The sequence below is a fragment of the Arthrobacter sp. SX1312 genome (assembly GCF_002929295.1).
Classification (GTDB): domain Bacteria; phylum Actinomycetota; class Actinomycetes; order Actinomycetales; family Micrococcaceae; genus Arthrobacter_D.
Map to the genome: position 1 here is coordinate 283,232 of NZ_PJIM01000001.1, position 55,037 is coordinate 338,268.

The following is a 55,037-nucleotide window of genomic DNA, read 5'->3' on the forward strand; positions in this document are numbered from 1 at the left end:
CACGCATGAACTCGGCTCGCTTCGGCCCGAGCACGTAGGACAAACGGTCACCCTGGCGGGATGGGTCGCCCGTCGCCGGGATCACGGCGGCGTCGCGTTCCTCGATCTCCGGGACGCCTCCGGCGTCGCGCAGGTCGTCGTCCGCGAGGAGGACGTGTTCTCGTCGCTCCGCAACGAGTACGTCCTGCAGATCGTCGGCGAGGTGCAGCAGCGCCCCGAGGGCAACGAGAACCCCGCCCTCCCCACCGGCGCGATCGAGATCATCGCGGACACCGTGACCATCCTCAACACCTCGGACCCCCTGCCGTTCCAGATCGACGAGCACGTCGAGGTGGGCGAGGAGGCGCGCCTGCGCCACCGCTACCTCGACCTCCGGCGTCCCGGCCCCCAGGCCAACCTGCGCCTCCGGTCCGAGGCCAGCCGGATCGCCCGCGAGCTGCTGCACGCGGACGGGTTCGTGGAGATCGAGACCCCCACGCTCACGCGCTCCACCCCGGAGGGCGCCCGCGACTTCCTGGTGCCCGCGCGCCTCGCGCCCGGCTCCTGGTACGCGCTCCCGCAGTCCCCGCAGCTGTTCAAGCAGCTCCTGCAGGTCGGCGGGTTCGAGAAGTACTACCAGCTCGCGCGCTGCTACCGCGACGAGGACTTCCGCGCGGACCGCCAGCCCGAGTTCACCCAGCTCGACATCGAGGCGAGCTTCGTGGAGGAGGACGACATCATCGCCCTCGGCGAGCAGCTCGTCGCCGCGCTCTGGAAGCTGATCGACGTCGAGATCCCCCTCCCGATCCGCCGCATGACGTACGCCGAGGCGATGGCGAAGTACGGCTCGGACAAGCCGGACCTCCGCTTCGGGCTCGAGCTGACCGAGCTGACCGAGTTCTTCAAGGACACCGGCTTCGGCGTCTTCAAGGCCCCCTACGTGGGCGCCGTCGTCATGCCCGGCGGCGCGTCCCAGCCGCGGCGGCAGCTCGACGCCTGGCAGGAATGGGCCAAGCAGCGCGGCGCCAAGGGCCTCGCCTACGTCCTGATCGACGACGACGGCAGCCTCCGCGGCCCCGTCGCGAAGAACCTCACCGACGCCGAGCGCGAGGGCCTGGCCGGCGCGACCGGGGCCAGCCCGGGCGACTGCATCTTCTTCGCGGCCGGCGACCGGTCGTCGTCGCGCGCCATCCTCGGTGCCGCGCGCGTCGAGATCGGCCGCCGCACGGGGCTCATCAGGGAGGGTGACTGGGCCTTCGTGTGGGTCGTCGACGCCCCCATGTTCGAGCCCGCCTCCGCCGCCGTCGCCGCGGGGGACGTCGCCGTCGGAGGCGGTGCGTGGACGGCCGTCCACCACGCCTTCACGTCCCCGAAGCCCGAATTCCTCGACACGTTCGACACCGATCCGGAGAACGCCGTCGCCTACGCCTACGACATCGTCTGCAACGGCAACGAGCTCGGCGGCGGATCCATCCGTATCCACCAGCGCGATGTGCAGGAGCGCGTGTTCGCGGTCATGGGCCTCGGCAAGGAGGAAGCGCAGGAGAAGTTCGGCTTCCTGCTCGAAGGCTTCAAGTACGGCGCGCCCCCGCACGGCGGCATCGCCCTGGGCTGGGACCGCGTGGTCTCGCTCCTGGCGGGGACCGACTCCATCCGCGACGTCATCGCGTTCCCGAAGTCCGGCGGCGGGTTCGATCCGCTCACCGCGGCGCCCGCACCGATCACGGCGCAGCAGCGCAAGGAGGCCGGCGTGGACGCCCGGCCGAAGGCCGCCGTCGAGGGCTGATCCGCGGAGCTGCTCCGGAAGCCCCTGGGGCAGGCACCCGCGGTCCTTCGCTGTCGGACGAATTGTGACGGTCGGGCGGTGCGCGCCGACGGGCTGTGAAATAATCGGGGGAGTACGTGCTCCGGGGTCGGTGTAAGTCCGAACCGGCGGTGATAGTCCGCGACCCGCTCAACGTCCCGCACCCGCGGGGTGGCGGCGGTTGAGCCGGTGGAATTCCGGGACCGACAGTCAAAGTCTGGATGGGAGAAGCACGAACAGCAGGGACTCACCGCTGCCCGTCGCCGGGTCGCGGTGCCTGTCGTGGCACCAGCCGTGGCAGGACGCCCCTTGTCGTGCCGCCATTGCCCGGAGCCGTGGACTCGGTGAAGGATCGGCATGGACTTTCTGCAGTGGCTCTTCGAAGCCCGCATCCCCGTAGGCAACGGTTCCCTCCTGCTGCGCGAAGTGGTGGGCAACGTCTTCGGTCTCCTCAGCGCCTTCGGCGGCATGCGCCGGCGCGTCTGGGCCTGGCCGGTCGGGATCATCGGGAACGTGCTGCTCCTCACCGTCTTCCTCGGGTCCCTCTTCGGCGCCGCGAGCGCCGCCAACCTGCTGGGGCAGGCCGGCCGACAGGTCATGTTCATCGCCGTCTCGATCTACGGGTGGCGCCGGTGGCGGGCCAGCCGCGACCACGGCGGCCAGGCCGTGGAGCCCCGCTGGGCCGGGACCAGGGCGCGCATCGGCATGGTCTCGTTCATGATCGTCGGCACCTTCGCGCTGACCCCCCTGTTCCGCGTGCTCGGTTCGTACGAGCCGGTCTGGGCCGACGCCTGGACCTTCGTCGGGTCCCTGCTCGCCACCTACGGGATGGCCAAGGGCTGGGTGGAGTTCTGGCTCGTGTGGGTCGCGGTCGACATCGTGGGGGTTCCCCTGCTCTTCAGCGCGGGCTACTACGCCAGCGCCTTCATGTACGTGTTCTACGGGGCCTTCACCCTCGTCGGGTTCTTCGTGTGGGCCCGCGCCCAGCGCACCGGGAAGCCGAGCGTCGAGACACTCCTCCCGGATCCGATGCTGCGATGAGCACGACGCCCGGCCCCCGGACCACCGCTGCGGAGACGGCCGCGATGCTGCGTGCCCTGGACCTCGCCGGCCGCGGGGTGCGCGGCGCCAACCCCCTGGTGGGCGCCGTCCTGCTCTCCGCCGACGGCACCGTCCTCGGGGAGGGCCATCACCGCGGGGCGGGCACGCCGCACGCGGAGCCCTCCGCCCTCGCCGACGCCCGCCGGCGCGGCAACGACCCGCGGGGCGCCACCATGGTCGTGACCCTCGAGCCGTGCAACCACACCGGCCGGACCGGCCCGTGCAGCGAGGCACTCATCGACGCCGGCGTCGCCCGCGTCGTGTACGCGGCCGACGACGTCAACGGTGCCGCCGCCGGCGGGGCCCGGCGGCTGCGCGACGCCGGCGTCGACTGCGTCAGCGGCCTCGAGGCCACCCGCTCACGGCACCTCAACCAGCGCTGGACGGCCTCCGTCCTCGCGCGACGCCCCTTCGTCACCCTGAAATCAGCGCAGTCCCTCGACGGGCGCGTGACGGCCCGCGACGGCTCCAGCCAGTGGATCACGGGCGAGGACGCACGCGCCGACGGCCACCGGATCCGTGCCCTCGCCGACGCCGTCCTCGTCGGCACCGGGACCGTCCTCGCGGACGATCCGCGCCTCACGGCCCGCGCCGGTGCCGCGCAGGGCACTCAGGACGACGCCGGGGACGCACCACCGGTGCGGGACGCCGGCCTGCGGGTGGTCCTCGGACGCACCCCGGTGCCGGACGACGCCGCGGTGCGCGGCGAGGGCTTCCTCCACCTGGCCACCCGGGACGTCGACGCGGCCCTCGGCGAGCTCCATGCCCGGGGGGTCCGGCACGTCCTCGTCGAGGGAGGCCCGCGGATCGCCTCGGCATTCCTCCGGGCAGGGGTGGTGGACGAGCTGTTCAGCTACGTCGCGCCCCTGATCCTCGGCGACGGGGCGCCCGCCTACCCGGACCTCGGCGTGGGCACCCTCACCGACGCCGTCCGCTGGGCGCCGGACGACGCCGGCGGCCCCGCCGTCCTGCAGTTCGGCCCCGACGTGCGCCTGCATCTCGGACCCCCACCGCCCGCCCCCTGACCCGCCCACCCATCGCGAAGGAAGTACCAGTGTTCACAGGAATCGTCTCCGAGCAGGGCAGCGTGGTCTCCCTGGAGCTCACGCCCGACGGCGAGAGCGCACTCCTCGTCTTCGAGGCGCCCGGAACAGGCCGGGACCTCGCGCCCGGCGCCTCGATCGCCGTCAACGGGGTCTGCCTGACCGCCGTCACGCTCGACGGCGGCCGCGTGGGCGTCGACGTCATGGGGGAGACCCTGCGCCGCACCACCACGGGCGGCCTGCAGCCCGGCGCGCCGGTCAACCTCGAGCGGTGCGTCCCCGCGGGCGGCCGCCTCGACGGCCACGTCGTGCAGGGCCACGTGGACGGTATCGGCGTGCTGCTGGAGCGCGAGGACCTCGGGGCCTGGCACCGGCTCCGCTTCGGGTTGCCCACCGACCTGGGACGCTACGCCGCCGAGAAGGGGTCCGTCGCGATCGACGGCGTCTCCCTGACCGTCACCGCGGTGAGTCCTCCCGAGGACACCGGGCAGTGGTTCGAGGTGGGCCTCATCCCGACCACTCTCCGGGAGACCGGCCTCGGCGCGAAGGCCATCGGCGACCCGGTGAACCTCGAGATGGACGTGCTCGCGAAGTACGCCGAACGCCTCCTCGGCTTCGCCGCCGCGGACGCCGTCCGGGGCCGGACCACCGGGGGCACACCGTGACGGGAACCGAGCCGGTGCGCCTCGATCCCATCGAGGACGCCATCGCCGCCATCGCCGCGGGCCGCGCCGTCGTCGTGGTGGACGACGAGGACCGCGAGAACGAAGGCGACATCGTCTTCGCCGCGGAGGACGCCACGCCGGCCCTCGTCGGCTGGACGGTGCGCTGGACGTCGGGTGTGCTCTGCGTGCCGCTGCGGGCCGACGACGCCGACCGGCTGCTCCTGCCGCCCATGACGGCGGTCAACGAGGACTCGAAGGGCACGGCCTACACGGTCTCGTGCGACGCCGCCACGGGCGTGAGCACCGGCATCAGCGCCGCTGACCGCGCCCGTACGGCGCGCGTGCTGGCCGAGCCGGCCAGCGGTCCCCTGGACCTCACCCGGCCGGGCCACGTCTTCCCCCTGCGGGCGGCCTCCGGGGGCGTCCGCGAACGGCCCGGGCACACCGAGGCCGGTGTGGAACTCAGCGTCCTGGCCGGCAAGCGCCCGGCGGCCGTCATCGCCGAACTCGTCCACGACGACGGCGACATGATGCGCCTGCCCGCGCTGCGCCGCTTCGCCGACGAGCACCGGCTCCCGCTGGTCTCGATCGAGGACCTCGTGGCCCACGTCCGGGCCGGCGAGGACCGCGGCGACAGCGCCTGACCCCGCAGTACACCCCGCGGTACACCCCGCAGCACCCCGCAGCACCCCAGCATCCCTGCAGTAGACGAACCGAAGGAGAACCATGAGCGGCCACGGAGCACCCAGCATCGACGTCAGCGCGCTGACCACCCAGGACGGCGCGCCCCTGCGCATCGCGATCATCGCGGCGAGCTGGCACACGCAGATCATGGACGGGCTGCTCGACGGCGCCCGCCGGGCCGCGGCCGAGGCCGGCGCCGAGGTCACCGAGGTCCGGGTGCCCGGCAGCTTCGAACTGCCCGTCGCCGCCGCGCGCCTCGCGCCCCGGTTCGACGCCGTCGCAGCCCTCGGCGTCGTCATCCGCGGCGGCACGCCGCACTTCGAGTACGTGTGCCAGGCGGCGACGTCGGGCCTCACCGACGTCAGCGTCCGCACCGGCGTGCCGGTGGGTTTCGGGGTCCTGACCTGCGACACCGAGCAGCAGGGACTGGACCGCGCCGGACTGCCGGGCTCCTCCGAGGACAAGGGGCACGAGGCCGTCACGGCCGCCCTCGCGACGGCCGCCGTCCTCCGAGCCTCGGAGCGATGAGCGCGGAGGCGTCCGTCACAGGACCCGGCCCACGTGCCGCGGCGGCTGTGCGAGCCGATAACCTAGGGGGTGTGAAAACCTTTGATTCCCTGTTCGAGGAACTCAGCGCGAAGGCGGTCGAGCGCCCCACGGGCTCCCGGACCGTGGCGGAGCTCGACTCGGGCGTGCACGGCATCGGCAAGAAGGTCGTCGAAGAGGCCGCCGAAGTGTGGATGGCGGCCGAGTACGAGTCCACCGAGGACGCCGCGGAGGAGATCTCCCAGCTGCTCTACCACCTGCAGGTCCTCATGATCGCCAAGGGACTCACGCTGGAGGACGTCTACAAGCATCTGTAGCCGCACAGGGCGCCCACGCACCCCATCGCGGCTCCTGCCCGTCTCGTCCCCCGTCTCCACCAGCGAAAGATCCCCATGCTCCGTGTCGCAGTCCCCAACAAGGGCGCCCTCTCCGAGGCCGCCTCGTCCATGCTCGCCGAGGCCGGCTACCGCCAGCGCCGCGACTCCCGCGAGCTGGTGCTCGTCGATCCCGAGAACGAGATCGAGTTCTTCTTCCTGCGACCACGGGACATCGCCGTGTACGTGGGTTCGGGGACGCTCGACGTCGGCATCACCGGCCGCGACCTCTTCCTCGACGCCCAGGTGGAGGCCGAGGAGCTCATGCAGCTCGGCTTCGGCGCCTCCACCTTCCGGTTTGCCGGCCCCGTCGGCGACTTCACCTCGCTGGAACAGCTCGAGGGCCGGCGCCTGGCGACCAGCTACGAGGGCCTCCTGAACGACTACCTCGCCGCGCGCGGCATCACCGCGTCGGTGGTCCGGCTCGACGGCGCCGTCGAGTCGTCGGTGCGCCTCGGGGTGGCCGACGCCATCGCCGACGTCGTCGAGACCGGCAGCACGCTCCGGGCCGCCGGCATGGAGATCTTCGGCGAGCCCATCCTGCAGAGCGAAGCCGTGCTGATCGGCCGGGCCGGTGCCGAGGCGCCCGCAGGCCTCGCCGTACTGCTGCGGCGCCTGCAGGGCGTCCTCGTGGCACGCCAGTACGTGATGATGGACTACGACATCCGGAAGCACCTCGTGGACGAGGCCGCGGCCCTCACGCCCGGGCTGGAATCCCCGACCGTCTCGCCGCTGCGCGACACCGAGTGGGTCGCCGTCCGCTCCATGGTCAAGCGCCACCAGACCAACCGGGTCATGGACGAGCTGTACGAGCTCGGCGCGCGCGCCATCCTCGTCAGCACCATCCACGCCTGCCGGATCTAGGGGAGGGGCAGCCGTGACCGTCGCAGTCCGCGTCATCCCCTGCCTCGACGTCGACGCCGGACGCGTGGTGAAGGGCATCAACTTCGAGGACCTGCGGGACGCCGGGGATCCCGTGGAGCTCGCGCACCGCTACGACCGCGCCGGCGCCGACGAACTCACCTTCCTCGACGTCACCGCCTCCTCGGGCAACCGTGAGACCACGTTCGACGTCGTCGCCCGCACCGCGGAGGAGGTCTTCATCCCGCTCACCGTGGGCGGCGGCGTCCGTGAGATCTCCGACGTCGACCGCCTCCTGCGCTTCGGTGCGGACAAGGCGTCGATCAACACCGCCGCCGTCGCCCGGCCCGCCGTGATCGACGAGATCACCGGGCACTTCGGCGCGCAGGTCCTCGTGCTCTCCCTCGACGCCCGGCGGACGCGGGACGCGCGCACGCCGTCCGGCTTCGAGGTCACCACCTACGGCGGCCGCAAGGGCACCGGGATCGACGCCGTGGCCTGGGCGAAGGAGGCCGCGGACCGCGGGGTCGGGGAGATCCTGCTCAACTCGATCGACGCCGACGGCACCAAGGAGGGCTTCGACCTCGAGCTCATCCGCGCCGTGCGGGCCGCCGTCGGGGTGCCCCTGATCGCCTCGGGCGGCGCGGGCAAGCCCGAGCACTTCCCGCCGGCGGTGGCGGCCGGCGCCGACGCGGTGCTCGCGGCCTCGGTCTTCCACTTCGGTCCGGTGGACGCGATCGCCCAGGTCAAGGCGGCCATCCGCGAGGCAGGGTTCCCGGTCCGCTAGTCCTCCGTCCCGGCCGAGGCGCAGCCGGCGCGGCCCGGAAAACGGATCAGATGCCGACGTCGGCGCTCTGCAGTAGGGCGACGGCGTCGGGCTGGCCCTCGAAGGTGACCAGTGCCTGCGCGCGCCCGTGCGCGTGCAGGAGCAGTTCGCCGGGGTCGCCGACGATCGCCACGGACACCGGCGCGCGTTTGGCCACGTGCCGGGGCCCGTCGGGGCACACCAGGACGATCCCCAGGTCCACGCCCCGGTAGAGGAACGCCGCACGCTTGACGAGTTCCTCCCAGAGGGCGTTCGCGTACTCCACGTCGAGGGCCCGCGGCGCCCAGCGCGTCGTCGCCCGGCGGACGTCCTCGGTGTGCACGAAGTACTCGATGAGGTTGGCGCTCCTGTCGATCACGCCGATGCGCATCGGCGTGAGGGCGGGTGGACCCGCCAGGAACCGGTTCACGAGGGCCTCGTAGGCCGCGGGCGACGCCGCCCGTCCCGCCGTCTCCCGCATGGCACGCTCGGTCGTGGGGGAGAGTTTAGGGATCACCATGCCCAACCCCAGGGCGGGCCTGTGCTCCCGGAGGTAGAGGTGTGCGGCGAGGTCGCGGGTCTGCCACCCCTCACACAGGGTGGGGGCGTCGGGGCCGGCGGCAAGAAGCGTCTCGGCCAGGACCTCGCGGGACGGGGTTACGTAGCGCATCACTGCTGAAACTAGCATGGCGGGCCGGGTCGGGGGCAGGCCCCGCCCACGCTCCCGCACAGCCCGCACTAGAATCAGGACTGATGCTCTCCTCCGCCCCCTCCCCGAACCGCACCGCCCCTTCCTCCGAGTCCCGCTCCGAGGGGGACGGCCCCGTCCTCGATCCGGCGATCGCCGCCGCCCTCAAGAAGGACGACGCCGGGCTCGTCGCCGCCGTCGTCCAGCAGTACGACACGCTCGAGGTCCTGATGCTCGGCTGGATGGACGAGGAGGCGCTGCGGCGGACCCTGAGCACGGGGCGCGTGACGTTCTACTCGCGGTCCCGCGCGGAGTACTGGCGCAAGGGCGATACCTCGGGGCACCGGCAGTGGGTCAAGGGCGTGGCCCTCGACTGCGACGGCGACGCCCTGCTCGTGACGGTGGACCAGGAGGGCGCGGCCTGCCACACCGGCACCCGCACGTGCTTCGACGGCCGGGCCCTGCCCGCCGAGACCGCCTCCCGGCCCGACCCCGAAGGACTCTGACCCATGCAGCACCTGGGCACGATCAGCCCCACCCTCGAGGAGTTCCGCGCCCTGGCCCGGGCCCGCCGCGTGGTCCCCGTCCACCTGACGGTCCTCGCGGACGCGCACACGCCGATCGGCGTCTACCGCAAACTCGCCGCCGGGCAGCCCGGCACGTTCCTCATGGAATCCGCCGCCGTCGGCGGTGTCTGGTCGCGGTACTCCTTCATCGGCTCGCACTCGCGCGCCACGCTGACCTCCCGGGACGGGCAGGCGCACTGGCTGGGCGAACCCCCGGCCGGCGTCCCCGTGGACGGCAACCCCGTCGAGGCGCTGCGCCTCACGGTCGAGGCCCTGCGCACCGAGCGGTTCGAGGACCTGCCCCCGTTCACGTCCGGGATGGTCGGTTTCGTGGGGTGGGAGGCGGTCCGGCACTGGGAGCGTCTCACCAGCCCCCCGGAGGACGATCTCCTCCTGCCCGAGTTGGCGATGTGCCTGGTGTCCGACCTCGCCATCCACGACAACTCCGCGGGTTCCCTCACCCTCGTCGCCAACGCGATCAACTTCGACAACACCGACGAGCGCGTCGACGAGGCCTGGCACGACGCCGTCGCGCGTGTCCAGGGCATGCTCGCGAAGCTCGTCGCGCCCGCGGAGCTCGCCGTCTCCGTGATGGCGGCCGACGCACCGGGCGCCGAGGCGTCGATGGACCGCGTCCGCGAATCGTGGTTCGAACCCGACTACCTGGCGGCGATCGAGCGCGGCAAGCGGGCGATCGTCGACGGCGACGTCTTCCAGGTGGTCATCAGCCGACGCTTCGAGATCGAGTGCGACGCCTCCGCCCTGGACGTCTACCGGATCCTGCGCACCACGAACCCCAGTCCCTACATGTACCTGTTCAGCCTCGAGGACGCCGACGGGCGGGGCTACTCGATCGTGGGCAGCTCGCCCGAGGCCCTCGTCACGGTGACCGGGGACGAGGTCATCACCCACCCCATCGCCGGATCGCGGCCCCGGGGCAGGACCACGGAGGAGGACCGCGACCTCGCCGTCGAACTCCGCGCCGACACCAAGGAGATGGCCGAGCACCTCATGCTCGTCGACCTCGCCCGCAACGACCTCTCCAAGGTGTGCACCCCGGGCAGCGTCGACGTCACGCAGTTCATGGAGGTGGAGAAATTCAGCCACATCATGCACCTCGTGTCCACCGTGGTGGGACGGCTCGCGCCGTCGAAGAGCGCCTACGACGTCCTGGCGGCGACCTTCCCGGCCGGCACGCTCTCGGGAGCGCCGAAGCCGCGGGCCCTGCGCCTCATCGACGAGGTGGAGCCGCACCGGCGCGGGATCTACGGCGGGGTGGTCGGCTACCTGGACTTCGCGGGCGACATGGACATGGCCATCGCCATCCGGTCGGCGCTGCTCCGCGACGGCAGGGCGTACGTGCAGGCCGGCGGCGGTATCGTCGCCGACTCCGTGCTCGAGGCGGAAGCACTCGAGACGGTCAACAAGGCGGCGGCCCCGCTCCGGGCGGCGCTGACCGCGGCCGCCCTGCGCCCGGCGACGGCGGACCTCCCGTGAGCGCCGCCGCACGCCCCGGCGCGGGTCGCTTCACGCGCCGCGGCGTCGTGGTGCTGGGCATCGTGGTGCTCGCGCTGCTCGCCTTCGGCACGACGACGCAGACCTGGCTCACGGTGCGCCTGCCCCAGGACGCCGTCCAGACCCCGGACCTGGCCATCGCCGGCAGCGATGCGGCGACGCCCGTGACGGCATTCGCCCTCGTGGCACTGGCCGCGGCCCTCGCCGTCTCGATCGCGGGACGCGTCGCCCGGTGGATCATCGCCGTCATCCTCGTGCTCTCCGGGGTCGGGATCACGACGTCCAGCGCCGGTGTCGCTCTCGATCCCTCCTCCGCGGCCGAACCGGCCATCGGGGCGGCGATCGGCGTCAGCGGCCTCGCCGGAGCCGAGGCAGCCGCCACGGCCATGCCCTGGGTCGCCGCCGCGGCCGGGCTCCTCCTGGTGCTCGCGGCGGCCTGGGTGGTGCTCGCCGGACGGACCTGGGGCATCAACCGGCGGTACGACGCCGGGGCGTCCCGCACGGTCCACGCCGCCCCGGGAAGTCCGCAGCCCGGAGCGCCCGCACCTTCGACGGGCGACGTGCCGCCCGGCGTCGTGCCCGGCGGCGAGGATGCCGCCCAGGACGCCGTCGCCGACCCGGGCCCCGCACCCGACGCCGCACCCGACGCCGCTCCGGGGTCCTCGACGGAGCGCTCGACCGAGCCCCTGACCGGCCCCTCGCCCGACGAGCCGGGCCGGGGCCAGGGCGGGAAGCCACCGACGCCCCCGCAGCGGGGGAGTGCCCACGCCGACGAGATCGACAGCTGGGACGAACTCTCGCGCGGCAACGACCCGACGCGCTGACCACGACCGCACGCCCACCCCGCCGGCCCTGCTGGAGGCCGCCCCGTGCCGCTGCGCCGTCCCATCAATGGCAGAATGGGACAAGACCCGTTCGAAGGAGATTACCCATGGCATCCGAGACCCGCGCCAGCGCCACCCGCAACACCCCGGCCAGCCACGCCCAGATGGGTGACGAGACGATCGGCCACGGCAACAGCCCCGCCGCGTGGACCTGCGTGCTGATCATGCTGGCCGGCGCCGCCATCGCCTCCTTCGCCTACATCCTCGCGAGCACCGAGGGCAACCACGACTTCGGGACCCTCCTGTTCTGGGTCGGGATCGGCATCATGTTCGTCGGCCTGATCGTCGGCTTCATCATGCGCAAGATCGGCTACGGCGTGGGTGGATCGAAGCTCAAGAACAACGGCCACTAGATGACGGTCCTCGACGACATCATCGACGGCGTCCGCGAGGACCTCGCGGAACGCCGACGCACACTGCCCCTCGACGCCGTGCGAGCGGCCGCCCTCGCAGCCCCTGTGCCGCTCGATGCATTCGAGGCCCTCGGTGCCGGACAGGGCGGAGCCATGGCGGTCATCGCCGAGGTGAAGCGCAGCAGCCCGTCCAAGGGCGCCCTCGCGGACATCGCCGACCCGGCCGCCCTGGCAGCCCGGTACGAGAAGGGTGGCGCTGCCGTCATCTCCGTGCTCACCGAGCAGCGACGTTTCGGCGGATCGCTCGCGGATCTCGACGCCGTCCGTGCGGCGGTGGCCCTCCCCGTGCTCCGCAAGGACTTCACGGTCGACGCGTACCAGATCTGGGAAGCACGCGCACACGGTGCCGACGTCGTCCTGCTCATCGTCGCCGCCCTCACCGACGAGGAGCTGGGCGCGTTCCTCACCCTCACCACCGACCTCGGGATGCACGCGATCGTCGAGACGCACACGGCCGACGAGGTGCGCCGGGCCGTGGCGGCCGGCGCCGCGATCGTCGGCGTCAACGTGCGCAACCTGAAGACCTTGGACATCCACCGCGGGGTCTTCGCGGAACTGGCGCACCTCATCCCGTCGGGGACGGTCGTCATCGCCGAATCCGGCGTCCGCGACGCCTCCGACGTCGCCGACTACGCGGCCGGCGGCGCGCACGCCGTCCTGGTAGGGGAGGCGCTGGTCCGCCACAGCGATCCGGCGGCGACCATCGACGAGTTCAGGCGCGCCGGCTCGGACGTCCGGCAGAGCCTGGACACGCCCGCGCACGGCTGACGGATCCCGCCGCCCCCGGCGGGACAGCGAGCAGTACACGGACCGGCCACCCCGGTCCACCGGCGACCCGGGCGGCACCCACCGCCGAGTCAGGACCAACAGGACAGGAACGCTGAAGCCATGACCGACATGCACCAGGACACGGGCCACGACGGCACGGGCGACCGCGCAGAGGACGCCATCGACGCCGGGACGGCCGAGGCATTCCTCAGCCACGACGAGAGCCTCCGCCACGCCCCCGGTCCCTACTTCGGCTCCTACGGCGGGCGATGGATGCCCGAGTCGCTCATCGCCGCGCTCGACGAGCTGCAGGACACCTTCGACAAGGCCAAGGCCGATCCCGAGTTCACGGCGCAGGTCGCCGAGCTCAACAGGAACTACGCCGGCCGTCCGTCCCTCCTGACCGAGGCGCAGCGCTTCGCCGAACACTGCGGCGGCGTGCGCATCTTCCTCAAGCGCGAGGACCTGAACCACACCGGGTCGCACAAGATCAACAACGTCCTGGGCCAGGCCCTGATCGCCAAGCGCATGGGCAAGACCCGCGTCATCGCCGAGACCGGGGCCGGCCAGCACGGCGTCGCCAGTGCGACGGCGGCAGCCCTCCTCGGCCTCGAGTGCGTCGTCTACATGGGCGCCGAGGACACGCGCCGCCAGGCGCTCAACGTCGCGCGCATGCAGCTGCTCGGCGCGACGGTCGTCCCCGTGACCAACGGCTCCCAGACGTTGAAGGATGCCATCAACGAGGCGCTGCGCGACTGGGTCGCCAATGTCGAGACCACGCACTACCTGCTCGGCACCGCGGCCGGCGCCCACCCCTTCCCGTCCATGGTCCGGTACTTCCACGAGGTCATCGGCGACGAAGCGCGGGAGCAGATCCTCGAGCAGACGGGCAAGCTCCCCGACGCCGTCTGCGCATGCGTCGGCGGCGGATCGAACGCCATCGGCATGTTCCACGGCTTCCTCGACGACCGCGACGTGGCCCTGTACGGCTTCGAAGCCGGTGGTGACGGCGTCGAGACCGGCCGCCACGCGGCCACCATCACCCTGGGGCGCCCCGGCGTGCTGCACGGCGCCCGGTCCTACCTGATGCAGGACGAGGACGGTCAGACCATGGAGTCCCACTCCATCTCCGCGGGCCTCGACTACCCGGGCGTCGGCCCGGAACACGCCTACCTCGCCGACATCGGACGGGCGCACTACGAGCCCATCACCGACGCCGAGGCGATGGAGGCCTTCAAGATCCTCAGCCAGGCCGAGGGGATCATCCCGGCCATCGAGACCGCGCACGCCCTCGCCGGTGCCATGAAGGTAGGCCGGCGCCTCGCGGCGGACCTCGGACCGGGGGAGAAGGCGTCGGACAGGATCGTCGTCGTCAACCTCTCGGGCCGCGGCGACAAGGACGTGGCGACCGCCGCGGAATACTTCGACCTCCTCCCGGACGACAGTGCCGAGCAGGAAATCGCCCAGGAGGGTGAACAGCTGTGACCACGCATCCCGCCACTGCTCCCTCGACCGGTCCCGCCACCGGCTCCAAGGCCGCCGCCGCCATCGAGAAGGCACGCAGCGAAGGCCGCGCCGCCCTCATCGGCTACCTGCCCGCCGGCTTCCCCGACGTCCAGGCGACCATCGACGCCGGCATCGCCATGGCGGAGAACGGCGTGGACCTCATCGAGATCGGCATCCCGTACTCGGACCCGGTCATGGACGGGCACGTCATCCAGGAAGCGACGGTCGAGGCGCTGGCCAACGGCTTCACCGTCCCCCGGATCTTCGACGTCGTCGCCGGCATCACGAGCGCCACCGATGCCGCCGTCCTCGTCATGACCTACTGGAACCCGGTCATGCGCATGGGCGTCCGCGAGTTCGCCGAGCGCCTCGCCGCCGCGGGCGGCGCCGGGCTCATCACCCCGGACCTCATCCCCGACGAGGCTTCCGAATGGCTCGAGGCCTCCGACGCATTCGGCCTCGACCGCGTGTTCCTCGTGGCACCGTCAACCTCCCCGCAGCGCATGCAGGCCACCGTCGACGCCAGCAGGGGATTCGTCTACGCCGTGTCCGTGATGGGCGTGACCGGTGCGAGGACCTCGGTCGGTGCCGCCGCCCGGGCCGTCGTCGACGCGGCGCACGCCGCCGGTGCCGAGCGGGTCTGCGTGGGGCTCGGGGTCTCGTCCTCCGCCCAGGTGCGCGAGATCGGCGCGTACGCCGACGGCGTGATCGTGGGCACCGCCCTCGTCGCCGCCCTGCGCGACGGCGGAGTGGACGCCGTCGCCGAGCTCACGCGCGAACTGAGCACCGGCACGGGCAAGGCGTCCGCGTGATCGGCGCACGCCTCGCCGCGTCGATCCCCAGCCCGCCCCCGGAGTGGGCGAGCTTCAGCCTCGGCCCCGTCACCCTCCACGCGTACGCCCTGTGCATCCTCGCCGGCATCCTCCTCGCGCTCCTCCTCACGCAGAAGCGGTTCGTCTCCTTCGGCGGCCACGCGGACGCGGTGTGGGACATCGCCATCTGGGCCATCCCGTTCGGCATCGTCGGCGGTCGGCTCTACCACGTGTTCTCCTCCCCGGACGCCTACTTCGGCCCGGACGGTGACCTCGCGCGCATCCCGCAGATCTGGCAGGGCGGCCTCGGGATCTGGGGCGCGATCGCCCTCGGCGCCGTCGGAGCCTGGATCGGCGCCCGGCGCGCGGGCGTCAAGCTCTCCGCCTTCGCCGACGCCGCCGCGCCCGGTGTGCTGCTCGCCCAGGCCGTCGGACGGCTCGGCAACTGGTTCAACCAGGAGCTCTTCGGCGCACCCACCACGCTGCCGTGGGGCCTCGAGATCGACGCCGACAACGCGAACTTCCCGCCCGGCGCCGCCCCCGGCACGCTGTTCCACCCCACGTTCCTCTACGAGCTGCTCTGGAACCTCGCCGGCGTCGCCCTCCTGCTGCTGCTCTCGCGGAAGATCACCCTGCGCGGCGGCCGCATGTTCTGGCTCTACGCGGCCTACTACACGCTCGGACGCGTCTGGATCGAGGCGCTCCGTATCGACGACGCCGAGATGATCACGTTCTTCGGCGTCACCCAGCGCCTCAACGTGTGGACCAGCATCGCCGTCCTTCTCGTGTCCGTCGCCGTCCTCGTCTACCTCTCGGTCAAGCGGGACCGCGTCGAGGAGCTGGTGGTCTACCTGCCGGGCCGCGAACCGAAGCCGGCCGACGCCGTCGGTGACGACGGGGCAGCGGACGGCAGCGTGGACAGCGGGTCCGACGACAGCGCCGCGACAGCCGTGGGCAGTGCCTCGGGAACGGGCGACGGTGCGGGGACGACGTCGGAAAAAGGCGCCTCCCGTAACGCTTCAGCCACAGGTGGCCACGCCTCGGACACGGGGCAAAGCGGGCGGAATGACCGTGGTAACCTGTCCGAAACAGACGGTTCCTGAGTAGGCGATCCGCGTACTCGGGCCCCCGCGCAAGCGGAGCCGCGGGATTCGGTCCCCGACAGCAGTCCCTGGGCCACCGCCCCTCAAGGACGCAACACCACATCGTTGTGGACTCCAGGTGCGACGGCCGGATCACCCTCCGACCCCGCACCGACATCGCCGCCACGGGTGCCTGATGCCCGCAGCACCTGCCCGCCAACAGCGCCGGGCACCACCGGCAGAGGTGCCGGCACTCGAGATACACACGACGGCGACCGCTCCCAGACAGCGGCGCCCGCGGGGCCAAAGGCTGTCCCCTCCCGACGCTCCATCATGGGGGAAGGATCCTTATCTGATGACTGCTTTGACGCCAGGAACGCCCACCGAGGCCGCACCAGCGGCCACGACGCCCCCCACGGGCGACGACGCCGAGGCCGTGACCTCGCCCTTCACCCGGTTCGCCTCCGTGCCGGAGGCCTCGGGCCTCTACAACCCCGAGAACGAGAAGGACGCGTGCGGCCTCGCGGTCATCGCGACCCTGCGCGGCGAGCCCGGACACGACATCGTCGACGCGGCCCTCACCGCACTGCGCAACCTCGAGCACCGCGGTGCCGTCGGAGCGGACGAGGGCACCGGCGACGGCGCGGGCCTGCTGACGCAGATCCCCGACGAGTTCTTCCGCGCGGTCGTCGACTTCCGGCTGCCGCCCGCCGGCTCCTACGTGGTCGGCACCGCCTTCCTCCCGACCGAGGGGAAGGAGCAGGCCACCGCGCGCGCGGGCCTCGAATCGCTGGCGGAGGCCGAGGGGCTCGAGGTGCTCGGCTGGCGCGTCGTACCCGTGGTCGCGGACCTCGTCGGCGCCATGGCGCGTGCCTGCATGCCGCACTTCGTCCAGCTGTTCCTCGCGCCCCTGGACGGCGACCCCTCCGACCTCGACGCGAAGGCGTTCCGGGTGCGCAAGCGGGCGCAGAACAAGTACGGCGTGTACTTCCCGTCGCTGTCCTCGAAGACCATCGTCTACAAGGGCATGCTGACCACCGCGCAGCTCGAGCCGTTCTACCCCGACCTCTCCGACGAGCGCTTCAAGACCTGCCTCGGGATCGTCCACTCGCGGTTCTCCACCAACACCTTCCCGTCGTGGCCGCTCGCCCAGCCGTTCCGCACCATCGCCCACAACGGCGAGATCAACACGGTGAAGGGCAACCGCAACTGGATGCGTGCACGGCAGTCGCAGCTGTCCAACCCGCTGCTGGGAGACGCGCCCGAAGAGCTCTACCCCATCTGCACCCCGGGCGCCTCCGACTCCGCGACCTTCGACGAGGTCGCCGAACTCCTGACCCTCTCGGGACGCCCGATCACGCACTCCATCATGATGATGATCCCGGAGGCGTGGGAGAACCACGCCACCATGGATCCTGCGCGCCGGGCCTTCTACCAGTACCACTCCATGCTCATGGAGCCCTGGGACGGCCCCGCCGCGGTGTCCTTCACGGACGGCCGCCTCGTCGGCGCCGTCCTCGACCGCAACGGCCTGCGCCCCGCGCGCTACTGGGTGACAGAGGACGGCCTCGTCATCCTGGCCTCCGAGGTGGGCGTGCTCGACGTCGAACCCTCCCGCGTGGTCCGCAAGGGCCGCGTCTCGCCGGGCAAGATGTTCCTCGTCGACACCGAGGCGGGCCGGCTCATCGAGGACCAGGAGATCAAGGCGGAGATCGCCGCCGCGAACCCGTGGGGCGAGTGGGTCAAGGAGAACCTGATCCAGCTCGAGGACCTCCCCGAGCGCGAGCACGTCATCCACACCAAGGCGTCCATCAACCGGCGCCAGCGCACCTTCGGCTACACGCAGGAGGAACTGCGCATCCTGCTCGGCCCGATGGCGAAGACCGGCGCGGAGCCCCTCGGCGCCATGGGCTCGGACACGCCCATCGCGGTGCTCTCCAAGCGCCCGCGCCTGCTCTTCGACTACTTCGTGCAGTCCTTCGCGCAGGTCACGAACCCGCCCCTCGACTCCATCCGCGAGGAACTCGTGACCTCCATGGGCGTCACGATCGGCCCCGACGGCAACCTGCTGTCCACGGGTCGCGTCCGCTCCAAGCAGATCGCCCTGAAGTTCCCCGTCATCACCAATGACGAGCTGGCGAAGATCGCCAACCTCGAGACCGACGACGGCGACCGGCTGACCGTCCGCGTCCGCGGACTGTACCGGCACGACGGCGGCGAGTCCGCGCTGCGCGCCCGGCTCGCGGAGATCTGCGAGCAGGTCTCGAGCGCGCTGAACCGCGGCGTCGAGTACGTGGTCCTCTCCGACCGCGACTCGAACGCGCAGTGGGCCCCCATCCCGTCCCTGCTCCTGACCAGCGCCGTCCACCACCACCTCCTCCGGAGCGCCACGCGCACCAAGACGTCCCTCGTGGTCGAGGCCGGTGACGTCCGTGAGGTCCACCACGTCGCGGTGCTGATCGGGTACGGCGCCTCCGCGGTGAACCCGTACCTGGCGATGGAGAGCTGCGAGGAACTGGTCCGCAACGGCGACATCACCGGCGTCACCGCCGAGACCGCCGTCGCGCACCTCATCAAGGGCCTCGGCAAGGGCGTCCTCAAGATCATGTCCAAGATGGGCATCTCCACCGTCAGCTCCTACTGCGGCGCCCAGACCTTCGAGGCGCTCGGGCTCTCGCAGGAGCTCGTGGACGAGTACTTCCACGGAACCCAGACCCAGCTCGGCGGCATCGGCCTCGACGTGGTCGCGGCCGAGACCGCGGCCCGGCACGACAGCGCCTATCCCGAGGACGGCATCGAGGACCCGCACCGCGGCCTCGACAACGGCGGCGAGTACCAGTGGCGCCGCGAGGGCCCGCCCCACCTGTTCAACCCGGAGACCGTCTTCCGGCTGCAGCACGCCACCCGGGAGCGCCGCTACGACATCTTCAAGGCCTACACCCGGGGGGTGGACGACCAGTCCCGGGACCTGATGACGCTGCGCGGGCTGCTGCGGCTCCGCGGCGACGCCCGCGCGCCGATCAGCATCGACGAGGTGGAGCCCGTCTCGTCCATCGTCAAGCGGTTCTCCACCGGCGCCATGAGCTACGGCTCCATCTCGCAGGAGGCGCACGAGACGCTCGCCATCGCGATGAACCGCCTGGGCGCCAAGTCCAACACGGGCGAGGGCGGCGAGGACGTCGAACGCCTGCTGGACCCGGAGCGCCGCTCCGCCATCAAGCAGGTGGCCTCCGGCCGGTTCGGTGTCACGAGTCTCTACCTGACCAACGCGGACGACATCCAGATCAAGATGGCGCAGGGGGCCAAGCCCGGTGAGGGCGGGCAGCTCATGAGCCAGAAGGTCTACCCGTGGATCGCCCGCACACGGCACTCCACGCCCGGCGTGGCGCTGATCTCCCCGCCGCCGCACCACGACATCTACTCGATCGAGGACCTCGCCCAGCTCATCTACGACCTCAAGCGGTCCAACCCGAGCGCCCGCGTCCACGTGAAGCTCGTCTCCGAGGTCGGCATCGGCACGGTCGCGGCCGGCGTCACGAAGGCCAAGGCCGACGTCGTCCTGGTGTCCGGGCACGACGGCGGCACCGGCGCCAGCCCGCTCAACTCCCTGAAGCACGCCGGCATCCCCTGGGAGCTCGGCCTCGCCGAGACGCAGCAGACGCTCATGCTCAACGGCCTCCGCGACCGCGTGGTGGTCCAGGTGGACGGGCAGCTGAAGACGGGGCGCGACGTCGTCATCGCGGCCCTGCTGGGCGGCGAGGAGTTCGGGTTCGCCACGGCGCCGCTCGTTGTCTCCGGCTGCATCATGATGCGCGTATGCCACCTGGACACCTGCCCGGTGGGTGTCGCGACGCAGAACCCCGAGCTCCGCAGCCGCTTCACGGGCAAGCCGGAGTTCGTGGTCAACTTCTTCGAGTTCATCGCCGAGGAGGTCCGCGAACTCCTCGCCGAACTCGGCTTCCGGACCCTCGAGGACGCCATCGGCCACAGCGAGCTGCTCGACGCCCGGGAGGCGATCGAGCACTGGAAGGCCGACGGCCTGGACCTCGACCCGATCCTCCGCGGCAACGAGTTCGGCCCGGGGGAGCCGATGCGGAACATGCTCAAGCAGAACCACGACCTGGACCAGCACTTCGACAACAAGCTCATCGAGATGAGCGCCGACGCGCTGCAGCACCGGGCGCCCGTGCGCATCTCGGTGGACGTCGTCAACACCGACCGTTCGGTGGGCACGATGCTCGGCCACGAGGTCACCCGCACGTTCGGCCTCGACACCCTTCCCACCAACACCATCGACGTCACCCTCACGGGCCAGGCCGGGCAGTCGCTCGGCGCGTTCCTGCCCGCCGGCATCACCCTCCGGCTCCTCGGCGACTCCAACGACTACGTGGGCAAGGGGCTGTCCGGCGGGCGCATCATCGTCCGGCCGGACCGCGCCAACGTGTTCCGCGCGGACCACAACGTGATCGCCGGCAACGTGATCGGCTACGGAGCCACCAGCGGCGAGATGTTCCTGCGCGGGCAGGTGGGGGAGCGCTTCCTCGTCCGGAACTCCGGAGCCACCGCCGTCGCCGAGGGCATCGGCGACCACGGCTGCGAGTACATGACCGGCGGCCAGGCGCTGATCCTCGGCCGGACGGGCCGGAACTTCGGTGCCGGCATGTCCGGAGGGACGGCCTTCGTGCTGGACCTCGAGCGTGCCCGGGTCAACCGGCAGAGCCTCGAGAACGGTGAGCTGCTGCTCGTCGATCTCGACGCCGAGGACGTCGAGATCGTCCGGCAGCTGCTGATCCGGCACGTCGAGGAGACCGAGTCGACCCTCGCCGAGAGCCTCCTCGACTCCTTCGAGGACACCATTGCACGATTCACCAAGGTCCTGCCCCGCGACTACGCCGCGGTGCTGGACGCCCGCGCCACCGCCGTCGAGCAGGGTCTCGACCCTGACGGCGAAGAGGCGTGGACCAAGATTCTGGAGGTAACCGGTGGCTGACCCACGAGGATTTCTGAAGGTGCGCGAGCGCCAGACCCAGCCACGCCGGCCGGTCCCCGTCCGCATCATGGACTGGAAGGAAGTGTACGAAGCGCAGGAGAAGGGCGTCCTGAAGGCGCAGGCGGGCCGCTGCATGGACTGCGGCATCCCGTTCTGCCACCAGGGCTGCCCGCTCGGCAACCTCATCCCCGAGTGGAACGACCTCACGTTCCGCGACAAGGGCCGCGAGGCGAGCGACCGCCTGCATGCGACGAACAACTTCCCCGAGTTCACGGGCAGGCTCTGCCCCGCGCCGTGCGAGTCGTCGTGCGTGCTGGGCATCAACCAGGAGCCGGTCACGATCAAGCAGGTCGAGGTGTCCATCGCCGACCAGGCGTTCGAGGAGGGCTGGGTGGAACCGCACCCGCCGGAGCGCCTCACGGGGCGTACCATCGCCGTCGTCGGGTCCGGACCCGCCGGCCTCGCCGCCGCGCAGCAGCTCACCCGCGCCGGGCACACCGTGGCGGTGTACGAGCGCGACGACCGCATCGGCGGCCTGCTGCGCTACGGCATCCCCGACTTCAAGATGGAGAAGATCCACCTCGAGCGGCGCCTGGACCAGATGAAGGCCGAGGGGACCCGCTTCCGCACCGGCGTCGCCGTCGGCAAGGACATCAGCTGGGGTCAGCTCAAGCGGCGCTACGACGCCGTGATCGTCGCCACCGGCGCCACCGTGCCGCGCGACCTGCCCATCCCCGGGCGGGAGCTGGCCGGCGTGCACTTCGCGATGGACTACCTCGTGCAGGCCAATCGCGTGGTCGCCGGCGAGCGGGTCGAGGAGCAGATCCACGCCGAGGGCAAGCATGTCGTCATCCTCGGTGGCGGTGACACCGGGGCGGACTGCCTCGGCACCGCGCACCGCCAGAAGGCCGCGTCCGTCACGACGCTCGCCATCGGCCAGCAGCCGTCCACCGAGCGGCGTCCGGACCAGCCGTGGCCCACGTTCCCCACGCTCTTCGACATCGCCAGCGCCCACGAGGAGGGCGGTGAGCGCCGCTTCCTGGCGTCCACCGTGGAGTTCGTCGGCGAGAACGGCGTGCTGCGCGGCATCAAGGTCGCGGAGACCGAGTTCGTGGACGGCCGCCGCGTCCCGAAGGCCGGCTCGGAGCGCGAGATCCCCGCGGACCTCGTGTTCCTCTCGCTCGGCTTCACGGGCGCCGAACCGGCCGGCATCACCGAGCAGGTCGAGGCGGAGTTCGACGTGCGCGGGAACGTGGCGCGCGACGGCTACTACATGACCAACACCCCCGGCGTCTTCTCGGCGGGCGACGCCGGTCGCGGCCAGTCCCTGATCGTCTGGGCCATCGCCGAGGGCCGCGCCTGCGCCGCCGCGGTGGACCAGTGGCTCATGGGCTCCACCCGGCTGCCCGCGCCCGTCGCTCCGAGCGACCGTTCCATCGCCGTCCTCTGACCGGCTCCACCACTTTTCTCCCGACCAACACGACTAGGCTAGGTTCCATGAGACGCGCAAAAATCGTTGCAACATTCGGCCCCGCAATCGCCAGCTACGAGAACACGCTCGCCGTGCTCGAGGCGGGCGTCGACGTCGCCCGGATGAACATGAGCCACGGCGACTACGCCGTGCACCTCAGCACCTACGAGAACGTCCGCCGTGCCTCGGCGGAACTCGGCAAGCCCGTCGGCATCTTCGCCGACCTGCAGGGCCCGAAGATCCGCCTCGGCCGGTTCGTCGACGGCCCCCACGCGCTGACCCCCGGGGACGTCTTCACCATCACCGTCGAGGACGTCGAGGGCACCCAGGAGATCTGCTCCACGACGTTCAAGGGCCTGCCCCACGACGTCAACGTCGGCGACCTGCTGCTCATCGACGACGGCAAGGTCACCCTCCGCGCCACCGCGGTCGACGACGTCAAGGTGACCACCGAGGTCGTCGTCGGCGGCATGGTCTCGAACAACAAGGGCATCAACCTGCCCGGTGTGGCCGTCAACGTGCCCGCCCTCAGCGAGAAGGACGAGGACGATCTCCGCTGGGCCATCCAGACCGGCGTCGACATGGTCGCGCTTTCCTTCGTCCGCGACGCCGGTGACGTCAAGCGCGTGCACGAGATCATGGACGAGGAGGGCCGCCGCGTCCCCGTCATCGCGAAGATCGAGAAGCCCCAGGCCGTCGATGCCCTCGAGGAGATCATCGACGCCTTCGACGCCATCATGGTGGCCCGCGGAGACCTCGGCGTCGAACTGCCCCTGCAGGACGTGCCGATCGTGCAGAAGCGCGCCGTCGAACTCGCCCGTCGCTGGGCCAAGCCCGTCATCGTCGCCACGCAGGTCCTCGAATCCATGATCGACAACCCGCGCCCCACGCGCGCCGAGGCCTCCGACTGCGCCAACGCCGTGCTCGACGGCGCGGACGCCGTCATGCTCTCCGGCGAGACGAGCGTGGGCAAGTACCCGATGGAGACGGTCCGCACCATGGCCGACATCATCGAGTCCACCGAGCGCCACGGCCTCGAGCGGGTCCCGCCGCTCGGCAGCAAGCCGAAGACCCGCGGCGGCGCCATCACCCGCGCCGCCGTCGAGATCTCCGACCAGCTCGACGCCAAGTACATCTGCACGTTCACCCAGTCCGGGGACTCGGCCCGCCGCCTCTCCCGCCTGCGCCCCAAGAAGCCGGTCTTCGCCTTCACCCCGGTGCAGTCGACGCTGAACGCCATGTCGCTGATCTGGGGCGTCCAGCCCCGGCTCGTCCCGTTCGTGGAACACACGGACCAGATGACCGCCCAGGTGGACCGCATCCTCTTCGAGCAGGGCCTCGTCGAGGTGGACGACCTCGTCGTGATCGCCGCCGGGTCCCCTCCCGGACAGGCCGGCTCCACCAACTCCCTCAAGGTGCACCGCGTCGGTGACATCACCGACGCCGGTCAGCTCCCCGGCGACCACACGTCCTACATCAAGGAAGGCGTGGGCCCGTGGCCCGTCAAGAAGAAGTAGCCTGATCCGCAGCACGGACGAAAGGACCCCCTCCCGAATCGGGAGGGGGTCCTTTCGTCCGTGAGCCCGGATGCCCCGGTCAGTTGACCTGGTTGATGATCGTCTCGGCGACCTCGCGCATGCTCAGGCGGCGGTCCATGGACGTCTTCTGGATCCAGCGGAAGGCCTCGGGCTCGGTGAGGCCCATCTTCGTGGTCAGGAGGCTCTTGGCACGCTCGACGAGCTTGCGGGTGGCGAACTGCTCCTGCAGGTCGGTCACCTCCGCCTCGAGGGCCTTGATCTCCTCGTGGCGTGACATGGCGATCTCGATGGCCGGGATGAGGTCGGCCGGGGTGAACGGCTTGACCACGTAGGCCATGGCGCCGGCGTCGCGTGCCCGCTCGATGAGCTCCTTCTGGCTGAACGCGGTGAGCAGGACCACGGGCGCGATGCGCGCCTTGACGATCTGCTCCGCGGCGGTGATGCCGTCCATGACGGGCATCTTCACGTCCATGAGCACGAGGTCCGGCTTGTGCTCATGGGCGAGCGCGACGGCCTTCTCGCCGTTGTCGGCCTCGGCCACGACCTCGTAGCCCTCCCCGCGCAGGATCTCGATGATGTCGAGCCGGATGAGCGTCTCGTCCTCGGCCACGATGACCCGGCGTGCGGGTCCGGCGGGCGTGGATTCGGTGGGTTCAGACACTGTTGCTCCTTGATGATGACGGCGTGCGAGGGGTTCGGGGGTTGTGTGCGTCCGTTCCCGGATCCAGCCTATCGGCATGTAGAGTGGTTTCGCGCACCGGCCCTCGAGGAAGTCATCCCTCCCAGGAGCCGGGCAGGTACGGCCCGAATGGCGGAATTGGCAGACGCGCTGCACTCAAAATGCAGTATCGAGAGGTGTGTGGGTTCGAGTCCCACTTCGGGCACCTAAAAGCCCAAGTCAGAGCGGGGTAGCAGCGCGGAGTGTGCACAGAAGTTGTAATCCGGTGCACAGCACCCCATGATTATCGCCATGGCGAGCATCATGGAACGCACCCGCAAAGACGGTTCGAAGTCATTCACCGTGCGGTGGCGGGATCCCCAGTCGAAGCGGGCCCAGGGCATCACCTTTGACTCCCGAGGGGAGGCCGAGACGCTCAGGAGGCTGCTCGAGACCAACGGCAACTCCTTCGAGATCGCGCAGCACGCCATCGTCCAGAACAACACCACGACGCCTACCGTGGCTGCCGTCGTGACCGAGCACATCGACCAACTCATCCGGCCGACTAAGCAGACGATCCACAACTACCGGACTATGCTCGAGCGCCACATCGCTGGCGTCATAGGCCACATCCCGATCGACAAGCTCGACCACAAGCACGTCACCCACTGGGTTCGATCGCTGATGGACAAGGGGCTGAGCCCCAAGACCGTCCGCAACGTGCACGGGCTCCTCGCCAGCGCCATGGAGACCGGCGTCCGGTACGGCTACCGCGGAGACAATCCCTGCCGGGGCACCGCGCTGCCGAGCACCGAAAAGGTGGAGGACGACGCACAATTCCTGACGGCCACCGAGTTCGCCATGGTGCACCGGCAGCTCGATGAGCAGTACCAGAACCTGGCAGCATTCCTCGTCCTCACAGGAGCCCGGTACGGCGAGGCAACGGCCGTTACCGTGGGCGACGTCGACCTGCTCGCCAAACCCCCGACCGTGCGCATTACGAAGGCGTGGAAGCGAGACGGGTCCAAGGGCCACTACGTCGGGGTCACGAAGACCCCGCACAGCAAGAGAACCGTCTCCCTGCCGCCGACTCTCGTGGAGGCGCTGATACCGCTCGTCGCCAGCCGCCCCGGCGACGAGCTGCTCTTCACCGGACCCCAGGGCGGCCGCGTGCAGCACAAGCTCTTCTGGCACCACCATTGGGTGCCCGCGGTCCGGCGAGCGCAAGCAGACGGCCTGACGAAGACGCCGCGGATCCACGACCTGCGGCATACGCATGCGTCCTGGCTCATTCAGGACGGACAGTCCCTGTTCAGCGTCAGCAGGCGGCTCGGACACAGCTCCACCGACATGACCGACCGGATTTATGGGCACCGCATGCCCGATGCCCTCCAAGGGGCCGCTGACGCCAGCGAGCGGGCGCTGCAAGGCCTGCGCTTCTAGCGCGGGCTACCCGCCGCCCTGCCCGAAATTCATAGTCGCGTGGTGATGGGCTCTGCGCTGTTCAGGTGTCATCGCACCCCACCTAAGCTCGGCTGCCCGCTTCTCGCGGTTTGCCTGCTTCCATCCCATTGGCCACCAGATGCCGCCTATGAGGCCGGCTAGCAGTGAAGGGCGGTAGGCGGCTTCCTTGGCCGCCTTCGGTGTCAGAGGAACCACTGGGCCCTCGAACTGGGCGTCGTAGCCATCCGCCTGCCGTTGTGCCTTTTCCAGCCGCGCAGCATGCTTCTCGTTCTTCGACTTCACTGAGTCCCCTTCAGTGTCGGGCCTGCATTGGACAGCATCCTAGCCGTCGCGGTCCGGCCGCCGGTCTTCGAGCTTCCGCCGGCGAACGACATTGGCGCGGACCCACGCCGTCCGGGCCATCGAGTACTCGACCCATTGCACCTGTACGAGCTCACGGGTCCACGCCATCGCGAACCCCTTCACTGTTTGCGCGACGTCGCCGGGGTATGTCAGGTCGGCCCACACGGGTGGAGCCTTCTCCGTCGTCCAGTGCACGTCCTCAGTGGGCTGCGGCAGTGACTCGGGCGCGACAAACCGGTCGCGCGACGGTGGGATGCCGTGCCAGCCCGGGCGGGGCTTGTGTTCCATGCAAGCACCGTACTTTGCGCCAACGACGCAGCCCGATAACGGTGCGCAGCGAGTAGTAGGCTTGGCTGATGTCATCGACCCGGCAAGACCAGCGTGAACCGCTTACATTCGCCAATGCTCCTAGTCACTCCCGTGACGGACACGACTACGTCGATGTAGATGCCACGCTCGAACTAGCTGAGCAGATGGCGGAGGAGTGGGCGCCGCTATTCGAGCGGCTCTCCCGCCGGTGACTCGATACCTAGAAGCCGATGCGATCGTGGCGTTGAACCGACGATTCGGTGGCCCGGGGTGTGGCGTGAAAGACCGCGGTGGCGTTGAAGCCGCGTCCGGGAGGCCGATGCACACGCACATGGGAGAGGACCTGTTCCCGTCCATATTTCAGAAGGCTGCAGCGCTCTTCCATGGCATCGCTAGTACGCAGTATTTCACCGACGGCAATAAGCGGACAGCATGGGCCTCTATGGAACTATTTCTTCGCCTGAATGGCGAGCAGCTTCGTAGTTTGCCGCTTATCGCGAAGGAAGCATTTGCTCTCTCGGCCAGTACTAATCTCATCGGATTCTCAGATGTAGCGGAGTGGCTCCAAGAACATGCTCTCAGACCATCTGACCGCGTTGACATGGCGGCTCTGGTTTCGCCAGGAAATGGTATCTGGACGGGACGGGACGCTCTCTATAAGCCCTTCCCTGTTCAAGGTGTGACCTTCCCTTCCTTGCCGACTGTCTTCGCGCTAGTTGTCGTCTGCCGACTGCACTGGTACGAGGTGGATGTCGGGCGTCAAATGGAAGTTACCGCGACGTTAGGGGAGGGAGGTCCGCGGGGCATCTATATCCCGGAGGTTGCGCAGGGGGCATCGGTGGTGGGCACTGTGGAGCAGCATTGGGACACGCCGTGGTTTCCGCGTGGAATCCAGCCTTGGACCGAGACTCTTCCGATCCCGCTGATTGCGGATGATCTGGGCCGCACGTCGATTGATCTGAGAATCAACGGATTTACAGCTTGGACAGAAACCCTGACGGTCGATTCCAGGCCGTACGTTCCCGACTATCCGCCGCCGCCAGTCTGAGTGACGGCCAAGAGCGCCCCACCCTCACGAGGAGGATGGGGCGCTTTTGCTATGCGGTCTCATGACGCCGCGCGGTGCCGGGGTTGAAGCTGGAGCATCCCGGCATACGCAGCCCTGGTAGCGGCGATGTTAGCGTGTGGCGATTGCGAACTCACGCAACGGCAGTACGACGACGTCGGGGCGGGCGACAATCCAGTCGAGGAACTCAGTGAGCTGCGCGGTGGTGATCCTATCCGGCCGGTCGAGGGACTCAGGGTGGAACCGGATGGTGAACCCGCGCTTCTGTGCCCCCGCGGAGGTGATCAGGTTCTTCACGTTGTCGATGTCGGCTTGCCCGGTGTCGATCCAGGAGCCGCTGAACCCGATGATCGGTTCCCCGGTCAGGGGCAGGAGCCGGGTGCCGGGGACTTGCCCGGTCACGACGGCGTGGTTGTCGAGGATGATCCGGCCGGCGTCGGTTTCGTAGTAGGCGGCGAGGGTTGTGCCGTCTTCGAACCCGAGGCTACTGCCTGATCCCGGCTGGACCCACGAGTCGACGACGACGCCCGGCAGGTTCGTCTCAAGCTCGGTGCGCCCGCCGCGGATCTCATGGTCTATCTCGGCGTAAGTCGTGCCGGCGAAGTGGGTGCGCCCGTGATTGGCGATCTCCAATGTGCCCGCGTCATGCCAGCCCTTGATCTCGGACCAGGTCGTGAGGTTGTTCGTGGAGTAGCGGGGGGTGGCTGGGTTGTACATGTCGGAGTTCAGGGCGAGCGTGGCGCGGAGGCCGCGGGCCTGGAGGAGCGGAACGATCTCCTTGACCTTGTTCGTCCCGTGGTCCATGACGAGTGTGATGGCACCCTTGCCGCCGGTAGATACCGGGCCCACCCGGTGTCGGAGGCTGCTGAGGCGGACGGCCCGCTGGTGCACACCGGGGGGTGCTATGGTCGCGGCGATCTTGCCATCAACGTAGGACCGGAGGTCCGCGCCCGGCTCGTAGACCGCCCACGCCGCTTCCGCACCGCCGTTGTAGATGTGCCGGATCGCGAACTTATTGGAGGACCACGGCTTGTACGTCTGGATGCGGTGGATTGCGGTGGTCGGGTTGTTCGTCCAGTTCTCCACCTCGAGGGGTCCGACGAGGCCGGCGAACTCGGACGGGTAGCCGTTGGCCGCGGTGACCGAGGAGCTGGCAGCGGGGTAGTAGCGGCCCGGCGTAGTGACCGTAGACAGGTTCACGTTGCCGAGCGGCGTCCCGTTGTTATCGTCCGTGGTCAGGAGTCGGCGCCAACCCCGCCAGATACCGGAGTTGAACGTGGTGTTCTCGTTCATGTAGGTACCGTATACGCCGTTGCCGTAGGCACGGAATTCCTGGAAGTGCATGCCGTTGTCTGAGGCCTGGTGGAAGAGGACGCCGGTGGGGGTCGTGAGCGCCGGGGGTAAGCCGGTTATTGAGGCGGCGAGGGCCCCTGTGTCGACCAGCCAGAATCCATTAAAGGCGCTGGTCTTCCACGTCGAGACATCCGTGCCTGCAGGGATCTTGCCGCGGAAGGCGAGGTCCTTTTTGCCTACCTCTTGATCTGTGTACGTCTTCGCCTTGGCCTCGGCGGCCGCCTGATGCCCGTCGTCCTCCGAACGCCAGAGAGCACGGTCAACGGTGCGATACGCCTCAACCCGCTCGTCCGTGTACGTCCGGGCTGCGCCGACTGCGCCGGACTGGGCTGTGGCGATGTCGGTATCCTGCGCGGCGGTCTTCTTCTCGACTGCCGTGAGGCGAGTCTGGTCCGCGGCGATGAGGTCCTGAGCTGCCTGTGCATTGTGGCTGATGGAGTCAGCCAGGGTGCGGAGAAGCTCGCGTCGGTCTGGCTTCTTGAAGCCGAGCAGTGTGGTGATGATTCCCATGTGTGGCTCCTAGTGGGGTCGCATGAAAAAGGACCCCACTAGGAGGCCCGGGATAGTGCTTGGATGCTGCCGCCTAGATGGCTTCGTGCCGTCCGGGCGGATCACCGTCAGGGGACATGAACGACAGGTACTTCCTGCACCACTCGACGACGCCGGGAATCGCCAGGACCCTAGTGATCGCGGCGGAGGCTGCTGTGATCAGGCCCGCGAAGCCGAGAAGCCAGGCGATGAGCCCGGGCGGGAGGTACGGGCCCAGTGGCCCGTTGGCCAGCTCGGCGAGGATCGCCGGCAGGATGACCGCGAGGCCGAGGAATGCCGGGATGCCGACCGCGACAGCGGTGCGGAGCGTCGCCCGCCAGGGGTGGGCTGCCTGCGTTGGTGACATCAGCCCGTCACCTCTTCCGTGGCAAGCGCGGCCGGGGCAGGGGTGATTTCGAGGCGGTCCCGGTCTCGATTGTCAGCCTCATCGGCGACGACGCGGGCGATCTCCTTGTAGTCGATCGTGACTCCCTGGCCGAGGGACAGCTGGCGGATGGCTTCGCGCAGCGCGGCGTTCTCGCGGGCGAGCCCTCCGGCACGGGCGTCGGACCAGCCGGCGTCGATGGCCAGTGTGGTGGTCTTGCGGGCGCCGGCCTGCACCTTTCCGTCGCCCCCGTACCAGGGGACTTCCGTGTAGATTCCACCGCCGCTGCGGACCAGGTCGAAGATCGACTGCATTTTGCCGCCGCCGTCGAGGACCTTCCAGTTCAGGGCCCGCATAACGGCCTTGTACACGATCTCTTCGAGGACCGAGAGGATGTCGAACATGCTGCTGAACTTGCGCTGGTTTGCCTGTTCGAGTGTTTCGTCTGCCATGATGCCTTCCTTAGATGGGGATGCCGGGTAGTCCGACGAGTGTCCGGCGACGTCCGGTGGCGGGGTCGCCGATGCCTCCCGGGGCGGTGGGAACGGTCCACCCTTCGGGGAGGTACTGCAGGGGGTCCACGCGCCCCCAGTTCCTGGCGATGTAGACCCGGTCGAGGAGGACTGCTGAGGTGTGGAGGTGCGGGCCTCCGGAGCGGCCGGACCCGGGCTGCTCGTCCGGATCGCCGCCGGAGAGCATGATCCGCGTGTTGAGGCCGACGTCGGCGCCGGACTGGACGAGGACCTGACGGCCGTGCGCGTAGTAGGTGCCGAAGGGGAAGCCCACGATGGCCGAGTGGTCGATGCAGATGATGTTGCCCGAGGGCCACCCGCCGGCGCCGAAAATGAACGCCCACTTTGCTGCGCACCATTCGGGCATATTCTGGCCGAGGCCGGCGAAGTCGACATGGCCCGCCTGCATCGGGACGACAGGCGTTCCTACTGCAGATCCTTGGTCCAGGCCGTCGTGCCCGTCGTCCTGGTAGTTCCCGTACTTGGCGACGAGCTGCTGAATGGGATTGCCGTATCGGTCCCCGATGACGCCCGCGGTGGCGAGGGCCCCGTAGAGCTGGGTGATGGCGGCCGGGACGGGCAGTTGCACGAGAGCACTCACGGGACTCTCACATTCACCCCGGGGACCAGGTCCCGACCGGTGCTCGCGTCCCAAAGATCCTCGTAGGCGATGTTCAGGTCGAGGTTGCCGCCGTAGCCCGGCAGGTAGCCGTTCTGTGTGTACTGCCAGATCGGAGGGTGGCCCCATCCGGTGGCGACGAACTGCGCCCACAGCGGTAGGTTCGGGACTCGGTAGCCGTGGATCGGCGCGTCGTTCCCGTAGTAGGCCAGCCAGAGCTTGACGCCGAGCGCTTGCACGCGGGACCAGTCGAAGGACGTCGCGACGCTGAGGTTGCAGTACAGCAGGGGTGTAGTCCCGGTGGCACCGGCGACGATGTCGAGCCAGCGGTAGGCCCATGCGGTGTCGTGGACGGGTGCGGGCGGTTCCCAGTCGAGGACGGGGACGTCGCCGGGCTGGGCGAGTGCACGCCACAGCTCGAGGAAGTGCTGGGCCTCGGCTTCGGGTTTGGTCCACGGGAAGCCGTCGCCGGCGAAGTGGTAGAAGCCTGCCCGGCGGGGCGCGGCGAAGCGCTGTTTGAGCGCGTGCGGGTTGATGTACCCGGTCCCGCCGGTGGCCTTGATGATGGCGAAGTCGGCGCTCACGAGCGCGGGGATGTTCGCGGGCTGGTGGGCGCTGACGTCGATGCCGTGGAGCATGGCTTCCTCCTAGATGTGGATGCCGTTGGGTGGCGGGGTGGGAATCTCGTCTGCTAGGCCGTTGCCTCGGATGACCGCGATGAGCTTGTAGCAGTAGGTGATCAGCGCATTGTTGTGATCGCGCACGAGCCCGACCTCGGTGCGGAGCTTGCTGACTTCGTCCTTCTGCGCGTTCATCTCGGTGCGCAGCTCAGTGACGTCGGAGCGCAGCCCGGCGATCATGCTGTCGCGGTCAGCGATGGTGTCGCGTCGCTCGGTCAGCCGTTCGGTGACGGAGTCTCTTTTGCGGGTGGAACGGTAGGTGAACCAGGCGACGGCGACGAGGCCCGCGCTGGTGATCAGCGTCCCTAGGACCGTGAGCACGGTGTCAACCATTCGGCACCTCCCGGTCGAGCCTGTTGATCATCCGGGACACGCAGACCACTGTGACTGCGGTGGCAAGGTAGGTGGCTGCTGTGATCCATGAGGCCCGGGACGCATCCCAGCCCTGCTCGAACGCCTTCGTCGCCGCTACCCAGATATAGATGCCCGCCCACAGAGTTGACATGGCGGCCATGACGGCGAGGGCGAGAGCGTGGTCCCTGCGGAAGGCCTGCACTAAGAGCAGGACGCAGACGACGGCCCACACTGCACCCCAGAAGGGGATCGGGATTGGCCATTGCAGAAGGACGACCGGGGTGAATGTCGGGTGTTCGGAGGGTAGGTAAGCCATTGCCCTGCCGAGGGAGACTACAGCCAGGCAGAGCATGATGACGCCGCGGGGCCCGTATGGCTTGAGCCTCGGCATGGCCCTCAGCCGATCTTCGTGATCGAGAGGAGGTGCTTGCACTCCACCGCTTGGAGTGTGAGGAAGTTGAAGCGGACGCGGGCGCCGGCGGGTAGGTAGATGCTGGGTCGCTCGGCTGTCACATCGAAGGTGTTCGAGAGTGCCTTCTGTGCGAGGACCTGGTTGTTGGAGTCGCGGCGGATAGTGATGTACCCGTTGGCGCCGCTACTGAAGTCGGTGACAGCCCACGACAGCGCGTAGATACCCTCGAGTGCGACCTCGACCATGTTGTTCACTGGGAAGCTGAACTGGGATGGGTTGCGGGACGCGCCCCCGTTGACGCCAGCTGTCAGTTCTGACGGCGTGCCGGGGCCCCAAAGGCTGTTGGCAAGGTTCACCCCGGCGGTACGCGCGATCTCGAGGTGAATCGCGCCGGAGTTGCTGATCCAGCGGGCCCCGGTCCATGTCTCGATGAGGCCGGGAAGATCTGCTCGAGCGACGCTGAGGTTCAAGGGCAGGGTGTTGTTCGGGAACAGAGCGGCGAGCGCGTCGCGGGCGGCCGCGTTTTCGACAGGGACTGTGAGGAGCGCTGACTCGAAGGCATTTTTCAGGTCGGCGGTGAGGTTGTACGGGTCGGAGCCGACAGGGATTTCGACGCGGTTGCGGGTTTTCGCTGGCATGGGGGTCTCCTAGTAGGACCAGTCGAGGATGAGGGCCCCGGATTCCGGGGATCGTGATGTTGCGCCTTGCATGGCCGCGAATGGTTCGCCGAAGATCGCGATGCCGCCGCCGGCGGCGATTATCTGCCCGAATTCGGGTGGCAGTTCGATCCATGCAGGGCCCTTGCCTGGCGCTGCGGTCCAGTTGAAGGGGCCCGCTACCCGGTTGGTGTCTCCGCCGGGCTGATTGGGGTTGGTGTGGGCGTAGAAGTGGAAGGTCGCGGGCTGGCCGTGGTTGCCGACGTCGAGGCGCTGTCCGGTACGGAACTGCACCTTCGTGATGCTCCGGCCGATGAGGTTCCGGAACTGGTTGCCGTAGAACCAGGCTCCGGTGACGGATGCGTTCCCGTAAGAGCCCTGATAGACCTTGTTTCCGTCTCCGGCGTAGCTCCCCCAGCTGTTGCCCTGGATCCAAAAGGTTCGGGATCCGATCGCGGCCCCGGACTGGTACCCGGTGCGGGGCCGGGCCGGAGGCGGGGGAGGAGGGGCGATGACCGCGGGTGGACGCTGGACCGCGGTGATGGTGGCCTTGCCCATGGCGCGGACCCTGCCGGCGCCCCAGTCCAGGTGGACGATGTCATCGAGGACGTAGGGCCCGTTGACCTGCTCGGCGTCGTAGGTGACGCCGAGCGCTTCAACCTTGATCGTGGGAGACCCGGCGGGCACCTGCGTGACCCTGCCCGTCCTCGGCCGCGGCTGAGCGGTCGACCGGGAGGCGACATGCGCGCGAGATTGGCCAATGCCCGCCGTGTGGAACTCGACGTTCACCGGGTCCCCGTCGTCGACGACCATTGGGTCCGCCCACGTGCACTCGATGATGTTGCCGTCCACGTTGACCTTCCGGATCCCGTCCGCGGTGACCACGGTCCCCAGCCGGGACCGCGAGCGCCCGGGGTCGATCTTCCCTATCAGTACGTCCAGGGACATCAGTACGTCCAGGGACATGGCACCTCCACGGTCTTGTCGGGTCAGGAGCGGGCGTCGTCTCCGCTGAGGTTCATCTGGTCGATGGTCCGCAGCGGGTTCACGGTTTCGAGCGTCAGGGGAGGCCGGGTGTCGGTGATCTTGTCTGCGATCGAGTGGTTCTTCAGGGCCCGGGCGACGTCCGAGAGGAGGCAGCGGACCAGCAACGTCATCTCATTGACCCGCCCGCCGGAACCGCCGAGGGACATGTCGACGACCTCCCCGTTGAACGGAACGAGCCTGCCGTCGACCTGCGGGGCCTCGACGGTGACCTGGTCACCGCACTGGATCGCTGGGTTCGGCAGGCACTGGACAGACACGTTGACGGTCTGCGAGGTCAGCCGGTTCAGGACCAGCGACTCCGCAGCCTTGTAGGCCTTCGCGTCCGAGTTCATCAGGGGATTGTCGTTGCGGACCACGCGCCGTCCGAACGGGCCGCCCACCCGGAAAGGGCCGGTGGTGATCTCGTAGCGGCCGATGACGGGCACGTCGACCTCGCGGGCCTGCCCGTCCACGACCTGGGTGTCCTTCCGCGTCGAGGTGACGACGCCGATGTTGTAGACCTCGTCGACGTTCTGCGAGCGCTTGAGGTTGATCAGGACGCCGTTGGAGCCGCCAGCGAGGACGGCGACCGGCTCGGGGCTCTTGACGTAGCAGTCGAGTTCCCCGTCCCCGGTCATGCGGTAGGTCGCGCCGACCATGGCGAGGAGGTCCTGGATGGCTTCGAGGCGGTTCGCCTCGTAGACGACGTTGCGGGGGACGGTGGCGTCGGTGATGCCGCGGAACCGGACGGGCATGGTGTCGCCGACGAGGCGGGTCACTTCGGAGATCACGGTCGGGGTCGACGGGTTCTCGGGGGCCAGGAACTCGTCGGAGTCGAGTTCGGCGGTGAGCTCGTGGGCGGTGACGGACACGGAGGAGCCGAGGGACTGCGCGACGTGCCGGTAGTGGGGTGGGAGGTCCGAGTCGGGGGCTACGTACCCGTCCTCGCGGATGACCCGGAATGCCCAGGACTCTTCGGTGTCGTTGCCGGTGATGCGGTACCAGCCGACCCTGATGTCGTCGCCTTCCCCGCCGACCTGGTAGAGGACCTGCACGCGGGCGCCGCCGACGCCGAGCGGGTCATCGAAGAGCCACGGCCCAAGCTTGCCGTCCGGGTCCTTGATCTCCATGCTGAGTGAGCCCTGCACCTTTTCACGGTCCTCGCCCTTCCATGGCAGGGACCAGGACACGACCGGCAGCGGGTCGGGGTAGACGAGCCGGCCGTCGTACCAGACCCAGCACACGAGGCCGTCGCCGGACCGGGACCCGGTCAGGGCCTGCCAGGTGTTCTCGCTGATCGGGCGCATGCAGCCTCCTAGACGTTCGCTGGGTTCTTCTGGTCTTCGAGGTACGCGCGGCCGCCGGCGGCGGCCCGCTTCTGGTCGTAGGTCGCGAAGATGTCCGCGACGTCCTGATAGGTCCACAGGGCCACCAGGATCTTGGCGGAGGACCCGCGGACCGTGTCTCCGGTCGTCTCCCACACGGTGACCTGGTCACCCGGCAGCGGGTTGGACTCGGTGACCGTGCCGGCGGCGTAGGACGCGCTGGCGGGGACGCGGGCACCCCACTCGGGCAGGCCCCGGATGACGAGAATCGCGGTACCTGCCACGAGGTCCCGCATCCGCAGATTCTCTTCCTCGCCGCGGGTCAGCATCGACAGCGGCACACCGGAGGCGGCTTGCCGCACCCCGCCGATACCGACCGGTGTGTTGGATCCCATGATCTGGAACGTGCTGATGTCGGAGGCGTAGGACATCTTCGCGAACGTGCCCGAGACGAGGACCGCCGGTCCGCCCTGCGCGTTGCGGTGCATGACCCGGACGGCCGTGGCCGGGTTCAGTGGGTCCTGCACGTACCCGAAATCCGCGTCGACGGTCACCTCCCCGGTGATGCCTTGCACGCCTGCGTCCGGTCCGCCCACGACCTCGAGCTCGAAGGAGACCGAGCGACCGAGGGGCACCTCCCAGTCGTCCCAGTATGCGGAGTCGACCACGTCCACCATCCGCGCGCCCCGGACCGGGACGCGCTGCCCGTCAGCGGTCCGCCAGACCGACACCACGTGCTCACCGGGCGCGAGCCCGGTGAGCGTGATGCCGGCCCGAGGGCAGGGCTCGTCGAGTATCGCCTCAACTGCCAGCTCAACCATCAGCGCCCCACCCTCGTGTATCGCGCCCCGGAGGCCGCATCGTTGATCCCGCGGCGAACCTCGCCGCGGATGGTTCCCATTAGCTCACCGGAGTCGAGCACCAGCTGGCCCTCGAACCAGCCGCCGCCCGCCTGCGCTTGCGCCTGCGCTGCGACGAACCGGTCCCGGGCGGCGAGCTGACCCGGTGTGTGGATCAGCTCCGGCTTCCGGGTCTTGTTCTGGATCAGGAACGGCCGGCCCCCATTGGTGGGTACCTCTCCGCCTGTGTCGTACAGGGTCGGAAACTGGCTTTGCGGGGCGAGTTTCCCGAGGCCGAGGATGTTCTTCGCGCCGTCCCAGATGTTGGACGCGATGTCCTTCAGGGCGCCGATCTTGTCCGACATCCACTTCGTGGCCATCGTCAGCACTTCCTTCCCAGCGCCGACGGCGAGGTCGACGAAGGTACCCGCTCCGGGGAAGTTGCTCCTGATGCTGTCGATCAGGCCGTCCGCGATCTTCCGGAACGGCCCGAGGATCGTGTCCAGCAGGCCCTTGCCGTCGCCCCCACCGTCGACGTCCCCGACGGGCGTCGCGACGTTCCCGCTGCCCGGAGGCCCGTAAATGGACCGGAGGGCGGCGGCGTCAGCCGCCGTCACCCGGTTGTGGCTGAACATGTTGTCGTAGTTCATGATTGAGTAGGCGCCCGTTGCCATCGCATGCGGGAGGCCGATGGCATGGCCGACCTCGTGCGCGGCGACAGTCCGCCTCTGAATGGGGCTCATGTACCGCGCGGCGGGGTTGAATCTGATCCCGGAGTTCGCGTAGTAGCCGGCCCAACCCCCATTAAGGATGTTCCCGTAGAGGGAAGGGCCTTCACTTGCCCCGACAATAGGTTCGGGCCCTGACCTCGCCCCGTTCGGGATAAGGGTCAGGTTCGCCAACCCGTTCCACATCCTGACCGCCTGGTTCAGGAACCAGTGTGAGTTCGAGGCGGCGTCGCCGTTGATGCGCACACGGTTCGCGCCATCAATGGCCTGGACGTCTCGCCCGGAGAAGGACGGGATGCCGCCGTAAACACTGGAGCCGACAGCGAGCTGAGGCGACTCGCCGATGGTCGCGGCGAGGCCCTTCAGGCCGTGGGTCTTCAGCCCGTGAGCAATCGCGGCCAGAGTCTTCGGCCCGGCGGCCGCAGTGGCGTCGGCATCGAACACGAACTCGCGCCCGTGTACGTCGCCGGCCTTCATGCCTCGCGGTAGGTCCCCGGTGTAGCCGCCGCTCTTGAAGCCGCGCGGGAGCGCGATGTCCGGGAGCCGGCCGACCTTGACCTTGTCCGCGATCTTGTTGACGTTGGCGATCAGGCCCTTGTTGAGGACCGTGTCGACGACGAACCGGATCGGGGACTTCGCAAGGTTCTCGAGTCCCTTGAACCACTTCCCAGCCGCATCGACGCCCAGCTTGAAGGCTAGCGGCACCTTGTTCTGGATGATGTCCGCGATGCCGTCGAAAATCGGCTTCAGGGTCCGGTCGTAGACGCCGCGCACGACGCCGCCGACCTTGTCCATGGCCGGCTTGATGGCGTTGTTGTACAGCCAGGAAAAGACCGGGCCGAGGGTGTTGCGGAAGAAGCCGACGACTGTCTGGAAGATGACCGTCCACCCGCGGACCTGCGTCGAGATCAGCCCGGAGATGAAGCCGAATACCGGGGTAATGATCAAATCTCGGAACCAGGTGAAGATCGCGCCGAGGGTCCCCCGCACGAAGGCCACCACGAGACCGAAAATCGCCTGTGCCCGCGCCCACCAGGAGGAGATGATCGCGCCGGCGGCCGCGAAGACTGGGACGATCGTTCCCCGCCAGAAAGCCATGAAGGCTGGGATCAGGATGTTCCGGACCACCGCGACGATGATCTGGAAGATCTTCGAGGCCAGCATCCAGAAGGAGTTCAGGACCACTCCGATGCCGGCGAAGACCGGCTGTGCGACGGCGAGCGCGTTGCGGAAGGCGCCGACGACCCAGCCTGCTGCCGCCTGGATGCCGGCGAAGGCGGGCCGAATGACGTTCGTATAGAGCCAGGACGCGGCTGCGCCGATGGCAGCGAAGACCTGCTGTGTGATCGGCAGGACCGTGGTCTGGAACCACGACACGACGGCGCCCACGGCCGCCTGTATTCCGGCCCAGGCGGCCCGCACGATTTGCTGGCCGACTTCGGTCTGGGTGAAGAACCACACGAGGCCGGCGACGAGCAGGCCGATGGCCGTGATGATCAGGCCGATCGGGTTGGCACGCATGACGAGGTTCAGCCCGCGCTGCGCGATGGTGGTCAGGCCGAGCGAGCGAGCCAGGCCGCCGTTGGCGAGTGACATCGCTGCGGTGGACAGCGCCATCCGGGTTCGGGTGATGGCGCCGGCGTTCGTGGTGGTGTTGTTCGTCGTCTGGGCGAGCGTGCTGGTGGCCAGAGCGCGTGTTTGCTGCCCTTCGAGGCGGATCGCAGTGAGCCGCAGGATGTTGTTCAGCGTGATGACCGGAGTCATTGCCAGCTGTGCCGCCTGCAAACCCATCGTGCCCTGAGCGGCGGCCAGTGATGCGACCTTCCAGGCGACGAACCCGGCGACGATCAACGGCATGAACCGGATGATCGTGTCCACATGCTCGGCGAGGAACGCGAGCGCTCCGGTGACGACAGTCAGGCCGAAGGCTGCGAGCTTGACCAGCCCGCCTGTGATGGCGGGCAGCTGGTTGGCGAATTCCCGCCCGGCTGGGGCGAGGGTGGTCAGGGACTGGCCGATGCTTCCCAGCTGGGCTCCAGCGACCCCTCCGACGCCGCTGAGCGAGGAGACGAAGCCGTTGAAGGACGAGAAGTCGAGGAGTTTCAGGGAATCCCAGATTTGCCGGGCGCCGTATCCGACCCGTTCCATGAACCCGGGTAGGCCTGAGCTCGTGATGTCGCCGTCGTTGTAGCGCCAAGCTGCGCCGAAGGCGAGGACCGATCCGCGCAGCTCCCCAAAGACCTGCCTGCCGATGTAGCCGAGGCGCTCCATCAAGCCGGGGAAGCCGCTGGAGGTGATGTCGCCGTCGTTGTAATGCCACGCCGCACCGAAGGCTCGGATTCCACCGCGGAGCTCGGTGAAAGTCACCGCTGCCGCGTCACGCAGTGTGAAGAGGTACCCGATGAAGGCGTGGTCCTCCTGCAGCCCGAAGATGGGCCCGGTGAAGTCCCGGCGAGAGATGATGCCCCAGAGGCTCTGCAGGCTGGAGAACAGGGTGCCGGAGAAGGCCGCGGCCAGCGGGCCGACCTTCTCAGTTGCCTTATCGATCCACGTTGTTAGGGTCCCGAAGACGGGACCGATCAGGGGGTAGGTGTCCTTCAGCAGAGCTGCACCGAAGCGCCCAAGGGCCGCATTCATGTTCTTGAAAGCGCCCGATACGGTGTTGCCGCTCTTGAGGGCGGCCCCACCCATTCCGGTCTCCATGGCCTTGCGGAAGGTCTCGAAGTTGATCTTGCCGTCGGAGGCCATCTTGACGGTCTCCTCGGCGGTGACGCCGAGCTCCTCCGCGAGCAGCTGCACGATGGGGATGCCCTTGTCGCCCAGCTGCGCGAGCACGTCGCCCTGCACCTTGCCCGAGGTGGCGACCTTGTTGAAGATCGACCCCATTTCGGACATTGAGGTGCCGCCGATGGTCGCCGCGTCGCCGACGAGCCGCAGGACGCCCTCGAGGTCCTTTCCCGGCTTGATGCCGGCCGCGACGGCGCCGGCGGCCGTGGTGGCTGCCTCGTCCATCCCGAAGGCAGTGCCCTTCACGGCCGCCATGGCATCGGTCATGATGCTCTTGACGTCTTCCGCCGAGTTGCCCAGCCCGGAGAGCTTGGCCTGGGCGTTCTCGATCGCCGACAGGCGACCGAAGCCCTTCACCAGGGCGGTGCCGAGGACCGCGGCAACGCCGGCGCCGGTGACCTTCGCCGTCGTCTTCAGCCCGCCGAAGAGCTTCGACCCGATCCGGCCGCTGCTCTTGTCGGCCTCCTTCTCGATGACACCGAATTCCGTGGCAACGCTCTTGCCGAGTCCCTTCGACGTCGAGACGAGGTTGATTGCACCGGTTCCGAGCTCGACCATTGCCATCAGGGGCCTCCTACTGGATTAGGAGGCCCCTCGGCCTCAGGTGACGTGCTGCCAGGTGCGGCCGTTAAGGACCGCGCTGATCGTTGAGCGTGACACCCCATGCCGCGCGGCGAGCGCGGCCTGTGAGTGGCTGGTATCGGCGCGGATGGCCCGGACGTCGTCCTCGGTGAGTTTCGTCCGTGAGCGGGCAGCCTCGGACCGTTCCTCGGTCTCAATGACCGCTTCGAGCTCCCCGATGTCGTTCGGAGCCGTCCAGCCGAGCCACTCGAGCATTTCCTCGGTGGGCAGCGGGGCGTACTCTTCCTTCTTCTGCCGGTAGCCGGGGCGAGGGAAGGGCTTGGGCCGGTTGCGGCCTGTCTGCCCGTCCTTAGTCTGGAACCAGACGAGGTACGCGACGAGGTCGAGGATCTCGGCGTTGACCATCATCTCGGGGCTCCAGATGCTGTCCTCGTCGATGACGGCGAGCGCCCGGTGGATTGCCGAGTCCTCTGGGAGGTGTTTGACGATCACCCAGAGGTCCCGCCAGTTGAATCGTCGGCTGGGCAGGTGGCGGAGGCGCAGCCCGCGCATGATCAGCTCGTACTCAAGTGCCTCGCCCTGCTCACGGATGAGCTCTGCGAGGCTTAGAGTTCCCCCAGCGTGATCGAGGACTCCTCCTGCCACTGCTCGAGGAATTCCATGACTTCCCCGACGGTGAGGTCACGGAACGTCGCGGCGTCTTCCTCGGAGAGGATGGTGTTGATCAGGACCTTTTGGACCTCGGTGTCCTTGATCTCGGCGAATCCTTCCACGAGGCTGTAGGGCAGGTTCTCGACGTAGATCGCCTGGAGCAGGTCGCCGTCGTCGGAGGTCCATTTGAACCGTTCGGACTTCTTGTGGCGGGGCTTCTTCTTGTCGTCGGGCGTCTTCGCGCCGGCGGCCTTGGCTGATGCTGCGGTGTTGGTCTGTGCCATGGTGGGTTCTTCTCTCTGCTGGTGGGATTCATGCCCTGATCGGGCTGGTGGCGGGCTTCTCGTGGTGCCGGTAGTGCTGGTGGGTGGCGGCGCGGGGAAGCCCACCATGGAAAAGCCCGCGCCGCCGGTCTGATTGCTGCGCTGCCGCTCTGAGGTCGCGACCCTCTGGCCCCTCAGCCGGGGCTACCGGCCAGGAGTTACCACGACGGGTCCGGACCGGCCCGCCGTCGGCGTACAGGGAAGCAAGCAGGGCTACTAGGCCGCGGTGAACTTGCCGTCGTCGTAGTAGCGGTAGACCTTCTTGCCGGACTCGTCCTTGTAGGCCGAGACCGTGCAGGTGTACATGTTGAGGCCGCCGACGACGAACGGCGTCTCTTCGACGGTCGTGATCTTGCCGTTGGGCACGAGGATGCGCAGGCGCTTGTCGATGTAGCGCATGTCGAACCCGTAAGCCGCGAACGGCAGCTGCGCGCCGTCCTCGATGATCGTGTAGAGCTTGCCCTTCGTCGCGGTCGCCGCGGTGACGGTGACGTTGCCGTCGCCGAACACCGTCTTCAGGACGTCCTCGTTGAAGACCTCCAGCAGCGGGAACGTGAACGCCGAGGAGTGGTCCGTCTGCAGGTCAGCGACGGTGTCGCCAGCCCAGTCGCGGATGCTCTCCAGATTCCGTTCGCCGGACGGGGCGAGGCCGTCCTCGCCGACGAGGCCCAGACGCTTCCACGTGGCCGCGAACGCGGTCGTGGCGTCCACGGGAAGGACGGAGCCCAGCGGGGCGCGCAGGATGCCGCCGGTGGCCGCCGGGCCGCCCGCGGTCAGGTTTCGTACATCACTCATGTTTCCTCCAAGGGAAGTAGTGCCGGCCCGGTCAGCCGAAAGGGTGTGGGATTACTACGGGGTCTCGTTGACGACCGCCACGACGGGCGCGTCCGAGCTGCCAGGAGCGGCGATGGGCTGCTCCTCGGTCCTCTTCTTGCGTGTTTCGGCGCCCTTCCGGGCCGCCTCGGAGCGCCGAGCCGTCTCCGCGGCTTCCTCGGCTTCCTTGTCGGCGGTGACCTTCGGGTCCTCGGTCAGCCAGCCGGCTTCGACGTGGGCCTCGAACTCGGCTTTGTCCTCGCGTTCACGGGTCACGCCGGGAGCGGTCGGGTGGAAGAGGGTCGTGCTGTCGGCTGCTTCAGCCATGGCGATCTCCTAGATCGTGTCGATGTAGCTCATGTCGATTTCGGTGGTGAACGTGAATCGGGAATGCTCGGTATCGGGGTCCGGCAGGTCCGCGGGGAGAGCGAAGTCGCCGATCGCGCCGAACTGCACGCCGTCGACGACCGAGTTCTCGAGGCTGTGGATGATCGAGTAGGTCGCTTCGACCAGCTCGACGGCTCGTGCTGAGCTTCCCGCCCATGCCTCGATGACGAAGGTCCGAGAGACGGTGATCTTGTTCTTCCGGTTCCCGCCGACGAGCAGGATCCGGATGAACTCCGGCGGAAGGTCACCCGGTCGCCGGGTGGACACCGGGATCTGCACGGTGAACCGTGCGAGGAGACGCGCGATGAGGATCTTGCGCAGGAGCGCCGGGGCATCCCCGAACAAAGGTTCCTCCATCAGCGCCGCCCGGCGTCGAGCGCCCTGGTGAGCGCCCGATCCCGGGCCTCCCGCCGCTTGGCGGCCGGCGTGTTCGCGATGACCGAGACTCGTGCACGGTTGCGACCAACGTAGGTCGACGCCTCCATGCCGGGCCCAGCCGCCGCGGCAATGTTCTTGCCGCGCCGCTCGAGGTCCTTGACGACCTCCGGGCTGGTCCGGAGCTTCCGGAAGCCTTCGAGGTTCAGCTTGATCTTCTGCGCCATCAGCCGGTCACCTTCCTCAGTTCCACCACGGATACGACATCCCGGCCGCCCGGGTGCCGCCACCTCGCAGGTACGCCCTCGACCGTGTAGGAGCCGCCGCGCGCCTCGACCTTGTCCAGGTGCGTGAATGGCATGTCGAAGGGCCCATAGATCTTTGGTTCGACGACGACCCGCGAGCCGCCCGGCTCGCGCGGCTCAGAGGATGAGCCCGGATCGAAGACGTAGATGCCGACTACTTCGGGGTCGCCCCATCCCGCGATCTCGTTTCCGTGCCCGTCGAGGATGGGGTTGCCGTCATCGTCGGTCCGGCCGCCTAGGTGCGGGAGCCGTTGCACCGTCTCGCTGATACGGCGGGTCATCGGTAGCCCGACCTAACCCGGAAAGACCGGATGCCCGACCTGCGGGGCTTCCTCAGCAAGCCCCGCAGGTCCTCCTCGGAGATGTAGAGGAGACCCGAGGACACGGCCGCGTCGATCGTCTTCGAGTCCGTCACCGGCCCCGTCGTCGTGCTGATCTGGCGTACCGCCTCGGGGTTCAGGAGGACCCGCTTCACAGCGTTGACGACAGCGATCGTCGCGAGCTTTGCCTGCAGGCCGCCAGCCTCCATCACCGCATCGATGGCCGGCACCCGCAGGCGCAGCTTGGTGTCGGCCTCGCTGATGAGCCAGTCGACGACCTGTTCCTCCCGAACCGAAAGAGGCCCCCACGCCTCGATCACGTTGTCCTTCGTCGCAATCTCAGCCATGAGGGCCTCCTTCAACTACTCGGTGGGGATGCCGGCGTCCGCGAGCGCGTCAATGATCTCGGATGCCTTGGCGTCCGCGTCGACCTCGAAGCCCTTGGAAGCGGCGTAGGCGGCCCAGGCGGATGCGCTGGAGCCCTTGCCACCCTTGGGTGGGATGGGCGTCTCCGAGGGGCTCTGGGCGTCGCCCTGGTCATCCGTGGAGCCTGCTCCGTCGCCGCCGGGCGCGGTGCCGCTGCCGCCGCTCGTGTCTCCCGGGCCCGCGCCGGGGGGCTCTTCCTCTGCCTTCGTCGGGGGAGTTTCCCAGACATTGGGGTTGGTGATGAGCTTGGCCGCCCATTCCGGGACGGTGTCTCCCGGGCCGAAGCCCTTGGATTCGCCGTCCCGGTGGACGTGCACGAACGTGTTCAGCTTCCCGCTCATCTATCGGACCTTCGCGACGAAGAGGCGCTTGGCGTCCGAGAGGATCGGCAGCGCCGTGGCGTCGACGTAGGTGAACTCGCGGTACGGCGGACCGACCTTCTCGGTGACGCCGACGATGCCGGGCGCGTTCTCGAAGGAGAATTCGACCTTCTCGGAGTCGACCAGCTCGAGTGCGGTCGCCGAGACGCCGAAGGCGGTGTAGCCGAGGTCAGCGAGGTCCGCCGGGGTGAGCATCACGCGGTCATCGGGGATGACCGGGGTGATGACGCCGTCGACGTCGAACCGCGCCACGTCCTGAAGAACGATGGGCGCGAGGTTCTCGGAGTCGAGCAGGTCGTTCAGCTCGGAGAACGTCACACGGGTCTTGCCCGTCTGTGCGCCATGGACCGCGTTGACGATCTGCGTGTTGCGCTGGAGCAGCCGCAGGACGCCTTCCGTGGTCCGCTGGGCGCCGGGGCGAACCCCGTTGGTGCGCCGGTACTCGTCGTTCCAGGCGATCATGTCGTCGAGCGCGGGCGCGGCGATGTTCGACCACAGGGTGGCCGCGGTCACGAGGTGGTTGGCGGGAACACCGAAGTCGTACTCGCCGTTCACGCCGTTCTCGTTGATGGTGATCTTGCCGTCGGTCAGCAGGTCACCCCAGGCGAGCTCGAGGCGGTTCTGGACCTCGCGGGTGAGCTGCTCGCCGTCGTTGTAGGTGGCGTTGGCGAGCGCCTCCGAGCGGGTGCCTCCGGTGCGGGCGAATTCGAGCTTGAGCCGCTCGTACTCGCCCTGGCTGAGCGAGGTGGACAGCGGGATGAGGGGGACCCGCTTGTCGGACCCGCCGTCGCGCTGGGAGACGGTGATGCGGCCGTCGAAGGTGCGGAACTTCGCTGCGCGGTTGGTGCGCAGGATCTCCGAAAAGTCGACGGTGTTCGTCGTCAGGTAGCGCGCAGGGAACGCGACGAGGAACGCGAGGTTCGAGGGGACGGGGACCTCACGGATGAAGGTCGTCAGATCGACCGGAGGAACCGGCGCTTCGTAGAAAATTGCCATGGGTTACTCCTCAGAGTCCGAAGTGGATGAGCGTGAGGGCACCGCGGGCCGCGGTGTCCAGGGAACCGGCGCCAGCCTTGAGCGGCAGGCGGTCCGGGTTGACGAAGCCATGCACGACGCCGGCACCGCCGACGCGACCCGAAGTGGCGCGCGCGGGAAGCGACCCGAAGAGAATGCAGGAGGCGGCCTGTCGGCCGTCCGTGGCTGCGGGGTCATACGGCCCGAACAGCTCGGTGGTCTCGTTCTTCGCGAGCACGATGCCCGAGGGGATGGTGCCCTGCGGGAAGTGCGTCGCCTGATCGAACAGGGCGAGGTCGAGAGTGATCGACGGCGTGGTGCCGGGATCGGTGCCGTGCGGGCCGATGAGCCACGAGCGGTCCTCGGCCTGGTGGGTGGTGCTGATGACGCCGAATTCAGTCATGATCCGGTCCTTTCATGGGAGTGGTTAGTCCTTCTTCTTGAAGCGGCGTGCCGCTTCTGCCCGGCCTGCGTCGCCGGGCGTGGATGATGCCTGCTCACGGTTGCCCTGCCCTGTGAAGGGGAAGCGCTGCTTGTCCTGCTTGGAGGACTCCGTGGAGTTCTCCGTGACCCACTTCTTGATCTCGTCGGTCTTGGCCTTGTCTCCGTCGATGTACTCGCCGAGGTTGAGCCCGAGCATGGCGCCCGGGTCGACCGTCCGGCCCGCCAGAGCCTTCTCGAAGGCGTTGCGGGCGCGTTCCTGACCGAGCACCGACCGCACTTCGGCGCGGCCGGCTTCCTTCGCCTCTTCGACGGCGCGTTCCTGCTCCGTGAGGCTCTTGGTTCGGCTGTCCTCGATGTCCTTCTTGAGCTGGCGAGCCTGCTCAGGGGTGAGGTCGCCGTAGGCCTTGACCCGGTCCTCGTGCTTGCGCGCCTGGTGCCGCCAGTAGGCCGACTGCTCCTCCGGCTTCATGTCCTTGACGGACGTATTGGCCGGAAAGCCGGTGTCGGTGTCGCTGCCGTTGCCGCCGGAGCCGTTGTCGCCACCGGCGCCGGTCCCGGTTCCACCGGTGTCGCCACCGGTGCCATCACCGTTGTCCATGCGGGCGTCGCCGAGAGTCGCGCGGCGGAGCGCGAAGAGCTTGGTCAGCGCTCCGGGCTCGTGCAGGTTCAGCCCGTGGGGCTGCAGGGTATTCGTGAGCATGCGGTTTCCTCCCATGACGGGTTCGTTGGTGCGCCCCATGGCGGGGCATCCGGTGCGGCGAGCGCCGCGCGGAATTCTTTAGGTAAGGACCTCGGGTCCGGCGAAGTGCTGCGAGCGCCAGCCGATGATCGGACCGATCTCGGAGTGCTGGTTCGCGACGATGAGGTCGAGGTAGTCGGAGCGTTCGTTGCGGCCATCGAGGATCCTGGCGCCGCGGTCGCTGTCGCCGAACTCCTGTTCGATAGCGGCTTGCGTCTGCTCCAGCAGGTCTCGGTCGATGACCTGCTTGTCCTCGCCGAAATACGGCTTCACATCGCAGTCGTCACCAGGATGGATCGGCATCAGGTCACCCCGGTTGTAGCGCTGGGTGGAGGCGATGACGCACAGCGCGCAGTTCTCGCGACCGGTGAGCACCCGTCGGTGTGCGGTGAACCTTGAGCGGCTCATGGTGTCGCGGGCGGCGTGGGTCTTGGAGAGCTGGAGGCCGGTACCGACGATGTCGGTCAGGCGCGCGCCGCCGGCGGCTGCTGCCGCGGTGAGCGACTTGCCCTCGCCGAGCTTGGTGTAGACGGTGTTGAACGGCCGCTGGTAGACCGTTGCCGCGTCCACACCGCGGAGCGCGGCGGTGCTCGCGGCGATTGCGCTGCCCGTCCGCACGGCCTGCTTCAGCTCGAGCTCGGACACCTGCCGGATGTACGCGTCGGTGAGGTCCGCGATCCGCTGCTGACCTGCCTCGACGCGCGGCACCAGCTGGGCGACGAGCATCTCGTAGTCTGCGTCCCGGTAGGACCCGAGTCCTCCCCACTGCCTTTCGGCGTAGGCGAGGACCCGGGCCCGGACGGCACCAACCTGTCTGCGGTAGTTCGCGTCAAGCCGTGTTTGCGGGAGCATTGAGGTCCTCCGCGAGCAGCATCTCGTCCGCCAGCTCAGATGTGAGCTGCCGGATCTCCTCGGGCGTCTTCTGCAGGATCTCGCGCCAGATCGTCTTCTTGGCCATGGACCCCTGCGCCTGGGCGACGGCGGAGTACATGTCCGAAAGCGAGTGACGCTCGGTGGGCATCCAGCCGATGATGATCTTCGACCGGTCCGCGCGTTCGGTGTCCTCGAGGGTGAGGAAGATCAGGTAGAAGAGGTCCCGCAGCGCCTGGGCGGCGCGGGTCATCTTGTCCTCGGTGGCAAAGGTCAGCCCCTCGCGGGTGAAGGACGCGCCCGTCGCGGACTGGTTGTCCGGGGCGAGGATCGACAGTGGCCGGCGGGTGACCGCGGCGAGCTGCTTCACGTCGTCCTTGATCGCGGACAGGATCCCGTTGAGGTCCGCTTGCGTGGACTCCCAGATCTTCGCGTCCTTCGGGAGCTGGATCCACGACCCGGGGTCAGAGGTGAGGACGTCGTCGAGGGTCGGCTGCTTCTCAGCATCCGCCCCGTCCTCGGCGTCCTCCTCTTCGTCTTCGTCCATGTGCACCACGCGCTGCTTGAACGCCTGGTACAGGGTGATGACCATCCGCTGGTAGACGGTGTCGTTAATTCGGTTCAGCAGGTCCAGGTGAGGCTCGAACTCGCCCACGCCGCGGCGGTTCCGGAACCGGACGACCGGCACGAGGCTGTGGGGGAGTGGTTCGCCGGCGGCGCCGCCGAACTCGGCGTCCCAGGACCACGCGTTCTTGCTGAACAGCGGGCCGCGCGGGCTTCCTTTCGACTTCCGCGACGCGACGTATCGCATCGCCGGACCGAAGGCGCCGGATTCCTCGTCCCACTGGCCCTTGATGAAGAGGAAGATGTAGTCCTTTTCCTCGTCCGGGTCGTGGAAGGTCTTGGACGCGGCGCGGATCTCCGACTGCTTCACCGGGTTGTGGATGGTAACGACCTGGCGAGGATCCTCGCCCGTAACGATCAGCTCGTCCGAGTCGGAGTCCTTGCCGACCATCATGAAGCTGTCGCCGAGGGCCAGCATGTTCTCGATGACATCGGCAAACTCGACGTCGAGGCCGTTCTCTTTCCAGATGCGCTGCGCCTCGTCGTCGACGTCCTCGCCGCTGAGCGCGGTCCGGATGTCTCGGACGGTGATGCGCTCGGCCACGGATCCGACGAGGACGTCCGCGTAGTTCGTGCGCGCGGTCTTTAGGAACTCACGGAAGGACTCCCGCGCGGTCTCGACGTTCGTCGGCAGCGGCGGATTCCCGATGTGGTAGCTGTGCAGCAGGTTGAGGCGCTTCAGCCGCCCGACGCGCTTCTTGTCGAGCTTCGCGAGCCACCAGCCGGGGCTGTTCGGGGTGTCGATGTCGATGGTCACAGGGCACCTCCTAGCGAAGTCGGCGGATCACAGAGCGCTTCTTGCGGCGCGGTTTGGCCCCGCTCTTGCGGGCGTCCAGGCAGGCTTTCCACGAGAGGACTCCTGCCATGGCTTGGTCGAACTTGCGGTCGAGCTCGATCTTCCCGAGCGTCCAGAGCGGCTGCCCTTGGTCGTCGAGGATGCGTAGGTCGCGGCGGCCGGCGTTGCCGATGTGGCGGGTGTAGTCCTCGGCACCGGTGTGCGTGATGATTCCGGCGTCGATGCCCTCGGTGAAGGCGCGCACGGCGTACGACATCGGGGTCTTTCGGGCCGTCCACCATTCCTCGACCTGGTCCGGGTACTTCGCCGACCAGGAGCCCATCGTCTCAGTCCAGTGCGGCGGGTCACCGTAAAGCTTCCAGACGTTGAACCTCTTCATCAGCTCTTCGAGCTTCGCGGTGACCTCGTCCTCGTCGACTTCCCAGTCCTCGACCTTCGGGTCCTGCTCCCACAGGAGGTCCTTGCCGCCCATCTGCAGGCCGGTCTCGATGTCCGTGACCACGAACGCGGTGGCGTCGCGGAAGCGGGCGCCGTCGAATCCGATGGTCACGAAGGCTCCATCGGGGATCTTCTGGTCGGGCCGGGCCAGTGTCTTCCACTTGTCGAGGTCGAAGGCCTGCGCCGCCGACTTCTGCCAGCGGTTCAGCCACACCCGCTCGAGGTAGGACTTGTCCGCGCCCTTGCGGTCCCACTGCCGGGCGATGGACTCGAACTGCCCGGGACCGTACTCGCCGATCGGGCCCGTGGCCTCCGAGATCGCCGCAACCCGCAGATCGAGAGTCGTCAGGTCCTTGTGCTCGGGACCCGCCCAGCGGGCGAAGAAGAACATCTGTGGGTCATCGATGAGGCCCTTGTCGATGTCCTCGGCTTCCTTGCGCAGGTCCTCCTGGATGGAGTTCTGCCCTGGCTGGCCCGCCGTCGACGTGTAGAGCGACCACGGGTCCTCCAGCACCCTCTTTTCGAGGTTCGCCGTCATCGTCTCGTGGGCGTTCTTCTGATTCGGCAGGTACAGGCGGTGCGGCTCGTCGAAGCACTGGAATGTCGTCAGCGCACCGTCGCGCGAGTTCGGCGCGTTCGAAACCGGGACGACCTGACCCTCGTTCTGTCCGCGAGCGCCCAGGCGGATGATGCGGTCCAGTCCGGAGTCGAACAGGTCCGCGTCGGGGCCCTCCTCTACGACGTACTTCAGGACGCCGTAGGCCAGTTCGGAGACCTGCTCCTCGCTGGTGGCCATCATGGGGATGTAGGGGAACATGACCGGGCGGCCGACGGGGTTGCCGTTGGCGTCGAAGCCGTCGCAGCGGGCCGGCGCTTCGGGGTGCAGCTCACAGAACGACACCCAGGCGGCGAACTCGGTCTTGGCGAGGCCCTTGCGCCACTCGATGCCGCCGCGCTTGAACCGGCGGCGCCCGGCGAGCCGGTGGCCGGCCGGGTACACCTCGTAGAGCCGGTACAGGGCCGCCTTCTTCTCGGCGTCCAGGGCGGCCTGGCGGCCGGCGAGGGAGCCGGGCCCGAAGACGCATCGGTCCTCGATGAAGGACACCATCTGCGGTCCGAGGGTGGGCCATGGCTGATCATCCAGCTCGGGGACAATCAGGACCGCCACGCTAGTTCACCGACCTCAGGATCTGTCTCGGGTCGGGGCCCTCATCGGGTGTGCCGGCTTGGCTGTGGTCTCGGCCGCGGTCCTGATTGCGTGTCTCGACCTCTTCGGCGAGCGCGAAGGTGATGCGCAGCCGTGCGCGGTCCTCCGGGGTGGCCCCGAACTTCGCCACGCGGAGTCGGAGCTCGGAGGCGAACCGGAAGTCGCCGGACCAGACCCGTGCGTGGAGGAGTGCGGTGTCGAGGAGTTCGGACCAGTCGTTGGCGGTGAACTCGGCGGCCAGTGGGGACTCGCCCCACATCTTCCACCAGCGCACGGTGACCAGCGGCCAGGTGAAGCGCTTCTTCTTGCCCTCGGCGTCCGTGAAGTAGATCGTGGGCAGCTTCGGCTGCGCGTCCGGGGTGACCTGGATGATCCGCAGGCCCTGCTGGTCCTTGTTCCGCCGCGAGCGGGTCGAGGGGTCCTTCCCGACGGGTCCTCTACCGGCCATCTGGTTCCTCCTCGGTCTCGGTCAGCTGCTCGGGAGCAGGTGCAGTCGGTACAGGCCCCCGATGACTTCGGAAGTGATGTCACCGATGAGGTAGGCCAGTGTCTCGTTGTCGCCGAGGAAGAACGTGCGGGCTCGGCTGTCCCAACCGCCGACGTGGTCAGCGAAGAACAGCACGGCGGCGGCGTGCGTTGCCTCGTGCGCGACGGTGCGGGTCGTGAGCTGCTTCGTCCAGAGACGCATGACGAGCACCGGGCCGGGGTCAGGCTGAGGCCAATGCCAGCCCCCAACGGAGGCGAGGCCGCCACCGATGTCTTCGTCGGGGTCGTAGGGTCGGCCGCGGTCCTTGTTGTGCGCCCGCGCGAGCTCGTCGACGTCGTCGTAGACGTGCACCCAGACCTGACGACGGATGCCACTGGCACGGGTTGCAACTCGGAACCGAGCGACCATCGCCATGCTCACTCCTCGCGCTTGTGGCGCCTCTGCCTGTACCAACCGCAGGTCTGAGGCGGTGCCCGGTGTTGCGTCCGACGTGCGCTGCTGCTGGCCCTGACGATTCGTGCAGGGGCGGGCCGCTTGGCTGGTCGGGACGGGTGGAAGTCTGCGGTTGCGTCCGGCCTCTGTGTTTGCCGGCTTGAGTTCTTGGCCGCGTTTCCTTAGCCTCCGTGTGCCGGTCAGCTAGGTACGTTGTTGAGCGTTAGACGAGCTGCAGCTCGATGTTGGTCGAGAGGTTTCCCGCGCGGATCGTGCGGCCCGTGACAGTGATGTACCTCCCGGTGCTGTAGAACTCGACTCTGAGTCCGTCCACCGTGGTGCGGCGTCCGGGCCCGGCGGCTGCGGTGCCCCACAAGTGCAGGCCAGTGCCAGAGGGTGAGAGCTCCACCCACGCGCCCGGGAATCGGTCCATGAGCGCCTGTGCCTGCGGGTTTGGCTTCCCGTCCACCATGCAGTCGTCTAGGTCGATGCAGGACACTCCGTCGCCGTTCAGCACGAACCCCAGACCGACGCCCACCCTGGATGCTTTCGCAGCGGTGTAGTCCGTCCAGGTTGCCGGATCCGTCGAGGACGCATGGCGGCCGGCGAGTGTCATCGGCACCTTGTCGACGCGGCCGCGGCGCTCAACCAAGTCCCACCGAACCCACCGATTGAGGCGCCTCAGCGCGGCTGGTATCGGGGCGCGGTTTGCGTACACCCTGCATTTCGCAGAACAGAAGAGCGCATCACTCCGAAGCAAATTCAGAGGGGCTGAACAATGCGCGCACGCTCGTTTCGTCATGCCCTCATTCTACCCTTTTGTTACGGATAATCCGCGCTATCAAGCGGAAGTAAGAAAGGTGATCCCGCGAGCGCCGATAGGCGTTTACCGGCGAGTGGAATGACCCGGGGCGGCGAATTAGGCGATATGCGGGCAATTCGCGACCGCTTGTGCCATAAATACCCAGACCCGTACAAACAGAAAGTTGCAGCACCTCTCCGTAAGAGCAATGGGAGCGGGGAGGGGGGAGGGCCCCTGGGTGTCATCCGAGGGCGGAATCGTAGGCGGCGCGCTGCTGCCGTCGGCCCTCGGCCGCTTCCTGTTGGGTCTTGTCTCGGTGGCACGGTGAACAGGCAGCCTGCCCGTTGTCCAGCGTGGTCGTGCCGCCGAATGCTTCGGCCAGAATGTGGTCCGCCTCGGTCGCTCGGTAGGTGCACCGCGGCCCACGGATCTTGCACTGGCCCTTGTCTCGAGCCAGTACTGCCGAGCGCCATGCCTTGTGTTCAGCTGTCGCCGTTCGCGGTGTACCTTCGCGCTGCCAGTTCACCGTCGTGTGCTCGGGACAGTAGCGCTTGCCAACGACTCGCGTCTCGCACTGATGGTCCGCGCATTTTTTCGGAGCTCGTGGCATTGAACGTCCTACCGAATAGCAATTGCTGGTGGCACAGATGAGGCCCGGGAACGCAATGCGTTCACCGGGCCTCAGCATTTGGAGACACTTCTCCGAAGCCCTCTCAGAATAGCGTGAAGCAATCGCTTTTAACAACTGCTATCGCGCATTCATCAGCGGTGCGCGCGGCACCGAGGGGGCGGACGTCGGGCGGGGTGGGCTTGCATCGGGAGGGGGTACACGCTGTGTACCCCCTCCCGGGTTTCTCCTTAACTAGGGCAGGGGTCCGATAGTTCACGCGGGGGGGGGGGTCTTACGATCAGGTGCCACTCTCCTCCGCCTGGTTGCTCGCACTGATCTGCTCGGACAGGCTGACCAGTTCGAGCCCGGGCCAGTGCTTGCCGCAGATGGCGCACTCGGCGTACGGGCCGGCGTCGTCGGTGCTGATGTGAAGTGCGGTCTTCCTCGTGCGCTCGCCGTCGTCCTCGACGAAGTGGAAGGCGGTCTTGCACTCCGGGCAGGTGCCGGCCAGAGGGATCACCTTCTTTGGATTGAAGAGCGCCTCGATGGATCGGTTCCACCCAAGCACGATCTTCTCTGCCTCGGCCAGTGATTCCCGGTCCAGCCTGGCGCGAGCTACCCAGTACTGGATGCGGTCCTCAAGGGTGTAGGACCGGAGGGGCCGGGCGTCCTTGTGGGTCCAGTAGAGGAAGCCTGCCTGCTCGTCAATCTCGCGGTAGAGGTCGAAGGCGTTCAGTGCCAGTGGTGATGGCCGGCCGCCGCTGCCCCCGGATCCTCCCTCCATCCCGGGCGTCTTCGCGCGCCGCAGCTGCACGAGCAGCGGGTCAGCCATGACCCACTTCGTCACGGTCCCACCGTTCGGGCCGTCGCACTCGATGCCGTGCGGTGTCTCATTCACCAGGAGGGAGATCGCTTCATCGAGCTTCTGGGTGTTCAGGTCGTGGTTCGTCATGGTCTGCTCCTTCCTGCTTGTCGTCTGTCCACTGCTGCACGCATCCCCAGCAACCGCACTCGCCCTCAACATGTCTAGGCATGGGGTGCTCCCTTCAGCGTCTCGACGATCGAGCCGTCGAGGATCCCGTCAGGGCGCCACACTCCGGAGTCGATACCGAGGAGCGCGAACGCTGCGAGCCACTGCTGCTGCGGCAGAGTCGTCTTGCCCTTCATGGACTTGAGCTCCCGCACGAGGATGGTCTCCCGCACCCGGTGGATCATCACGAGGTCAGGGAAGCCCGGCTCCGACCGGCGGGAATCATAGGTGTGATAGGTCATCCAGCCGAGGAGCTTCGCGGTCTGCACGACGCGTTCCTGGAAGTCCTTCTCAGAGAGACCCAGCACAGTAGTAGTTCGATGATCAGAGGCAGCAGGCATGAGAGTCCTAGATGTGGTCATGACGGTTTCCTGTTCCGAGGTCGACGACGGCGTTTACCAGAGGGATGAGAGGGCGGAGGCTTAGCTGCCCCACCATCACCACCCGACCTACCCCGTCCCTTCACAGCCCGTCCCGTCACGTCCTGACCCGTCCCAGCAAATCCAGTTCCGTCACCCTGATGTCCTGCCGGAATCTGCCGGACCGATGGTGAGGGTTTATCCGTGCGCTGGTCCGGTGAGGCCGGGTGAGCGTGGACCGGGCCGGAAGTATCCGTTGCCTGGTCGACCGGAGCTGCCACGGCGGGCTGCTCGACGGGTCGCTCTGCCGTTGCCTGTGGTCCGTTGACCGGCGCAGGGGTGAAGGGCTTGCGTGGGGAGGGCTTGACGACGACGTCGTTCTTCGCGAGGAACGCGGCCGTCGACTCGGAGTAGTACGGCTCGGCCGGCGCTGGCAGTGGCACCCACGCCTTCCCGCTCTGGTCATCCTTCTTCGAGGAATTACA

At 68.4% G+C, this 55,037-nt stretch carries 60 protein-coding genes, 1 tRNA gene and 1 riboswitch (2 of these 62 running past the window's edge); of the genes, 23 read left to right on the forward strand and 38 right to left on the reverse strand.

Annotated features, from left to right (window positions below):
- The 9 genes from aspS to hisF all read left to right on the forward strand — a co-directional run.
- Positions 1-1,765: the 3' portion of an aspartate--tRNA ligase gene (gene aspS, locus CXQ92_RS01320; RefSeq protein ID WP_104164599.1), read on the forward strand. Its footprint begins 8 nt before the window's first position; the window shows 1,765 of its 1,773 coding nt (coding positions 9-1,773); its start codon lies off the left edge, out of view; its stop codon occupies positions 1,763-1,765.
- 113 nt (positions 1,766-1,878) lie between these two features.
- A riboswitch (FMN riboswitch) is annotated at positions 1,879-2,020 on the forward strand.
- A 120-nt stretch (positions 2,021-2,140) separates the two neighbouring features.
- Positions 2,141-2,824, forward strand: a complete 684-nt coding sequence (pnuC, locus tag CXQ92_RS01325; protein WP_104164601.1) for a nicotinamide riboside transporter PnuC — start codon at positions 2,141-2,143, stop codon at positions 2,822-2,824.
- Complete coding sequence (gene ribD, locus CXQ92_RS01330) at positions 2,821-3,909, forward strand: bifunctional diaminohydroxyphosphoribosylaminopyrimidine deaminase/5-amino-6-(5-phosphoribosylamino)uracil reductase RibD (RefSeq protein WP_104164603.1); 1,089 nt, start codon at positions 2,821-2,823, stop codon at positions 3,907-3,909. The genes pnuC and ribD overlap by 4 nt, the downstream gene beginning before the upstream one ends.
- A gap of 29 nt (positions 3,910-3,938) precedes the next feature.
- The gene (locus CXQ92_RS01335) at positions 3,939-4,592 is read left to right on the forward strand and encodes a riboflavin synthase (protein WP_104164605.1); all 654 of its coding nucleotides are present in this window, start codon (positions 3,939-3,941) and stop codon (positions 4,590-4,592) included.
- Positions 4,589-5,236 carry a 3,4-dihydroxy-2-butanone-4-phosphate synthase gene (gene ribB / locus CXQ92_RS01340; RefSeq protein ID WP_104164607.1) on the forward strand — a complete coding sequence of 216 codons (648 nt, stop codon included), beginning with the start codon at positions 4,589-4,591 and terminating at the stop codon, positions 5,234-5,236. The genes CXQ92_RS01335 and ribB overlap by 4 nt, the downstream gene beginning before the upstream one ends.
- 82 nt (positions 5,237-5,318) lie before the next feature.
- Positions 5,319-5,804 (forward strand): 6,7-dimethyl-8-ribityllumazine synthase, encoded by a 486-nt coding sequence (ribH, locus tag CXQ92_RS01345; RefSeq protein ID WP_104164609.1) that lies wholly within the window; start codon positions 5,319-5,321, stop codon positions 5,802-5,804.
- A gap of 71 nt (positions 5,805-5,875) precedes the next feature.
- Positions 5,876-6,139 carry a phosphoribosyl-ATP diphosphatase gene (locus CXQ92_RS01350; protein ID WP_104164611.1) on the forward strand — a complete coding sequence of 88 codons (264 nt, stop codon included), beginning with the start codon at positions 5,876-5,878 and terminating at the stop codon, positions 6,137-6,139.
- Positions 6,140-6,214: 75 nt separating this feature from the next.
- The gene (hisG, locus tag CXQ92_RS01355; protein WP_104164613.1) at positions 6,215-7,060 is read left to right on the forward strand and encodes an ATP phosphoribosyltransferase; all 846 of its coding nucleotides are present in this window, start codon (positions 6,215-6,217) and stop codon (positions 7,058-7,060) included.
- 13 nt (positions 7,061-7,073) lie between these two features.
- Positions 7,074-7,844 carry an imidazole glycerol phosphate synthase subunit HisF gene (hisF, locus tag CXQ92_RS01360; RefSeq protein WP_104164615.1) on the forward strand — a complete coding sequence of 257 codons (771 nt, stop codon included), beginning with the start codon at positions 7,074-7,076 and terminating at the stop codon, positions 7,842-7,844.
- Positions 7,845-7,890: 46 nt separating this feature from the next.
- On the opposite strand, the gene CXQ92_RS01365 is transcribed toward hisF, so the two are convergent.
- On the reverse strand, positions 7,891-8,532 hold the full coding sequence (locus CXQ92_RS01365) for a TIGR03085 family metal-binding protein (protein WP_104164617.1): 642 nt from the start codon (positions 8,530-8,532) through the stop codon (positions 7,891-7,893).
- Positions 8,533-8,615: 83 nt separating this feature from the next.
- Between CXQ92_RS01365 and hisI the strand changes: the two genes are divergently transcribed.
- The 11 genes from hisI to pyk all read left to right on the forward strand — a co-directional run bounded on the left by hisI (position 8,616) and on the right by pyk (position 24,074).
- On the forward strand, positions 8,616-9,056 hold the full coding sequence (hisI, locus tag CXQ92_RS01370) for a phosphoribosyl-AMP cyclohydrolase (RefSeq protein WP_104164619.1): 441 nt from the start codon (positions 8,616-8,618) through the stop codon (positions 9,054-9,056).
- A gap of 3 nt (positions 9,057-9,059) precedes the next feature.
- Positions 9,060-10,613: an anthranilate synthase component I gene (locus CXQ92_RS01375; RefSeq protein ID WP_104164620.1), complete on the forward strand. Its 1,554-nt coding sequence runs from the start codon at positions 9,060-9,062 to the stop codon at positions 10,611-10,613.
- Positions 10,610-11,455, forward strand: coding sequence for a Trp biosynthesis-associated membrane protein (locus tag CXQ92_RS01380; protein ID WP_104164622.1), 846 nt, complete (start codon positions 10,610-10,612; stop codon positions 11,453-11,455). The genes CXQ92_RS01375 and CXQ92_RS01380 overlap by 4 nt, the downstream gene beginning before the upstream one ends.
- A 107-nt stretch (positions 11,456-11,562) precedes the next feature.
- Positions 11,563-11,868, forward strand: a complete 306-nt coding sequence (locus tag CXQ92_RS01385) for an HGxxPAAW family protein (RefSeq protein WP_104164624.1) — start codon at positions 11,563-11,565, stop codon at positions 11,866-11,868.
- Complete coding sequence (gene trpC / locus CXQ92_RS01390; protein WP_104164626.1) at positions 11,869-12,696, forward strand: indole-3-glycerol phosphate synthase TrpC; 828 nt, start codon at positions 11,869-11,871, stop codon at positions 12,694-12,696.
- Positions 12,697-12,825: 129 nt separating this feature from the next.
- The gene (trpB, locus tag CXQ92_RS01395; protein WP_104166600.1) at positions 12,826-14,181 is read left to right on the forward strand and encodes a tryptophan synthase subunit beta; all 1,356 of its coding nucleotides are present in this window, start codon (positions 12,826-12,828) and stop codon (positions 14,179-14,181) included.
- On the forward strand, positions 14,178-15,014 hold the full coding sequence (gene trpA / locus CXQ92_RS01400; protein WP_104164628.1) for a tryptophan synthase subunit alpha: 837 nt from the start codon (positions 14,178-14,180) through the stop codon (positions 15,012-15,014). Before trpB ends, trpA begins: the two co-directional genes overlap by 4 nt.
- Positions 15,011-16,117 (forward strand): prolipoprotein diacylglyceryl transferase, encoded by a 1,107-nt coding sequence (lgt, locus tag CXQ92_RS01405; RefSeq protein WP_104164630.1) that lies wholly within the window; start codon positions 15,011-15,013, stop codon positions 16,115-16,117. Before trpA ends, lgt begins: the two co-directional genes overlap by 4 nt.
- A 334-nt stretch (positions 16,118-16,451) precedes the next feature.
- Positions 16,452-21,086, forward strand: a complete 4,635-nt coding sequence (gene gltB, locus CXQ92_RS01410) for a glutamate synthase large subunit (RefSeq protein WP_104164632.1) — start codon at positions 16,452-16,454, stop codon at positions 21,084-21,086.
- Complete coding sequence (locus CXQ92_RS01415) at positions 21,079-22,536, forward strand: glutamate synthase subunit beta (RefSeq protein WP_104164634.1); 1,458 nt, start codon at positions 21,079-21,081, stop codon at positions 22,534-22,536. The genes gltB and CXQ92_RS01415 overlap by 8 nt, the downstream gene beginning before the upstream one ends.
- Positions 22,537-22,583: 47 nt before the next feature.
- Positions 22,584-24,074 carry a pyruvate kinase gene (gene pyk / locus CXQ92_RS01420; protein WP_104164636.1) on the forward strand — a complete coding sequence of 497 codons (1,491 nt, stop codon included), beginning with the start codon at positions 22,584-22,586 and terminating at the stop codon, positions 24,072-24,074.
- A 79-nt stretch (positions 24,075-24,153) separates the two neighbouring features.
- On the opposite strand, the gene CXQ92_RS01425 is transcribed toward pyk, so the two are convergent.
- Positions 24,154-24,756: an ANTAR domain-containing response regulator gene (locus CXQ92_RS01425; protein ID WP_104164638.1), complete on the reverse strand. Its 603-nt coding sequence runs from the start codon at positions 24,754-24,756 to the stop codon at positions 24,154-24,156.
- A gap of 141 nt (positions 24,757-24,897) precedes the next feature.
- On the opposite strand from CXQ92_RS01425, the gene CXQ92_RS01430 reads away from it, so the two are divergent.
- Together CXQ92_RS01430 and CXQ92_RS01435 are read left to right on the forward strand one after the other, a co-directional pair.
- Positions 24,898-24,979, forward strand: a tRNA-Leu gene (locus CXQ92_RS01430).
- 86 nt (positions 24,980-25,065) lie between these two features.
- A complete protein-coding gene (locus CXQ92_RS01435) occupies positions 25,066-26,196 on the forward strand; it encodes a site-specific integrase (RefSeq protein WP_104164640.1) in 1,131 nt (376 codons plus the stop codon).
- A gap of 6 nt (positions 26,197-26,202) precedes the next feature.
- Here CXQ92_RS01435 and CXQ92_RS17735 read toward each other — a convergent pair whose 3' ends face one another.
- Together CXQ92_RS17735 and CXQ92_RS01440 are read right to left on the reverse strand one after the other, a co-directional pair.
- Entirely contained in the window at positions 26,203-26,499 is a 297-nt protein-coding gene (locus CXQ92_RS17735) for a hypothetical protein (RefSeq protein ID WP_146067343.1), read from the reverse strand.
- A gap of 39 nt (positions 26,500-26,538) precedes the next feature.
- A complete protein-coding gene (locus CXQ92_RS01440) occupies positions 26,539-26,847 on the reverse strand; it encodes a hypothetical protein (protein WP_104164642.1) in 309 nt (102 codons plus the stop codon).
- Between the two features lie 259 nt (positions 26,848-27,106).
- On the opposite strand from CXQ92_RS01440, the gene CXQ92_RS01445 reads away from it, so the two are divergent.
- Positions 27,107-27,916 carry a type II toxin-antitoxin system death-on-curing family toxin gene (locus CXQ92_RS01445; protein WP_368784562.1) on the forward strand — a complete coding sequence of 270 codons (810 nt, stop codon included), beginning with the start codon at positions 27,107-27,109 and terminating at the stop codon, positions 27,914-27,916.
- Positions 27,917-28,045: 129 nt separating this feature from the next.
- Here the strand turns inward: CXQ92_RS01445 and CXQ92_RS01450 are convergent, their stop codons facing one another.
- The 34 genes from CXQ92_RS01450 to CXQ92_RS17740 all read right to left on the reverse strand — a co-directional run.
- Entirely contained in the window at positions 28,046-29,797 is a 1,752-nt protein-coding gene (locus CXQ92_RS01450; protein WP_104164646.1) for a polysaccharide deacetylase family protein, read from the reverse strand.
- Positions 29,798-29,870: 73 nt separating this feature from the next.
- Positions 29,871-30,182, reverse strand: coding sequence for a hypothetical protein (locus tag CXQ92_RS01455; protein ID WP_104164648.1), 312 nt, complete (start codon positions 30,180-30,182; stop codon positions 29,871-29,873).
- Positions 30,182-30,652 carry a hypothetical protein gene (locus CXQ92_RS01460; protein ID WP_104164650.1) on the reverse strand — a complete coding sequence of 157 codons (471 nt, stop codon included), beginning with the start codon at positions 30,650-30,652 and terminating at the stop codon, positions 30,182-30,184. The genes CXQ92_RS01455 and CXQ92_RS01460 overlap by 1 nt, the downstream gene beginning before the upstream one ends.
- Positions 30,653-30,662: 10 nt before the next feature.
- Complete coding sequence (locus tag CXQ92_RS01465; RefSeq protein WP_104164652.1) at positions 30,663-31,313, reverse strand: M23 family metallopeptidase; 651 nt, start codon at positions 31,311-31,313, stop codon at positions 30,663-30,665.
- Positions 31,310-31,969, reverse strand: a complete 660-nt coding sequence (locus tag CXQ92_RS01470) for a GH25 family lysozyme (RefSeq protein WP_104164654.1) — start codon at positions 31,967-31,969, stop codon at positions 31,310-31,312. Before CXQ92_RS01470 ends, CXQ92_RS01465 begins: the two co-directional genes overlap by 4 nt.
- 9 nt (positions 31,970-31,978) lie before the next feature.
- On the reverse strand, positions 31,979-32,344 hold the full coding sequence (locus CXQ92_RS01475; RefSeq protein WP_104164655.1) for a hypothetical protein: 366 nt from the start codon (positions 32,342-32,344) through the stop codon (positions 31,979-31,981).
- Complete coding sequence (locus tag CXQ92_RS01480; RefSeq protein WP_104164657.1) at positions 32,337-32,756, reverse strand: hypothetical protein; 420 nt, start codon at positions 32,754-32,756, stop codon at positions 32,337-32,339. The genes CXQ92_RS01475 and CXQ92_RS01480 overlap by 8 nt, the downstream gene beginning before the upstream one ends.
- Positions 32,757-32,761: 5 nt before the next feature.
- Entirely contained in the window at positions 32,762-33,415 is a 654-nt protein-coding gene (locus CXQ92_RS01485) for a hypothetical protein (protein WP_104164659.1), read from the reverse strand.
- Positions 33,416-33,424: 9 nt separating this feature from the next.
- Entirely contained in the window at positions 33,425-34,399 is a 975-nt protein-coding gene (locus CXQ92_RS01490) for a hypothetical protein (protein ID WP_104164661.1), read from the reverse strand.
- Between the two features lie 23 nt (positions 34,400-34,422).
- Entirely contained in the window at positions 34,423-35,766 is a 1,344-nt protein-coding gene (locus CXQ92_RS01495) for a hypothetical protein (RefSeq protein ID WP_104164663.1), read from the reverse strand.
- Positions 35,767-35,774: 8 nt separating this feature from the next.
- On the reverse strand, positions 35,775-36,605 hold the full coding sequence (locus tag CXQ92_RS01500; RefSeq protein WP_104164665.1) for a hypothetical protein: 831 nt from the start codon (positions 36,603-36,605) through the stop codon (positions 35,775-35,777).
- Positions 36,605-40,702: a tape measure protein gene (locus tag CXQ92_RS01505; RefSeq protein ID WP_104164667.1), complete on the reverse strand. Its 4,098-nt coding sequence runs from the start codon at positions 40,700-40,702 to the stop codon at positions 36,605-36,607. The genes CXQ92_RS01500 and CXQ92_RS01505 overlap by 1 nt, the downstream gene beginning before the upstream one ends.
- Before the next feature lie 36 nt (positions 40,703-40,738).
- Entirely contained in the window at positions 40,739-41,365 is a 627-nt protein-coding gene (locus tag CXQ92_RS01510) for a DUF5361 domain-containing protein (protein WP_181033514.1), read from the reverse strand.
- A complete protein-coding gene (locus CXQ92_RS01515; RefSeq protein WP_104164672.1) occupies positions 41,326-41,655 on the reverse strand; it encodes a hypothetical protein in 330 nt (109 codons plus the stop codon). The genes CXQ92_RS01510 and CXQ92_RS01515 overlap by 40 nt, the downstream gene beginning before the upstream one ends.
- Positions 41,656-41,910: 255 nt before the next feature.
- Positions 41,911-42,489, reverse strand: a complete 579-nt coding sequence (locus tag CXQ92_RS01520) for a hypothetical protein (protein WP_104164674.1) — start codon at positions 42,487-42,489, stop codon at positions 41,911-41,913.
- A gap of 54 nt (positions 42,490-42,543) precedes the next feature.
- A complete protein-coding gene (locus CXQ92_RS01525; protein WP_104164676.1) occupies positions 42,544-42,834 on the reverse strand; it encodes a hypothetical protein in 291 nt (96 codons plus the stop codon).
- A gap of 9 nt (positions 42,835-42,843) precedes the next feature.
- Positions 42,844-43,251, reverse strand: coding sequence for a hypothetical protein (locus tag CXQ92_RS01530; protein WP_146067345.1), 408 nt, complete (start codon positions 43,249-43,251; stop codon positions 42,844-42,846).
- Positions 43,251-43,496, reverse strand: coding sequence for a hypothetical protein (locus tag CXQ92_RS01535; protein WP_104164680.1), 246 nt, complete (start codon positions 43,494-43,496; stop codon positions 43,251-43,253). The genes CXQ92_RS01530 and CXQ92_RS01535 overlap by 1 nt, the downstream gene beginning before the upstream one ends.
- Positions 43,496-43,855, reverse strand: a complete 360-nt coding sequence (locus tag CXQ92_RS01540; RefSeq protein WP_104164682.1) for a hypothetical protein — start codon at positions 43,853-43,855, stop codon at positions 43,496-43,498. The genes CXQ92_RS01535 and CXQ92_RS01540 overlap by 1 nt, the downstream gene beginning before the upstream one ends.
- Complete coding sequence (locus CXQ92_RS01545; RefSeq protein ID WP_104164684.1) at positions 43,852-44,241, reverse strand: hypothetical protein; 390 nt, start codon at positions 44,239-44,241, stop codon at positions 43,852-43,854. Before CXQ92_RS01545 ends, CXQ92_RS01540 begins: the two co-directional genes overlap by 4 nt.
- Positions 44,242-44,256: 15 nt before the next feature.
- On the reverse strand, positions 44,257-44,661 hold the full coding sequence (locus CXQ92_RS01550; RefSeq protein ID WP_104164686.1) for a hypothetical protein: 405 nt from the start codon (positions 44,659-44,661) through the stop codon (positions 44,257-44,259).
- Positions 44,662-45,696, reverse strand: a complete 1,035-nt coding sequence (locus CXQ92_RS01555) for a major capsid protein (RefSeq protein ID WP_104164688.1) — start codon at positions 45,694-45,696, stop codon at positions 44,662-44,664.
- 10 nt (positions 45,697-45,706) lie between these two features.
- On the reverse strand, positions 45,707-46,117 hold the full coding sequence (locus tag CXQ92_RS01560) for a head decoration protein (protein WP_104164690.1): 411 nt from the start codon (positions 46,115-46,117) through the stop codon (positions 45,707-45,709).
- Positions 46,118-46,141: 24 nt separating this feature from the next.
- Positions 46,142-46,858, reverse strand: coding sequence for a hypothetical protein (locus tag CXQ92_RS01565; RefSeq protein ID WP_146067346.1), 717 nt, complete (start codon positions 46,856-46,858; stop codon positions 46,142-46,144).
- A 78-nt stretch (positions 46,859-46,936) separates the two neighbouring features.
- Positions 46,937-47,749, reverse strand: a complete 813-nt coding sequence (locus CXQ92_RS01570) for a hypothetical protein (protein WP_146067347.1) — start codon at positions 47,747-47,749, stop codon at positions 46,937-46,939.
- Positions 47,727-49,148, reverse strand: coding sequence for a phage portal protein (locus tag CXQ92_RS01575; protein ID WP_104164696.1), 1,422 nt, complete (start codon positions 49,146-49,148; stop codon positions 47,727-47,729). Before CXQ92_RS01575 ends, CXQ92_RS01570 begins: the two co-directional genes overlap by 23 nt.
- A gap of 10 nt (positions 49,149-49,158) precedes the next feature.
- Positions 49,159-50,793, reverse strand: a complete 1,635-nt coding sequence (locus CXQ92_RS01580; protein WP_104164698.1) for a large terminase — start codon at positions 50,791-50,793, stop codon at positions 49,159-49,161.
- 1 nt (position 50,794) lies between these two features.
- Positions 50,795-51,280 carry a hypothetical protein gene (locus tag CXQ92_RS18015; protein WP_181033515.1) on the reverse strand — a complete coding sequence of 162 codons (486 nt, stop codon included), beginning with the start codon at positions 51,278-51,280 and terminating at the stop codon, positions 50,795-50,797.
- A gap of 21 nt (positions 51,281-51,301) precedes the next feature.
- Entirely contained in the window at positions 51,302-51,733 is a 432-nt protein-coding gene (locus tag CXQ92_RS01590; protein ID WP_146067348.1) for a hypothetical protein, read from the reverse strand.
- 241 nt (positions 51,734-51,974) lie between these two features.
- Positions 51,975-52,367 carry a hypothetical protein gene (locus tag CXQ92_RS01595; protein WP_219815667.1) on the reverse strand — a complete coding sequence of 131 codons (393 nt, stop codon included), beginning with the start codon at positions 52,365-52,367 and terminating at the stop codon, positions 51,975-51,977.
- Positions 52,368-52,794: 427 nt separating this feature from the next.
- A complete protein-coding gene (locus tag CXQ92_RS18845) occupies positions 52,795-53,241 on the reverse strand; it encodes an HNH endonuclease (protein ID WP_368784547.1) in 447 nt (148 codons plus the stop codon).
- A 220-nt stretch (positions 53,242-53,461) separates the two neighbouring features.
- A complete protein-coding gene (locus CXQ92_RS01605; RefSeq protein ID WP_104164706.1) occupies positions 53,462-54,115 on the reverse strand; it encodes a hypothetical protein in 654 nt (217 codons plus the stop codon).
- Between the two features lie 74 nt (positions 54,116-54,189).
- Entirely contained in the window at positions 54,190-54,501 is a 312-nt protein-coding gene (locus CXQ92_RS01610) for a VRR-NUC domain-containing protein (protein WP_258069654.1), read from the reverse strand.
- A gap of 50 nt (positions 54,502-54,551) precedes the next feature.
- Positions 54,552-55,037 carry the 3' portion of an HNH endonuclease gene (locus CXQ92_RS17740; protein ID WP_146067349.1) on the reverse strand. 540 nt of this gene lie beyond the right edge of the window, so the window shows 486 of its 1,026 coding nt (coding positions 541-1,026); its start codon lies beyond the right edge, outside the window; the stop codon is at positions 54,552-54,554.

Bases quoted from the DNA above. Each gene is read 5' to 3' on its own strand.
- pnuC (WP_104164601.1), top strand. From the start codon at position 2,141: ATGGACTTTCTGCAGTGGCTCTTCGAAGCCCGCATCCCCGTAGGCAAC.
- ribD (WP_104164603.1), top strand. From the start codon at position 2,821: ATGAGCACGACGCCCGGCCCCCGGACCACCGCTGCGGAGACGGCCGCG.
- ribH (WP_104164609.1), top strand. From the start codon at position 5,319: ATGAGCGGCCACGGAGCACCCAGCATCGACGTCAGCGCGCTGACCACC.
- hisG (WP_104164613.1), top strand. From the start codon at position 6,215: ATGCTCCGTGTCGCAGTCCCCAACAAGGGCGCCCTCTCCGAGGCCGCC.
- CXQ92_RS01365 (WP_104164617.1), bottom strand. From the start codon at position 8,532: ATGCGCTACGTAACCCCGTCCCGCGAGGTCCTGGCCGAGACGCTTCTT.
- hisI (WP_104164619.1), top strand. From the start codon at position 8,616: ATGCTCTCCTCCGCCCCCTCCCCGAACCGCACCGCCCCTTCCTCCGAG.
- CXQ92_RS01375 (WP_104164620.1), top strand. From the start codon at position 9,060: ATGCAGCACCTGGGCACGATCAGCCCCACCCTCGAGGAGTTCCGCGCC.
- CXQ92_RS01385 (WP_104164624.1), top strand. From the start codon at position 11,563: ATGGCATCCGAGACCCGCGCCAGCGCCACCCGCAACACCCCGGCCAGC.
- trpC (WP_104164626.1), top strand. From the start codon at position 11,869: ATGACGGTCCTCGACGACATCATCGACGGCGTCCGCGAGGACCTCGCG.
- trpB (WP_104166600.1), top strand. From the start codon at position 12,826: ATGCACCAGGACACGGGCCACGACGGCACGGGCGACCGCGCAGAGGAC.
- gltB (WP_104164632.1), top strand. From the start codon at position 16,452: ATGACTGCTTTGACGCCAGGAACGCCCACCGAGGCCGCACCAGCGGCC.
- pyk (WP_104164636.1), top strand. From the start codon at position 22,584: ATGAGACGCGCAAAAATCGTTGCAACATTCGGCCCCGCAATCGCCAGC.
- CXQ92_RS01435 (WP_104164640.1), top strand. From the start codon at position 25,066: ATGGCGAGCATCATGGAACGCACCCGCAAAGACGGTTCGAAGTCATTC.
- CXQ92_RS01440 (WP_104164642.1), bottom strand. From the start codon at position 26,847: ATGGAACACAAGCCCCGCCCGGGCTGGCACGGCATCCCACCGTCGCGC.
- CXQ92_RS01450 (WP_104164646.1), bottom strand. From the start codon at position 29,797: ATGGGAATCATCACCACACTGCTCGGCTTCAAGAAGCCAGACCGACGC.
- CXQ92_RS01455 (WP_104164648.1), bottom strand. From the start codon at position 30,182: ATGTCACCAACGCAGGCAGCCCACCCCTGGCGGGCGACGCTCCGCACC.
- CXQ92_RS01460 (WP_104164650.1), bottom strand. From the start codon at position 30,652: ATGGCAGACGAAACACTCGAACAGGCAAACCAGCGCAAGTTCAGCAGC.
- CXQ92_RS01470 (WP_104164654.1), bottom strand. From the start codon at position 31,969: ATGCTCCACGGCATCGACGTCAGCGCCCACCAGCCCGCGAACATCCCC.
- CXQ92_RS01475 (WP_104164655.1), bottom strand. From the start codon at position 32,344: ATGGTTGACACCGTGCTCACGGTCCTAGGGACGCTGATCACCAGCGCG.
- CXQ92_RS01480 (WP_104164657.1), bottom strand. From the start codon at position 32,756: ATGCCGAGGCTCAAGCCATACGGGCCCCGCGGCGTCATCATGCTCTGC.
- CXQ92_RS01485 (WP_104164659.1), bottom strand. From the start codon at position 33,415: ATGCCAGCGAAAACCCGCAACCGCGTCGAAATCCCTGTCGGCTCCGAC.
- CXQ92_RS01490 (WP_104164661.1), bottom strand. From the start codon at position 34,399: ATGTCCCTGGACGTACTGATGTCCCTGGACGTACTGATAGGGAAGATC.
- CXQ92_RS01495 (WP_104164663.1), bottom strand. From the start codon at position 35,766: ATGCGCCCGATCAGCGAGAACACCTGGCAGGCCCTGACCGGGTCCCGG.
- CXQ92_RS01500 (WP_104164665.1), bottom strand. From the start codon at position 36,605: ATGGTTGAGCTGGCAGTTGAGGCGATACTCGACGAGCCCTGCCCTCGG.
- CXQ92_RS01505 (WP_104164667.1), bottom strand. From the start codon at position 40,702: ATGGCAATGGTCGAGCTCGGAACCGGTGCAATCAACCTCGTCTCGACG.
- CXQ92_RS01515 (WP_104164672.1), bottom strand. From the start codon at position 41,655: ATGGCACAGACCAACACCGCAGCATCAGCCAAGGCCGCCGGCGCGAAG.
- CXQ92_RS01520 (WP_104164674.1), bottom strand. From the start codon at position 42,489: ATGAGTGATGTACGAAACCTGACCGCGGGCGGCCCGGCGGCCACCGGC.
- CXQ92_RS01525 (WP_104164676.1), bottom strand. From the start codon at position 42,834: ATGGCTGAAGCAGCCGACAGCACGACCCTCTTCCACCCGACCGCTCCC.
- CXQ92_RS01530 (WP_146067345.1), bottom strand. From the start codon at position 43,251: ATGGAGGAACCTTTGTTCGGGGATGCCCCGGCGCTCCTGCGCAAGATC.
- CXQ92_RS01535 (WP_104164680.1), bottom strand. From the start codon at position 43,496: ATGGCGCAGAAGATCAAGCTGAACCTCGAAGGCTTCCGGAAGCTCCGG.
- CXQ92_RS01540 (WP_104164682.1), bottom strand. From the start codon at position 43,855: ATGACCCGCCGTATCAGCGAGACGGTGCAACGGCTCCCGCACCTAGGC.
- CXQ92_RS01545 (WP_104164684.1), bottom strand. From the start codon at position 44,241: ATGGCTGAGATTGCGACGAAGGACAACGTGATCGAGGCGTGGGGGCCT.
- CXQ92_RS01550 (WP_104164686.1), bottom strand. From the start codon at position 44,661: ATGAGCGGGAAGCTGAACACGTTCGTGCACGTCCACCGGGACGGCGAA.
- CXQ92_RS01555 (WP_104164688.1), bottom strand. From the start codon at position 45,696: ATGGCAATTTTCTACGAAGCGCCGGTTCCTCCGGTCGATCTGACGACC.
- CXQ92_RS01560 (WP_104164690.1), bottom strand. From the start codon at position 46,117: ATGACTGAATTCGGCGTCATCAGCACCACCCACCAGGCCGAGGACCGC.
- CXQ92_RS01565 (WP_146067346.1), bottom strand. From the start codon at position 46,858: ATGCTCACGAATACCCTGCAGCCCCACGGGCTGAACCTGCACGAGCCC.
- CXQ92_RS01570 (WP_146067347.1), bottom strand. From the start codon at position 47,749: ATGCTCCCGCAAACACGGCTTGACGCGAACTACCGCAGACAGGTTGGT.
- CXQ92_RS18015 (WP_181033515.1), bottom strand. From the start codon at position 51,280: ATGGCCGGTAGAGGACCCGTCGGGAAGGACCCCTCGACCCGCTCGCGG.
- CXQ92_RS01590 (WP_146067348.1), bottom strand. From the start codon at position 51,733: ATGGCGATGGTCGCTCGGTTCCGAGTTGCAACCCGTGCCAGTGGCATC.
- CXQ92_RS01595 (WP_219815667.1), bottom strand. From the start codon at position 52,367: ATGACACTCGCCGGCCGCCATGCGTCCTCGACGGATCCGGCAACCTGG.
- CXQ92_RS18845 (WP_368784547.1), bottom strand. From the start codon at position 53,241: ATGCTGAGGCCCGGTGAACGCATTGCGTTCCCGGGCCTCATCTGTGCC.
- CXQ92_RS01605 (WP_104164706.1), bottom strand. From the start codon at position 54,115: ATGACGAACCACGACCTGAACACCCAGAAGCTCGATGAAGCGATCTCC.